Raw genomic sequence first — 57,151 nt, 5'->3', positions numbered from 1 at the left:
CGGCTTCCTGGCGTGACGGCGTCATCAATGGAGCACCCCATCATGTCCCGACAGAACTACACTTTCACCTCCGAGTCCGTCTCGGAGGGGCACCCGGACAAGGTCTGCGACCGGATTTCCGACGCGATCTTGGACGCATTCCTGGCCGAAGACCCGCTTGCGCGCGTCGCCTGCGAGACCTTCGCCACCACCAACCGCGTGGTCATCGGGGGCGAGGTGGGCCTGACCGACCAGGACAAGCTGGCCGAATACATGGCCAGCATCCCCGACATCGCCCGTGCCTGCATCAAGGACATCGGCTACGAGCAGGACAAGTTCCACCACGAGACCGTGGAAATCACCAACCTGCTGCACGAACAGTCCGCCCATATCGCGCAGGGCGTGACCGGCCAGCAGGGCGACGAGGGCGCCGGCGACCAGGGCATCATGTTCGGCTATGCCACGGACGAGACCGACGCCCTGATGCCGGCGCCGATCCAGTTCAGCCACGCGATCCTGCGCCGCCTCGCCGAGGTGCGCAAGAACGGCACCGAGCCCAAGCTGGGCCCGGATGCCAAGTCTCAGCTGTCGGTCCGCTACGAGGACGGCAAGCCGGTCGGCGTGACCTCGATCGTGCTGTCGACGCAGCACCTGGACGAAAGCATGTCCAGCGCCGAGGTTCGCGCGCTGGTCGAACCCTACATCCGCGAAACCCTACCCGAGGGCTGGGTTTCCGATGAGACCGAATGGTGGGTGAACCCGACCGGCAAGTTCGTCATCGGCGGGCCGGACGGAGACGCTGGCCTCACGGGCCGCAAGATCATCGTCGACACCTATGGCGGGGCCGCGCCCCATGGCGGCGGTGCCTTTTCGGGCAAGGATCCGACCAAGGTGGACCGGTCGGCGGCCTATGTCGCCCGCTACCTGGCCAAGAACGTGGTTGCCGCGGGCATGGCGGAACGCTGCACCGTGCAGCTGTCCTATGCCATCGGCGTGGCCAAGCCGCTGTCGATCTACGTCGACACGCACCAGACCGGCCAGATCGAGGCGCGCGCCATCGAGGCGGCGATCCCCAAGGTGATCGACCTGACCCCGCGCGGCATCCGCACCCACCTGGACCTGAACAAGCCGATCTATTCGCGCACCGCCGCCTATGGCCATTTCGGCCGCGCCCCCGAGGCGGATGGCGGGTTCTCCTGGGAGCGGACGGACCTGGCCGAGGCGCTGAAGAAGGCGGTCTGACGGCGGCGTCATGCCTCTGCCCGCCTCCCCCCGGGGGGATATTCGGGCCAGGACGACACAGCAGAGGCGCTCCCGTCGCGGGGGCGCCTTTCCTTTTTCCGGGGGCCGCTACCTTTACGGTGTGAAATGTGACCAAGGAGGTTCCGTTATGATCCGCACCGTTTTCGCTGCCGCCGTGATGCTGGCGGGCGCAGCACAGGCCGAGATCCAGGCCGGCTATCACCAATACACCGTGGGTGAGCGCAGCTACGAGGGCTATGTCGCCACCAACACCGCGATAACGCCCAAGGGCACGGTGCTGATCGTGCATGACTGGGACGGGATGACCGCCTACGAGGAGCGCCGGGCAGAGATGCTGGCGGCGCTGGGCTACACGGCTTTTGCCATCGACGTCTACGGCGCCGACGAGGACCCCAAGACCGTGGACGAGAACCGGGCCCTGTCGGGGGCGCTTTATGGCGACCGCGAGGAATTTCGCGCACGGCTGATTGGCTCGATCATGGAGGCGGCCAACATCGCCGGGGCGACGGATGACATCGTCATCATGGGCTACTGCTTTGGCGGGGCGGCGGTGCTGGAAGCGGCACGGGCCGGGGCGGACCTTGAGGGATTTGTCAGCTTCCACGGCGGGCTGGGCACGCCCGAGGGGCAGGATTACAGCGCCACCTCTGCGCCGGTCATGCTGTTCCACGGCAGCGCCGACCCGGTGTCGGGCATGGGGGATCTGGCCGCCCTGCTGGACCAGTTGCAGGGCGCGGGCGTCGAACACGCGGCGCAGGTCTTTGGCGGCGCGCGGCACAGCTTTACCGTTTACGGGTCGAGCGACTATGATCTGACCGCCGACCAGGGGTCCTGGGAGGGGCTGCTGGGCTTCCTCGACAACCGGCTGTGATGCGATTGCTGATCCTTGCCCTCGGCCTTTTGTGGCCGGGGGTGCTGTTGGCCAATGATTGGGACGCGCTGGACCGGCCAGGTGCCTTTGCCCTGATGCGCCATGCGCTGGTGCCCGGCACGGGGGATCCGGTCGGGTTCGTCCTGGATGACTGCGCCACGCAGCGCACCCTCGACGCGCCCGGACGGGCGCAGGCGCGGGCGATCGGGGCGGCGTTTCGCGAGCGCGGGCTGCGCTTTGACGCGGTGCTGAGCAGTCAGTGGTGCCGCTGCCTTGAGACTGCCGAGCTGCTGAAACTGGGGGAGGTGACGCCTGCGCCCGCGTTCAATTCCTTTTTTCGCGACTTTGACCGGCGCGGTGCGCGGACCGCTGCGGCGCTGGACCTGCTGGAGGCGCGGGGCGACCGGCCCATCGTCGTCACGCACCAGGTCAACATCAGCGCGCTGACCGGACGGGGCACGCGGTCGGGCGAGGTGTTGGTGGTGCGCCGCAATGGTGACGCGCTGGAGGTGCTGGGCAGCATCCTGATCGCCCCTTGAGCGGGCATGAGGCCGCAGGAGCCTTGCGCGATCCGCTCGTGGAGGCTAAGCGCCCGGGCCATGACCACGTCAAACAAGCACCCCGGCGCCCCCTGGCGCAATTTCTACGGCCGCGTGAAGGGCAAGACCCTGCGGCCGAAACAGGAAGAGTACCTGCAGGAGGACCTGGACCGGCTGTCGCCCGGTGCGGTCGACTGGGAAGAGAACCCCGACCGGGTGCCCCTGGATCTGGGCGCGCTGTTCGACGGCGCGCCGGTCTGGCTGGAAATCGGGTTCGGCGGTGGCGAACACATGGTGCACCAGGCGGTCGGAAACCCCGGCGTTGGCATCATCGGAGCTGAGCCTTTCATCAACGGGGTTGCGATGCTGCTGGGCAAGATCCGGGAGGCGGGGGCCGAGAACCTGCGCGTCTACCCCGGTGATGCGCGCAACCTCTTCGACGTGCTGCCCGACCAGTCGATCGCCAAGGCCTTTCTGCTGTACCCGGACCCCTGGCCGAAGAAGAAACACCACCGGCGGCGCTTTGTGACGCAGGAGTACCTGGAGCCGCTGCACCGGGTACTGAAACCGGGGGCCGAATTCCGCGTGGCCACCGACATTCCTGACTACGTGCGGCAGACGCTGGTCGAGGTGCCGAAGGCCGGGTTCACATGGACTGCCGAGGGACCGCAGGACTGGCGAGAGCCCTGGGATGACTGGCATTCGACCCGTTACGAGCAGAAGGCGCTGCGCGAGGGGCGCGTGCCGCATTATCTGACCTTCCGCAGGCGGTGAGCGGGGAGGGGGCGCTGATCTGCCGTTGTTGGTATTGGGACTGTTGCATTTTGCGGTCCTGTTGCGGGCAAATTTTGTCGGGTGAGGTGCCCGAGGACCCGCCCGACGCCTTTTGGGCAACATCGTTCACGGCCGAGATCATCCTGTGCGCGGTCCGCGCATTTCGCCGAAATCCGCGGCCCTCTCAGTATACTGCGCCGCGCTGGCCGAGCGTGCAGTCGTTGTTGATCGCTGTGCAGTTTCTCGCCGGGTTCCGAAAATCGGGCCCAAGCAGACCAATGCACCGATAGGAATAGGCGCTGGGTCAGCCTGGCCTTGTATCTTGACGAAGCTTATGTGCCGGTCGGCGGGCAGTGGCGCTATCTGTGGCGCGCCGCTGGAACACATGGCCGATTGATCGATTTTCGGCTGAAGGTCCGGTGCGTTTCCGTGGCTTCCAAAGTTTTTGTGCGCAGTGCCATCCAACGCGCGTTCGGCAGCATCACGCAGGTTGGTGGAAAACGACGCAATAACCGAACCGAGAGCGATCATGCCGCGCTGAAACGGTTGCTTGGCTATCGGCAGCGCCTCAGGACATAGCAAACGGCGAAATCAATTCTCTGCAGTATCGAAGTCATCCGAACCACCGAAAAGCAGCACATTTCGAATACGGGCCAGGCATCGCCTGAGAGATCGCGTTGGGGCATCAAGCTTTCGGACTTTCTGCGTGAACAACGGTCAGAATGGCATTACGTTCGGTCGCTCAAGTTTTTGCTACTGTCCCTGCCGATCCGCCCTACCGCCTTCGGGATTCGAAAAGAAGGCGATCGCAAGGACTGCGTATTCAGGATCTCCAGGAGAACCTGCGCGGGTTCGGACAAAGGCTGCGAGGCCGGCAGAACCAGTTTCAGCTCGCAGGGAATGCTTGGGCTGAAAGGGCGGATTTCTATCTCCATGTCCGAATAGGCGTCCGCGGTGAGGAAATCCATGATCGAGACGCCCATGCCACTGGCGACCAGGCTGCAGATCGGACCGGTATAGGTGGAATCGAGGATGACGTTTGGCGTGACGGACGCGTCGTTGAAAGCCTGTAGCAGGCGCTTTCGCATCAGGCTGCTTTCCGAGATCAGAAGCAGCGGTGTTCCGGCGAGATCGGAAGGTGTCACGACGTCGAGTTCGGCGAGTGGATGCCCTTTGGGCAGCACGGTCACCAGGCTGGTTTCAGGCATTTCACGGATTTCGACACCTTGGACATCCAGTGGAAGCAGCGCCAGACCGATGTCGAACCTGCCCTTTTCAATATGCTCGACCACCTGGGGGGAGGTCCCGCTGAACAAGTTGATCGAGACATCAGGGCAGCGCGCGTGAAACTCTTTGATGGCCTCGGGCAAGAGGAAATACGAGTGGCCGACCGTCGACGCCACCCTCAACCGTTTTCTGCGAAATTCACCCAGGTTGGTCGCAAATTCCACCATCTGTTCAAGCTCGCCATAGCAGCGCTCGACCTCGGCATACAGGGCAAAGGCATCCTTGGTGGGCTCGATCCGCCCGGCATGGCGAATGAAGAGTTTCAACGCGTATTGCTCTTCAAGATCCCGGATCAGGCGGCTCACCGCCGGCTGGGTGACGCCCAGAACCTCTCCGGCCTGTGTCATGTTGCCGGTCTCGATCACGGCGCGGAAGGCCTCGATCTGGCGAATATTGAAGCGGAGCATGGTTTCGTACCCCATCAGGTTTCGTTATGGGCAGATGATATTAAAGAATTTGCTTTATGCCCACCCACGAAGGAAACATTGCGAAACACCGATCCGCCAGTCCGGCGCCGAGGAGTGTTGACAGCCTGGTCTAAGCGGTCGCAGGGAGGCGGCACTTGGCCGACGAAGGGCTGAACCAACAAGGAGGAAACTGTCCATGAACCTGACGAAGCTGGCCCTTTGCGCCGCCCTCATGAGTTCGGTTGCGCTGCCTGGATTGGCGGGCAAGGCAACCGATACGTTGAACTGGGCGACCGACAAGGAAGTCGCAGTTCTTGACCCTTATTTCAGCGTGACGCGCGAGTTGGTGATCATGGGGCACATGGGCTGGGATGGCCTTGTCCTCTACAACAGCGAAACTGGCGAATTCGATCCGTTGCTGGCCACCAGCTGGGAATGGGACGGCAACACCGCGGTGGAATTCGAGCTGCGCGAGGGGGTGGTGTTTCACGACGGCAGCAGTTTCGACGCCGACGACGTGGTTTATACCATCAATTTCCTCGCAAACGCGGAAAACGCGGTGCCAGCACAATCTGTGGTCGGCTGGATGAAAGGCGCCGAAAAGCTGGGCCAGCACCGGGTTCGGCTGGAGCTGAAAGAACCCTTCCCGAACGCTTTCGCCTATCTCTCCAACGAGATCATGATGATGCCCGAAGGGCTCTATGACAACGCGCCGTTGGCCGCCGATGGTACCCGGGACCTTGCGGCTGTCACGCCCGTAGGCACGGGGCCCTACAAGTTGGCCGACGTCAAGCCGGGCGACTTCGTGTTGTGGGAAAAGAACGAAGACTATTTCGAGGGTGGCCCAAAGGGCACGCCTGAAATCGGCAAGATCAACTTCCGTACCATCAAGGAAAACAACACCCTGCTGGCCGAGCTGATGACTGGCGGGCTTGATTGGGCATGGGACGTGCCCAAGGAGCAGGCGCTGCGACTTGAAGAAACCGGCCAGGTGCAGGTGGTCAACGAGAAGACCTTGCGGATCTCCTACATGGCCTTTGATGTCGACGGCAGTTCTGGGCAGGACTATTTCACCGATAAGAAGGTGCGCGCCGCGGTCGCCCATGCCATCAACCGCGAGGCCATCGCCAAGGAGCTGGTAGGCCCGGCGGCTGAAGTGATCCATTCCGCCTGCCACCCCGATCAGTTCGCCTGTACGCAGGATGTGGCGAAATACGAGTATGATCCCGAGAAGGCCAAGGCGCTGCTGGCCGAGGCAGGCTATCCCGACGGGTTCGAGTTCGACCTCTACGGCTATCGCCAGCGCGAGTTCACCGAGGCGGTGATCGGGGACCTGGCCGCCGTGGGCATCAAGGCCAACCTGAACTGGCTGCAGTATCGCTCGCTTCTCGGTCTCGTGCAGGAAGGCAAGACGCCGGTGAACCACATGACATGGGGGTCGAGCTCGATCCCGGACGTGGCCGCGATCACCAGCCATTTCTTTACCGGCAGTTCTGATGATCCGGCCAAGGATCCGCGCACCGCCGAGGCTCTGAGACGCGGCGACACGTCGGTGGACCCCGAAGAGCGCAAGGCGGCCTATGCCGAAGCGCTGGGGATCATTGCCGAAGAGCTCTACTGGCTGCCGATGTTCACCTATGCCAAGTACTATGTGTTCTCCAACGATCTCGACTTCACGCCGACCTCGGACGAGATCCCTCGGCTCTACGAAGCCAAGTGGAAGTGATCTGCGACTGACAGTAAGCAGAGGTATCCCGGGGGCGCACCCCCGGGACATTCCACCCCCGAATGCAATCCAGACTGGCACGAGGCTGACCGAATGTTGGCATTCTTATTTAAACGCGTAGGCGTGGCACTGCTTGTGGCGCTGACCGTTTCGGCGATTACCTTCTCGATGAACTTCCTGACCGGCGATCCCGCTATCGCCCTTGGCGGAGAGAACGCGACCGCGGCGGACCTGAAGGCAATCCGCGAGTTGCATGGCTATGACAAGCCGATCCCGATGCAGTTTCTCACCTGGCTGGGAAATGCGGTGCAGGGCGACCTCGGTCATTCGCACTATCTCAACCAACCGGTGGCCGAAGAGATCTTCTCGCGCCTTCCGACGACCATGACACTGGGGTTCTGCGCCTTGCTCTTTGCGCTGGCGTTGTCGATCCCGCTGGGGGTCTTGGCCGCAATCCGGCCCAACAGCCTGCTTGACCGCGTGGCATTGACCATCGCCGTGGTAGGGCAGGCGATGCCAAGTTTCTGGTTCGCGCTGACAATGATGCTTTGGTTCGCTATCAACTGGCGCATCCTGCCGGTCTCGGGCACCGGAACCTGGGCGCATTTCGTGATGCCCGCCATTGCGCTGGGGTATTACATCACACCCGGCGTCATGCGGCTGACCCGCGCCGGCATGATTGAGGTGCTGCGCTCGGATTACATCCGCACCGCCCGCGCCAAAGGTGTCAGCAAATTCTCCCTTTTGTTCAAGCACGCCCTGCGCAACGCGATCATCCCGGTGGTATCGCTTGCGGCGGTGCAGTTCGGCTTCATGCTCGGCGGGTCGATCGTGATCGAGACGATCTTTGCCATCAACGGGCTGGGCTTCCTGGCCTGGGAGTCGATCCAGCGCGCCGACCTGCCGATGATGCAGGCGATCGTTCTGGTGCTCAGCTTCTTCTACATCGCACTCACCCTCTTTGCCGACGTGCTGAACGCCTGGCTGGACCCACGCATCAGGATCGGATGACATGAGCACTCTGGATCAAGACGCCCCCAAGACCCTCGACGCCGGTACCGTGCATTCGCCCATGCGAATGATGATGTTCCAAGCCTCGGCGCACCGCGGCCTGATGCTTGGCGGGCTGGTTATCGTGACCATCGTGCTGATCGCGCTCTTCGCCCCGCTGTTGTCGCCGCATGACCCTTATGAGCAGGTATTGTCGCGCAAGCTGATCCCGCCCGTCTGGTTCGACAGCCCCAAGGCGACCTGGGATCATATCCTGGGCACCGATCACCTGGGCCGCGACATGCTTTCGCGCCTGATGTACGGCGCGAGGATCTCTTTGCTGATCGGCTTCTCCGCCATGCTGATCTCGGGTGTGATCGGTACCGTCCTGGGCATCTGTGCGGGCTATTTCGGCGGCCGCGTCGATATGGTGATCAACTTCATCATTACCACGCGACTTTCGATGCCGGTGGTGCTGGTGGCGCTGGCGGTGGTCAGCATCGTCGGCTCCTCGCTGACCGTGGTTATCTGGGTGCTGGGCCTGCTGATCTGGGATCGCTTTGCTGTGGTCATGCGCTCGGCCACGCAACAGGTGCGGCAGCTGGACTTTGTGGCCTCGGCGCGGTCGCTGGGCAGTTCAACGCCACGCATTCTCTTCGTCGAAGTGCTGCCCAACATCTCGAACCACATCATCGTCATCGCGACGTTGGAAATGGCCCATGCCATCCTGCTGGAAGCGGCGCTGTCCTTCCTGGGGCTCGGCGTCCAGCCGCCGGCGCCGAGCTGGGGCCTGATGATCTCGGACGCCAAGGGGCTGATGTTCTTCGATGGCTGGCTGATCGCCGTACCCGGGACCGCGTTGTTTCTGCTGGTGCTGGCCATCAACCTTGTCGGCGACGGGCTGCGCGACGTCACCGCACCGGAGGACCGCAACTGATGCAGGCGCAGATCCAACACCAAACGGGGGAAATGACCGTGACCGAGACCGCCAAGCCGGTTCTGTCGATCCGCAACCTGACCGTGGCACTGCCGGTGAACATCGAGCGCGCCAACGCGGTCGAGAACCTCAGTTTCGAGGTGCGGCCCAAGGAGATCCTCTGCGTGGTCGGCGAATCCGGCTCCGGCAAGTCGATCACCTCGCTGGCGACAATGGGGCTTCTGGCTTCAAGCCTGAAGGTTACCGGAGGCCAGATCGAGTTTGACGGCCGCGATGTCCTGAAGCTGGGCCAGGCAGCGCATAATGCGCTGCGCGGCGACCGCATGGCGATGATCTTCCAGGAGCCGATGACCGCGCTTAACCCGGCCTATACCGTCGGCGACCAGATCGAAGAGGTGTTTCGGGTTCACCGTGACTATGGCGCCGCCGAACGCCGCAAACGCACGCTGCAATTGCTGGAGGAAGTGCGTCTGCCTGATCCCGAACGCTTGTTCGGCTCATATCCGCACCAGCTCTCGGGCGGGCAGCGGCAGCGGATCATGATCGCCATGGCGCTGGCGCTTGAGCCGAAGCTGTTGATCGCCGACGAACCGACAACCGCGCTCGATGTCACAACCCAGGCGCAGATCCTCAAACTTCTCAAGCAGTTGAACGCGCGTCACGACGCGGGGATTATGTTCATCACCCATGATTTTGGTGTGGTTGCCGAGATCGCGGACCGGGTGGTGGTGATGCGCCAGGGCGAGATCGTCGAGCAGGGCACCGCCGACGAAGTTCTGAACAATCCGCAGCACGCCTACACGCGCGCGCTGATTGACGCGGTGCCGCGCCCGGCAGAGCAAGGCCAGGACAGCGTGTCGGACAGCCCGGTGGTGATCGACGTGGAGGGGCTGCGCAAGACCTTTCACACCGCCGGTACGCTGTTCAAGAAGAGCCGCACGGTGCACGCGGTCAAGGATATCTCATTTCAGGTCCGCCGCGGCGAGACGCTTGGCATTGTCGGCGAAAGCGGATCGGGCAAGACCACGCTGGTGCGCTGCCTGATGCGGCTGATCGATCCCGACGCGGGCAAGATCAACATCTCCGGTGTCGATTTCGCCAGCCAGACCTCGTCCGAACTGCGCCGCCATCGCAAGGACATCCAGATCGTCTTTCAGGATCCCTACGGCTCGCTCAACCCGCGCCGCACCATCGGCAGCCAGTTGATCGAAGGCGCAGTGAACTTTGGCGTGCCGCGCAAGGAGGCTTGGGAACGGGTTTACGAGTTGCTGGATATCGTCCGGATGCCGCGCTACTCGGTGCACCGTTATCCAAGCCAGTTTTCCGGCGGCCAGCGTCAGAGGCTCTGCATCGCCCGCGCGCTCGTGGTCAAGCCCAAGGTCCTGATCGCCGACGAGGCGGTGTCGGCGCTTGACGTGTCGATCCAGCGCGAGGTCCTCAAGCTGATCAATGACATCCGCGACCGGATGGGCCTGACGGTGATCTTCATCACCCACGACCTGCGTGTCGCGGCGCAGGTCTGCGACGAAGTGTTGGTGATGAAGCATGGCGAGGTGGTCGAGAGCGGCGGTGTCAGCCGCATTTTCAACGCACCCGAGCACGAATACACCCGCGCGCTGATCGCGGCGCAGCCGGGGCAGGACTGGGAGATCCCCGAGATGGCGGAATATTCCGGCGATGCAGACCGGAATTTGGTGGCCCTATGACCGAAGCCGTTTACGATTTCATCATCATCGGGGCCGGTTCCACCGGTTGCGTGCTGGCCAACCGGTTGAGCGCGCGGCCCGGCCTTAAGGTGCTGCTGCTCGAGGCGGGGCCGAAGGACCGCAACCCGTGGATCCACATTCCCATTGGCTATTACCGGACGATGGACGATGCCAGGATCAACTGGAGCTATCGGACAGATACTGTGCCGCATACCGCCGGACGTGCCTTTGACTGGCCTCGCGGCAAGGTGCTGGGTGGCTGCAGTTCCATCAATGGGCTGGTCTATGCCCGGGGACAGGCCGAGGATTTCGACCATTGGCGTCAACTCGGCAACGTCGGCTGGGCCTTTGAGGACGTGCTGCCCTATTTCCGCCGCGCCGAGGGCGCCTCGATCGGTGATATCGACGAGGAGTTCCACGGCCGGGACGGCCCGCTGGGCGTCAGCCGGGCCAGCGCCAACCCGCTCTGTGACGCCTATATCGCGGCGGCCGCTGAGGCCGGTATTCCGACCAATCCCGATTACAATGGCCGCACCCAGGAGGGCGCCGGTTATTTCCAGGTGACCACGCGCAACGGCTGGCGCAGCAGCGCCGCCACCGCCTATCTCAAACCGGCCCGCAAACGCGCCAACCTGCATGTGCAGACCGACACGATGGTGCGCCGTCTAATCGTCGAGGGTACCCGCGTCACCGGCGTCGAGATCGAGCGCGGCGGCAAGGTCGAGGTGCTCAAAGCGGGGCGCGAGGTGCTGCTGGCGGCGGGCGCCATCAACTCGCCGCAGGTCCTGCAACTGTCGGGGATCGGCGACGGCGATCGGCTGCGCGAGACAGGCGTCAATGTCGTACACGACCTGCCGCAGGTGGGCGAAAACCTTCAAGACCATTACACCTGTCGTAGCACCTATCGTTGCGCCCAGCCGGTAACCGTCAATGACGAGGTCAAAAGCTGGCCGCGCAAGGTGGCCTCGGCGCTGCGCTGGCTCAAGGACCGCTCGGGTCCGCTGTCGCTCTCGGCCGGGCAGGTCGGGGTCTTTGCCAAGACCCGGCCTGATCTGGCGACGCCGGACGTGCAGTTCCACTTTCTGCGCTACAGCGCGCAGAAACGTGGTCGCCAGCTCGATCCGTTTTCCGGGTTCACCGTAACCATGTGCCAGTTGCGCCCTGAAAGCCGCGGGCATGTGCGGATCACGACGCCGGACCACCGGCAGAAACCCGCGATCCAGCCCAATTATCTCGATACCAGTACCGACCGGGACACGATGGTGGCTGGCATGAAGCTGGTACGCCGCGTGGCGGCCCAGCCCGCGCTGTCGGATTACATCAGCGCAGAGATGCTGCCGGGACGCGAGGTTCAGGACGATGCGGCGCTGCTCGATTATGTTCGCGCCAACGGGTCGTCGATCTTCCACCCCAGTTCCACTTGCCGCATGGGCATCGACGCAGGGGCCGTGGTCGATCCCAGGCTGCGGGTTCATGGGCTGACGGGGCTTCGCGTCGCCGACGCCTCGATCATGCCGACATTGGTCTCGGCCAATACCAATGCTGCCTGCATCATGATCGGCGAAAAGGCCGCAGACATGATCCTCGAGGATATCGCCTGACATGACACTGATACGAAAAAGACGCGAGCTTTGAGATGAAGATCAAGGATATCAAAACCTTCGTGGTCGGCAACGCATCGATCCACCGGGGCGGGCCCTACTGGGTCTTCGTCAAGGTGACCACCGACACCGGAATCGTCGGATATGGCGAAGTCTATGGCGTAGCCTTTCACCCCAAGGCGTTGACAGCGATGATCGACGACCTCTTCGCTCGGCATTTCGAAGGCGCCGACCCGTTCAAGATCGAACGCCACTTCCGTCATGTCTATTCCGCCGGCTTCTCCCAACGCCCCGATCCAACGGTCATGGGTATTTTCAGCGGCATCGAGATGGCGCTTTGGGACATCATCGGCAAGGCGCTGGACAAGCCGATCTACGAGCTTCTCGGCGGCCAGGTGCACGCGCGGTTGCGCAGCTACACCTATCTCAATGCCCCGCCCGAAGCGGCGTCGAACAAGAAGGTCTACGACGATCCCGATGCCGCGGCCGAACGTGCGCTGGAGTATTTGGCACAGGGGTTTACCGCGCTCAAGTTCGATCCAGCGCGGCCCTATACCGCCTTCGATCCGCGGCAACTGTCGATGGAGACGCTGGATTTCGCCGACCGTTACACCGCGCGGGTGCGCGAGGCGGTGGGTGCGCGCTGCGATATCCTGATTGGCACCCACGGCGAGATGTCGCCCTCGGGCGCGCTACGTCTGGCGCGGCGGCTGGAGCCGCATGATCCGCTGTGGTTCGAGGAACCGACGCCGCCAGACAATATCGCCGGCATGGCGCGGGTGGCGCAGGGCACGCGCATCCCGGTTGCCACCGGCGAGCGGCTGACCACCAAGTACGAATTCGCCGATCTTCTGCGTCAGGACGCGGCCTCGATCCTGCAAATGAACCTTGGTCGGGTGGGGGGCCTCCTGGAGGCCAAGAAGATCGCCTCGATGGGCGAGGCGTTCCACGCCCAGATCGCGCCGCATCTTTTCTGCGGTCCGATCGTGGGTGCCGCCAATATCCAGCTTTCGGCCTGTAGCCCGAATTTCCTGATCATGGAGGGGATCGAGCAATGGGGTGGCTTTCATGCCGAGATCCTCAAGACGCCGATCCAATGGGAAGAGGGCTACATCATCCCACCCGCGGCGCCCGGTCTGGGGGTCGAACTGGACGAAGAGGTGGCCGAGGCCAATCCCTACGCCGACGACCGGCTGCAACTGCGCATGGGCGACGAGCCGGCATGAGTGACACGAACGGAGCAGACAGAAACATGAAGAACCCATTCTCCCTCACCGGCAAGGTCGCCATCGTCACCGGCGGCAGCAAGGGAATCGGCCTTTCCATCGCACATCACCTGGCCGCGATGGGCGCGAAGGTGGCCATCGCCAGCCGCAAGATCGAAGCCTGCGAGGCGGCGGTGAAGGAGATCGAGGCGGAGGGCGGCGAAGCCATTGCCGTGGCCTGCAACATTTCGCGCCGCGACGAATGCGAGGCACTGGTGGCCAAGACGCATGAAACTTGGGGTCGCATCGACATCTTCGTTGCCAACGCCGCGGTCAATCCGGTCTACGGGCCATTGGCCGAACTCTCGGACGAGGCCTTTGACAAGGTGATGACGTCGAACGTGCACAGCGCCATCTGGTTCGCCAATGCCGCCATGCCGCAAATGGCCGAGGTAGGGGGCGGCGCCTTCATCATCGTCTCTTCTATCGGTGGGTTGCGCGGCTCCGCCACCCTGGGCGCCTACGGCATCTCGAAAACCGCGGACGTCGGCGTGACCCGCTCGCTGGCGGTCGAATGGGGGCCGAAGAACATCACTGTGAACTGCATCATGCCGGGGCTGGTGAAGACCGATTTCGCCCGCGCGCTCTGGGAGAACCCCACCCTGCGCGACGACCGCATTGCCCGCACGCCGGTCCGGCGTCTGGGCGAGCCCGAGGACATCGGCGGCGTCGCGACTTTCCTGGCCGGTCCAGCGGCGAGGTTCATCACCGGAGAGGTCATCGTCGTGGACGGCGGAACCACCATTGTCGGCCCATAGCGCCGATCTGATCTGAACATCTGACATCGCCGCAGGAGATGGCGCAACGGCTCAATTCGAGCCGGTGGTTTTCTGCGGCCTGAACACAGGCCCCGCGCCGAAAAAATGGAGATATATCAATGGATTTCGATCCCAGCCCCAAGGTCAAGGACCTCAGCGCCCGGCTAACGGCCTTCATGCAGGAACACATTTATCCCAATCAGGACCTGTATGCGCTGCAATTGCAGGAGATGGGTTATGGCGTCGAGCACTGGGAAAACTGGGGTGCGGTTCCAATCATCGAGGAGCTCAAACCCAAGGCCCGCGAAGCCGGGCTGTGGAACCTCTTTCTGCCGGAAAGCCGCCGCGGCGGCGGGCTGACCAACCTCGAATACGCGCCCCTCTGCGAGATCATGGGGCGCGCGCCGTGGTCGGCCGAGGTCTTCAACTGCTCGGCGCCCGACACCGGCAACATGGAGACGCTGGAGCGCTTCGGCACCGAGGCGCAGAAAAAGGAATGGATGGAGCCTCTGCTGGCGGGCGAGATCCGGTCATGTTTTTCGATGACCGAGCCGGAAGTCGCCTCGTCTGATGCACGCAACATCAGCCTGACGATCAAGCGCGATGGCGACGAATATGTCATCAACGGCCGCAAGTGGTGGACCTCAGGTTCCGGCGACAGTCGCTGCAAGCTGTTCATCGTCATGGGCAAGACCGACCCCGAGGCCGAGCCCTACCGCCAGCAGAGCATGATCCTGGTTCCGCGCGATACCCCCGGCCTGACGATCAAGCGGATGATCCCGGTGTTCGGCTTTTCCGACGCGCCGCACGGGCACGGTGAAATCATCTATGACAACGTTCGCGTTCCCGCCGCCAACATCCTTCTCGGCGAGGGCCGCGGCTTCGAGATCGCGCAGGGACGGCTTGGACCGGGACGCATCCATCATTGCATGCGGATGATCGGGCAGGCCGAAGTCGCGCTTGAGAAGATGTGCAGGCGGTCGCTCGAACGTCGGCCCTTCGGCAAGCTCCTGTCCGATCAGGGCGTCACACGCGAGCGCATCGCCCAGTCGCGCATCCTGATCGACCAGGCCCGGCTTCTGACGCTGAAAGCAGCGGACCGGATGGACAAGGTCGGCAACAAGGAAGCCCGGAAGGAGATCGGCATGATCAAGGTGGTCGCCCCCAACATGGCCGCCCAGGTCATTGATTGGGCGATTCAGGCGCATGGCGCCGCCGGCGTCTCAAACGATTTCGGCCTGTCGTATGCCTATGCCCGGGCGCGCGCCATCCGTCTGGCCGATGGCCCCGACGAAGTCCACCAGAACCAGATCGCGCGGCTTGAGTTGCGCAAGTATCAGACCGAGGAGCGCTGAGATGTCCCTTCCCGAAACCATCGGCTTTGTCGGCCTCGGCCAGATGGGTGAGCCCATGGCAGCCTTCATCGCCCAGGGCGCCACGCCGCTGATCTGCTATGACCGAGTGCCGGGTCGCGCGCCCGAGGGTGCCACCGAGGCGGGCAGCTTGTCAGAGGTGGTCGCCAGCGCCGATACCCTCTTTTTGTCGTTGCCCGATGGCAACATCGTCAACGCCGTGGCAGCCGAGATCGCCGCGCTACCGGATGTGGCGGGCAAGGTCGTCATCGACATGTCGACTATCGGCCCCGCGGCCGCCAAGCAAGCCTGCGCCGCGCTGACCGGCGCGGGCATGACCTTCATCGACGCCCCGGTAAGCGGAGGACGGCAGGGGGCGCTCAAGGCGGCGATTACCGTGATCTGGTCCGGCCCGAAGGCCGAGTTGGAGCGTCACCAGCCGGTGCTTGACCTGTTCAGCCGAAACACCTTCCACGTCGGCGACACGCCGGGGCAGGGGCAGGCGGTGAAGCTCCTGAACAACTTCCTTTCCGCCACCGCGATGGCCGCAAGTTCCGAGGCGGTGCTGTTTGGTCTTTCGCACGGGGTAGAGATGAAGACCATCCTCGACGTGGTGAAAGTCTCGACCGGCAACAATACCGCCATCGAGGACAAGTTTCCCAACCGCATCCTCACCGGCAGCTACGACGCGGGCTTCTTTGCCGAGCTTCTGAACAAGGACGTGCGGCTCTACAGCCAGTTCGTCGAGGAGGCGGGCACGTCGAACCTGATGGGCCAGCGGGTGGCCGAAATCTGGCAGCAGGTCGAAGAGGCGCTGCCGCCGCAGTCTGATTTCACCCGCGTCTTCGAGGTGCTTGAAAAAAGGAGTGCGTCATGAGTTTCGAGCGTCCCTACGAAGGGTTGAAGGTGGTGGATTTTAGCCAGGGCCTCGCGGGTCCCTACTGCGGCATGCTGATGGCGCAGCAGGGGGCCGACGTCATCAAGGTCGAGCCGCAGGGCGGCGACTGGGCGCGTCTGATTGGCGGCGTCTATGGCGACCATACCGCGTATTCCATCGTCGCAAATTGCGGCAAGCGGGCGTTGGCCATGAACCTCAAAGCCGAGCCCAGCCGCGAGATCGCCGCCAAGCTGATCGCGGAGGCCGATGTCTTCATCGAGGGTTATCGCCCCGGCGTCGCCGAACGGCTGGGCTATGGTTATGAACGGCTGCGCGAGATGAACCCGGGGCTGATCTATGTCTCGATCTCGGGCTTCGGCCAATGCGGCCCTATGCGCGACCGCCCGGCGATGGACCCGATGCTGCAGGCCTTCAGTGGCTTTGTGGCCGAAAACACCGGCCCCGACGGAACACCTCATCACACCCCGGTCAGCTATTTCGACATGTCCACCGGACTCTATGCTCAGCAGGCGCTGGCGGCGGCGCTCTATGCTCGCAAGGATGGCGCCGAGGGTCGCAAGATCGAGGTCAGCCTGCTGGAGGCCGCGGCAAGCATTCAGGCGGTGCGCCTGCTCAGCGGCTACCGTACCGGACCGCGTCGCGCCTCTACCGCCCCGTCCGGGACTTTCAAGACCTCCGATGGACACATTCAAATCAACATTGTCCGGGACCGCGAGTTCAAGATCTTCTGCGACCTGCTGAAGCTCGACGAGCTCTGGGCCGAAACGAAGTATCACACCATCGCCGGACGGCTGGCTGAAATCGATGTCCTCAATGACTACGTGGGCCGTTTCACCGCCGACTGGAAAGCGGAAGAGCTATCGGAGCTGCTCAGCAAGGCCGGATTGCAGAACGAGGTGGTCCAGACCTACCGCGAACTGGTGCACCATCCCCAGGCCGAAGCCGTGGGCGTCTTCTCTTGGTTGCAACAGGCGGGTGCCAATGACCCTTGGCCGGTGCCCAACATACCCGGAATGCCCGCCTTCCGGCCCGGTGACCCGCAGGCGCAATCGCCCACCGTTGGCCAGCACACTCGCCAGATCCTCAATGAGCTGGGCTACGGCAAGGAACAGATCGACACACTCTATGCGGAGGGTGTGGTCGCGTGACCAACTCGCAGGACAAGGACAGACAACATGGATGACAAATTTTTCGAGCTTGGGCTGGAACAGCGCAAGAAGGTGGTCGGCGCGGAATACGTCGAGCGCAACCTCGCGGCCGCCGACGATTTCAGTCGTCCCTTTCAGGAGGCGATGACGGCCTGGTGCTGGGGCTTCGGCTGGGGCGACGACACCATCGATCACAAGACCCGCTCGATGCTCAATCTCGTGATGCTGGCGGCGCTCGGCAAGATGCACGAATGGGAGATCCATTGCCACGGCGCCATCACCAACGGCGTCAGCAAGGACGAAATCCGCTCGATCATCCACATCATCGGCATCTACTGCGGCGTCCCACAATCGCTCGAATGTTTCCGACACGCCCGCAAGGTGCTGGAAGACCGCGGCCTGCTGGATGCGGCGGACAAGTGACAGGAAGGCGGGACACGTGACAACACTCGACAAGCACTACATCGATGGCGCCTGGGTGGCGGGGCACGGCGGGCAGGATTTCGCGATCCTGAATCCTGCGACCGAAGCGCAGATCGGCACCGTCACACTGGGCACGGCGGCGGAAGTGGATCGGGCCGTCGCCGCGGCCACCCGCGCCTTCGAGAGCTATTCCCGGACGTCCCGGGAAGAACGGCTGATCCATTTGCGCGCGCTGAAGGCGGCGCTGGAGAACCGGCTGGACGATATGGGCCAGGCCATCAGCCAGGAGATGGGCGCGCCGATCACCTTGGCCGTCAACGCGCAGGCCGGCTGCGGCCCGCGCCATGCGGCTGCCTTTATCGACGCGTTGGAGGCCTTGGACGAGAGCTATGCGCTGCCCAACGGAGATATCATCCGCAAGGAACCGATCGGCGTCTGCGGACTGATCACGCCCTGGAACTGGCCGATCAACCAGATCGCACAGAAGGTGATGCCGGCCTTGGCCGTGGGGGCGACCTGCGTGTTGAAACCTTCCGAGCACACGCCGCTCTCGGCTGCGATTTTTGCCGAATGTGTGCACGCGGCGGGGATCCCGCCGGGCGTCTTCAACCTCGTCTTCGGCGATGGTACCGGTGTCGGCGCGGCGCTGTCGCGTCATCCGGATATCGCGATGATGTCCTTTACCGGCTCGACCCGCGCCGGGGCAATGGTCTCGCGTGACAGCGCCGCGACGGTCAAGCGAGTGGCGTTGGAACTGGGCGGCAAGTCGGCCAATATCGTCTTTGCGGATGCGGACCTGGAAACCTGCGTGCCGGCTTCGGTCAAACGCTGTTTTCTCAACACGGGGCAGGGGTGCAATGCGCCGACCCGGATGCTGGTAGAGCGCGACTGCTACGACCGCGTGCTGGAGTTGGTGCGCGCCACGGCCGAGGCACAGAGGGTGGGCGACCCGTCGAAGGCGGGCGACCATATCGGCCCGCTTTTCGATCGGATGCAATACGACCGGGTGCAAGAAATGATACAGGCGGGCCTGGACGCAGGCGCGCGGCTGTTGGCCGGCGGCCTCGGGCGGCCCGATGGCATCGACCGGGGCTGGTTCGTCAAGCCCACGGTCTTTGCCGATGTCACCAATGACATGCGCATCGCGCGCGAAGAGATCTTCGGCCCGGTGCTCTCGATCATCCCCTTCGACGACGAGGAAGAGGCGCTCCGCATTGCCAACGACAGCGACTACGGCCTGGCCTCCTATGTTCAGACCGGCAGCGCCGCGCGTGCCCGGCGGGTGGCCGCAGGACTGCGTGCCGGCGTGGTCGCGATCAATGGGCAGGGGGCCAGCTACGGCTCGCCCTTCGGAGGTTACAAGCAATCCGGCAATGGCCGCGAGGGCGGGGCCTTCGGGCTGGAGGAATACCTTGAGGTCAAGGTGATGCCTTCGATCGAGGCCATGGAAAAGGCCGGTCGCTTCACCGCGGCCTGAACGGAGAAAACCATGTTGGACGCCTATATCTATGACGGTCTGCGCAGCGCCTTTGGCCGCCACGGCGGTGTGCTGGCCGGCATCCGCCCTGACGACCTGATGGCCCAGGTGATCGCTGCACTGATGAACCGCAGCGACCTCTCGTCCGAGGCCGTAGAGGACGTGGTCATCGGCAATGTCTGCCAGTCGGGCGAGGACAGTCGCAATGTCGCACGTTTTTCCGCGTTGCTGGCGGGGCTGCCGGAAAGCACCGGTGCGCAAACGGTCAACCGGCTCTGTGGCTCAAGCATGTCGGCGGCGCTCGACGTGGCGCGCGCGGTGACGCTGGGCGAGGGAGAGTTGTGCGTCGCGGGCGGGGTCGAAAGCATGACCCGCGCGCCCTTCGTTCTGCCGAAGTCCCCGGCGGCCTGGAGTCGGCAGTCCGAGATCCACGATGCCACCGCCGGAAAGCCTTTCCCAAACCCGGCCTTCCGCGAACGCTTTGGCAGCGAGACCATGCCGCAGACCGCCGACAACCTGGCGCGGGAGTTCGACCTGACCCGCGCGGCATGTGACCATTTCGCGGCGGGCAGCCAGCAGAAGTACCAAACCGCACGCGCGCGGGGCTTCTACGACGACGAGATTACGCCGGTCACCATTTCGGGTCGCAAGGGTGTCGAGACCACCGTGACCGAAGACGAACACCCGCGGCCCGACACCGGTTTCGAAAAGATGGCGCGCCTGCGCCCGCTCGACCCCGAGGGCGTTGTGACCGCCGCCAATGCCTCGGGCATCAACGACGGTGCCGCGGCGCTCCTGATCGGTCGGCGGGGCCTGGGGCCGCGGCCGCGTGCGCGTATCCTTGCCGGGGCGGTGGCGGGCGTGCCGCCGCGGGTCATGGGCATCGGGCCGGCCATTGCCATCCCGAAGGCGCTGGACCGCGCCGGGTTGAGTCTGGCGCAGATGGATGTGATCGAGATCAACGAGGCCTTTGCACCGCAGGTGCTGGCCTGCTGCGCGGCGCTGAAAATCACGCCAGAGGATTCGCGGCTCAACCCCAACGGCGGTGCCATTGCACTGGGTCATCCGCTGGGCGCCTCTGGCGCGCGGCTTGTCCTGACCGGGCTGCGACAGCTGGAGGCCACCGGCGGGCGCTATGCCTGCCTGTCGATGTGCATCGGCTTTGGGCAGGGCATCGCGCTGATTATCGAGCGCACGGAATGAAGGAGGGCAGAGCCATGAAGGACGCCGCAAACCCCATCGTCCAGATCGAAACCGAAGGTGAGATCGGGTTGATCCGCCTTGCCAAGCCGCCGGTCAACGCGCTCGGGGTGGCGCTGCGCGATGCCGTTCACAATGCGCACCAAACCTTGCTGGAGGATGCCGGCATCCGGGCCATCGTACTCTATGGTGAGGGGCGGTTCTTTTCGGCCGGGGCCGACATCAAGGATTTCGGCAAGGCAGACGTGGAGCCGACCTTGCCGCAGGTGCTCAAGGCGCTGAACGACAGCGCCAAGCCGGTCGTGGCGGCGCTGCACGGAGTGGCTTTCGGCGGCGCGCTGGAACTGGCCCTGGCCTGTCACATCCGCGTTGGGGTGCAGCGGCTGCGGATTGGTCTGCCGGAGGTCAAGCTGGGGCTGCTGCCGGGCGCAGGGGGCGCGCAGCGCCTGCCCCGTCTGACCGGGTTGGCCAAGGCCATCGACATCATCTGCACCGGACGCGAGGTCGGCGCCGAGGAAGCGTTGGAGGCAGGCATACTCGACCGGCTTGCAGAGGCCCCGGCGCGCGAGGCCGGTATTGCCGCGGCGCGCGACGTGCTGGCGGGCCGCTTGGCCCCCCGTCAGACCGACGTGTTGTGCGTGGAGGAAGACCAAGGCGCGATTGATGCGGCGCGTCAAAAACTTACCGCCAAGCGCCCCGCCTTGTCTGCACCGCTCAAGGCGCTGGAGGCAGTTTCCGCTGCCACCCTGCCAATCGACGCGGGACTGACCCTTGAGCGCGCGCTCTTCATGGAACTGATGGCGGGTGAGGAACGTGCCGGGTTGGTACATGCCTTCTTTGCCGAACGCGCCACCGGGCGGATTCCCGAGAAGGACGTTGCCCCACGCACGATCGGCGAAGTGGCCGTGATTGGCGGTGGCACGATGGGCGTGGGCATTGCGACGGCGCTGCTCATTGGTGGACATGATGTAAAGGTGATCGAAGCGCAGTCCGATCGGATTGCCACCGCCCGCGCAGGCGTGGAAGCCAACCTCGCCGGTGCCTTGAAACGCGGCAAGCTGAATGCGGCCGGACATGCTGCCGCGCTGGCCCGGCTGACCGCGACCGACAGCCTGGAGGCCGCAGCCGGGGCCGATCTGGTCATCGAGGCGATCTTCGAGGACATGGATGCCAAGACGGCGCTTTTCAAAAAGCTCGACGCGGTTTGCAAGCCGGATGCGATCCTTGCAACGAACACCTCCTACCTTGACGTGAACCGGATTGCCGCAGCCACTGGGCGGCCCGGCAGCGTTCTCGGTCTGCATTTCTTTTCCCCTGCCCATATCATGCGGCTGGTCGAGGTGGTCGCAGCCGACAAGACCGCATCCGAGACCGTGGCAACCGCCTTTGCGCTGGTCCGCGGGCTGGGCAAGGTGCCGGTGCGGGCCGGGGTCTGCGACGGCTTCATAGGCAACCGCATCCTGACGCATTATCGCCGCGCGGCCGAGTACCTGCTGCTTGACGGCGCCGGTTTCGACGAGATTGACGCCGCGCTTGAGGGCTTCGGCTTTGCAATGGGCCCTTTCGCCGTCTCCGACCTGGCCGGGTTGGACATCGCCAAGGCCACCCGTGACCGCAAGGCGGCGACCCGGCCACCCGACGAGCGCTATTCACCTATCGCCGACCTGATCTGCGAAGAAGGCTGGTTCGGGCGCAAGACCAGCCGTGGCTACTACCTCTATGAAGGCGGCAAGGTCACCGGGCCGAACCCCGGCGCGGTGAAGATCGTCGAGGCCGTGCGCAGGGCCCTTGGCATCTCCCCGGATCGCTTCACGGCAGCCCAGATCGTCGACCGCTGCCTGACCGCGATGATCGCCGAGGCGGTGCGCGTACTGGAGGAAGGCATCGCCCTGCGCCCGGTGGACATCGATGCGGTTGAACTCTTCGGCTACGGCTTCCCGCGCCATCGCGGCGGGCCGATGCACCAGGCCGACAGGATCGGTCCAGCGGAACTGATCCACCGCATAGAGACCTATGCCGAGGAAGATCCGCAATTCTGGCAGGTGCCGGACCTGCTGCGCCAGATGGAACGAGAGGGGCGCAGCTTCGCGGACCTGAATGGATGATCCGGCGATGCAGGACGAAAGGACAGAGACATGAGTGAAAATAGCGGCCCCGCCCTGATTGAGGTCAGCGACGCCCTCAGCTTCGACGAACGGGCATTGGAGGCCCATCTGGTCCAACACCTGCCCGGCTTTTCGGGGCCTTTGGAGGTGCGCCAGTTCAACGCCGGGCAGAGCAACCCGACCTATCAGCTCTCTGCCGGCGGAAAGCGCTACGTGCTGCGTAAGAAACCACCCGGTACGCTCCTGCCTTCTGCGCATGCGGTCGACCGGGAATACCGGGTGATGCACGCGCTTCGCGACACCCCGGTGCCGGTTCCGAGAATGCTGCACCTGTGCCAGGACCCTTCCGTGATCGGCACCGATTTCTATGTGATGGAAATGGTCGCGGGTCGGGTTTTTCATGATCCCAGCCTGCCGGGCCTTACACCGCCCGAGCGCCGGGCCTTCTACGCCAGTTTCATCAAGGCGCTGGCCGACCTGCACACGGTCCGGCCCGAGGCGGTGGGACTGAAGGATTTCGGACGCCCGCAGGGCTATCTCTCCCGCCAGGTGGCGCGCTGGTCAAAGCAGTACGCCGCCACCGAGACCGAGACCATCACCGCGATGGACAAGCTGATGGACTGGCTGCCTGCCAACCTGCCGGCGGATGATGAGGCCGCCATCGTTCACGGCGATTTCCGGCCCGGCAATGCCATCGCCGCGGCGGACAGTCCCGAGGTCATCGCGCTGCTTGACTGGGAGCTTTGCACCCTGGGCCACCCGCTGGCCGACCTTGGCTATGTCTGCGCGCTTTACCACGCCGACAACCTGCCCACAGGCCGGTTCAAGGGTCTCGATTTCACGGCCCTGGGCATCCCGACAGAGCAGGAGTTCGTCGAACTTTATCGTCGGTACTCCGGGCGTGACCGGATCGACAATCATCTGTTCTTCGTCGTTTTTTCCTTCTTCCGCAGCGCCGCCATCATCCAGGGCGTCTACAAGCGTGGGCTGGACGGAAACTCTTCGTCACGAAAGGCGCTCGAACTGGGACATCTTGCCCGGGTCCGGGCCGAGAATGCCTGGCGGATCGTCGAGGCGCATTTCTAGGGGCTTTCGATCTCTGGCGGCCACACGCCGCCAGGGCGTTCCGGGACGACCCGGTGGGTGTCGAAAGGCAAAGCGGTCAACTCCCCGTTGTCGATACCTCGGCTTCCAGCCAGTTTCTCAGCGCGCGCAGAGGTGGCACATCGGAGTTTTCCTCCGGCCAGGCCATCCAGTAGGCGCCGCGCATTGGTACAGCTTGCTTGTACAAGGGCTGCAACCGGCCTTCGGCGATCTCGGCCTGGGCGATGTAATCGGGTAGCAGCGCGATTCCGATGCCGGAAATCGCGGCCTGGATCATCATGGAAAACTGGTCGACCATCATGCCGCCGCCGATTGATGCCGTGACGTCGTGCGCGTGGAACCAATCGCCCCAGGCATCGGGCCGGGACTCCAGGTAGAGCAGGGAATGCTCGGTCAGATCGGCGGGGCCTGACAACTGCGCCGCAGCAATGTATTCGGGTGCCGCGCATGCGGTGGCGCGCTCTTCGAACAGCCTAAGGTGCCTGACAGCGGGCCAGTCGGCTTCACCGTAATAGATGGCGGCGTCGAAAACCTCGGCCGAGAAATCGAACCGTTTGATCCGCGTCGAGAGATTCACCGACACCCCCGGATGCTGCTGCAGGAAATGCCCCAGCCTGGGTCCCAGCCAGCGGGTTGCAAAGGTGGGCAGCACCGCAAGCGACAGCGTGCCGCCGTCCGGGTTCGCCACAACCCGGGTGCTCGCGCTCTGAATCAGGTCGAGCGCCGCGCCAACATCCTTCTGATAGGCCAATGCCGCCGATTTCGGCACCAACCGCTTGCGCTGGCGGGTGAAAAGCTCGGTCCCCAACTGCTCCTCCAGCGACAGGATCAGCCGGCTTACCGTGCTTTGCGTCAGATCAAGCTCGCAGGCCGCCGCGGTGACCGAGCGGTGCCGCACTACGGCGTCCAGGGCCAGCAACTGTCGAATCGAAGGCAGGAAGCGTCTGGGTCTCATATTCCATTTCCGCATGAAGTAATGTGAAAATACCAATGTATTCCGCGGATAACAGCAGATAATCCTGCAAAAACGGAATAAAAAACGCTCCCGCGTGAGAAAGGAAAAGACAATGTCAAACAAGACCTCCAAAGGGGTTCCCTTCCAATGGTCCGATCCTTTCCTGATGGACGACCAGTTCACCGAGGAAGAGCGTTTGATCCGTGAAGCGGCCGAAACTTTCGCGCAGGACAGGCTTCTGCCGCGCGTCGAACAGGCCTATCTTGAGGAACATACGGACCCCGAGATCTTTGCCGAGATGGGAGCCCAAGGGCTGCTCGGCGTGACCGTTCCGGAAGAATACGGTGGGGTCGGGGCCTCTTATGTCTCCTATGGTCTGGTGGCCCGCGCTGTCGAACGGGTCGACAGCGGCTATCGCTCGATGATGTCGGTTCAGAGCTCGCTGGTGATGTTCCCGATCCATGCCTACGGCTCGGAAGTACAGAAGAAGAAATATCTGCCAAAACTGGCGAGCGGCGAATGGATCGGCTGCTTCGGTCTGACCGAGGCCGACGCGGGGTCGGACCCGGGTGGCATGAAAACCCGCGCGGTGAAGACCGAGGGCGGGTATCGGCTGACCGGCTCCAAGATGTGGATTTCCAACAGTCCGATCGCGGATGTCTTCGTTGTCTGGGTCAAGTCGGAGGCCCATGAAGGCAAGGTGCGCGGCTTCATTCTCGAAAAGGGGATGAAGGGGCTATCGGCGCCCAAGATCGGCGGCAAGCTGTCGCTCCGGGCCTCGATCACGGGCGAGATCGTGATGGACAACGTGGAGGTCGGCGAAGAGGCCCTGTTGCCCGAGACACAAGGGATGGGTGGGCCGTTCGGCTGTCTCAACCGGGCGCGTTACGGCATCGCTTGGGGGGCGATGGGCGCTGCCGAGGATTGCTTTCGCCGGACCCGGCAATACGGTCTGGACCGCAAACAGTTCAACCGGCCACTTGCCGCGACGCAGCTATACCAGAAGAAACTGGCCGACATGCAGACCGAGATCGCCCTGGGGCTGCAAGCCGCGCTGCGCATCGGGCGGCTGTTCGACGAAGGCCGGTTTGCCCCCGAGATGATCTCGCTCATCAAACGCAACAACTGTGGCAAGGCGCTGGATATCGCGCGGCAGGCCAGGGACATGCACGGCGGCAACGGCATCCACATCGAATATCACGTGATGCGCCACGCCCAGAACCTTGAGACCGTGAATACCTATGAAGGCACCCATGACGTGCATGCCCTGATCCTCGGACGCGCGATCACCGAACTGGCGGCCTTCGCATGATCGGGGCGACGCCGCTGTCCGGTTTGAAGGTCATCGAACTGGCGCGCATTCTGGCGGGGCCGTGGATCGGCCAGACGCTGGCCGATCTGGGTGCCGAGGTGATCAAGATCGAAGCCCCCGAAGGCGATGACACCCGCCGCTGGGGGCCACCTTTCATCGAGCGAACCGGGCCGGACGGCACCAGCGAAATGGTGTCGGCCTATTTCCAGTCCGCCAACCGGGGCAAACGCTCGGTGACCTGCGATTTCAATTGCCCGGCGGATCTTGCGCGGCTCAAGGGCCTGATCGCGGAGGCCGATGTCGTGATCGAGAACTTCAAAGTGGGCGGGCTCGCCCGCTTCGGCCTGGACTATGACAGCCTTGCCGCGACCAATCCCGGGCTGGTCTATGCCTCGGTCAGCGGTTTCGGGCAGGACGGTCCGCGTGCCAGCCAGCCGGGCTATGACTTCCTGATCCAAGGCATGTGCGGCATCATGGACCTGACCGGCGACCCCGCTGGAGAGCCGCAAAAAGTCGGCGTGGCCTGGATTGACATCTTTACCGGGCTCTACGGCGTGATCGGCATTCAGGCGGCTCTTACCGAACGGCTGCGGTCCGGACAGGGTCAACATGTGGACCTGTCGCTGCTGGATTGCGGGGTCGGGGTGCTGGCGAACCAGGCCAGCAACTTCCTGTTGGGCGGAACCGACCCGACACGGCTTGGCAATGCGCATCCCAATATCGTGCCGTATCAGGTCTTTCCGACATCGGATGGTCACGTGATCATCGCCTGTGGCAACGACCGGCAGTTTCGCGCGCTATGCGGGCTTCTGGACCTCTCGGATCTTGCCGACGATCCGCAGTTTGCCACCAATCCCGAGCGTGTCCGCAACCGGGACGCCCTGTGCGCGAAGATTGCGCAACGCAGCGCCACCTTCACCAAGTCTGCGCTGATCGAGGCGCTGACCGCGGGCGGCGTGCCGGCCGGACCGATCAATACCGTGGCAGAAGCGCTGAACGACCCGCAGATCCTGGCCCGCAAGCTGCGCATAGAACCGGAAGGTATCGAAGGTCTGCGCACGCCAATTCTGTTCTCGCGCAGCCCGCTCGCCGCGACCAAGGCCGCGCCGCTTTTGGGTTCGGGCAACAACGAATTCGCGTTCACGCTAAAGGAAAACCGCTAAAGTTCGCTGGAACCTCAAGGTCTTGGGTCGGCAGGAGCACGTTTTCCAGCGCGGCCTCCGAGCTTTGGGTCGCCCGGGGCTGGGATTTTTGCCTGTCTCACGATGACGGGGTGGTCGTGCGATCGGGAACGTGCCCCAGTGCTTGAACCAACGGTGTATCAATGGCTCAGCTTCCTTTGGCGCCCGCTGCCCTGCCGGGCAGTGGATGAGGGGCGCGAACCACGGTGCTGTCGATCATCAGGATGCGCATGGTTAGAACATCAAAGGCCATTGTGCGGCCAGGAACAGCCTGAAGCGGGCGTAGCGCGGTCTGTCATTGCTGAACTGCGGCCAATCGACTGGCGGGACGTTGGGCCGTGGGGCGCTGGCCAAGGCAAAGCCCTATCCAGTTAAATCACGGGAGTCCTGATTGACGGTAATCCCGGAAGTGAGATGTCATTGGCTTGAGTATTTCAATCAACCAATAGCGCGAAAACAAACGCAGTCAGATCCCCTCTCGGCCCAATCCTCCGCGCCAATCAGGCGTCGGTTCAAGGGGCTGCGCGCGGCATCGACGTGGCCAAGATCTCCCCCCTTGCGGTTGCAGTGACCTTCGTCGTCGCCAAGGTGTCTTTGTCTGACACGTCCGGTCTTCCGTTCTGGGGTCGGAAAATCTGGTCGTCCGCCGAAAGGCGGAAATGGCAGGTTGGATCCCCACAGGCGGTGCAGCCGATGCCGGGGAGGTTACCCCCTAAACAGCCCGCGCAGTTTCCCTTGGAAACCGCGCGGGCTGCCGTTCGCCGGGACGCTGCCCCGGGCCCCGCGCCTGTGCGGCGGGCACGCCTGCGCGGCGGGCGGCAGGGTCATCGTTCGCCACTCCCCCTGCACCCCCTGGCATCTCCGAGGGCTCAGGGCGTCGTTCCGCACAGTTTCCCGTTCGGCCCGGCGAACCGTCCCCCGGACGGTACGCTTTCCGCGCCTCACCCCTTCCAGCTCGCAAAGGGCCATTTGCCATGCCCTCTGCACTCCCATGGCAGGGCGTCCTGCGCCTTGCTGGTCGGTCGTCCGAGCAGGGCCCAACCGGTGAGAGGCCATGTCGCCCCTTCTCCTTTGTTCCATCGCGCGCTGGTGACGCCGCGCGATGGAACAAAGGAGAAGGCTCTTCCCAATGCGCGCGGTGTTTCCACCAACGTTAGAATGGAGTGATCTCATGATCATCGAAGACCGCGACCAGGCGACCTGGTCGGACAGCATCCGCGTTGGCGATATCGTCGCCTTCCGCTTCCCGCACGAGACCGACGGGGACGAGTTGCCAAAAGTGCGCCCCACCCTCGTGCTGGAGGTGGATGTGATCTGTGGCAAGCGCCATGTCACCCTCGCCTACGGCACGACCAGCCCGCGCCGCTGCCGGGGAGAGGCCTACACGATCGACGTCTACGGGGCAGAGGAAATTGCCGAAGCCTCACTGCGACGCCCGACCCGTTTCTACGGGGCCCGTCGCCTCCGCGTCTCCTGCGACAATTCCTGGTTCGGCCTGGGAAGGGACAGGGGCACCCCGAAGATCGGGCGATTGAGCGGCGAGAGCCTTGAGCGTCTGCTAGCGGTGCGGGCGCGCATCCATGCCGAGCGTGACATCCGTGCAGACCGGACCCGGCAGCGGCGGACCCTGCGACGTGGGCTGCGCCCGGTAACAGTCGAACGTCGCCGCGCAGGGAAACGCCCCATTCGGGAGTTGCGCCATGTCTGACCTCGACTTCGATCCGCTCCTGAAGCGCGTTCATCGCGTCCTGCAAATGCTGCCGAAAGCCTCGGAAGCGCTTGAGGCACTGCGGAATCTGGAGGCGCTCGAACACAGTCACCTCGGATGCGATCTCGATCGTCGGTTCGCCCAACGGCGGATCTTCGGCGCGCGGGATCTGTTCGATGTCGCAACCTTACTGGGACCGGTGCGACGCGCGCTGGACGCCGAATGGCACCAGGTGGTGATCGACGAAGAGGGCATGGTCCGTCCTGTCGTGGAGCGCCAGCGCCGGACAGCCGCTCTTTGCCCTGGAGGCTGACCTGCAGGATCTCCTCGCGCTGCGTCGTGCCGAAGAGGTCGCGATGAAGCTTCGCATGGAGACCTGCACCTGATCTGACCCGTTCCGGGGGCCCTTGCGCCCCCGGAACAGTCGTCAAACAAACCGCCTTTGAAAAAGTCTTTCGACACCACTTCCTCAACGGCCCGAGTAACGGGCCCCATCACGAGGAAGACAATGTCCAATCCCACGCCCGCCCGAGCTCTCAAGGCAGCCAACCTCGATCCCAACAGTGCCGAAACCGTGCACATCGCCCTGAAAGGGGGCGCCATACTGATGGCCCGTGCCGAAGCGCGCAAACTCGCGGCAACGCCGCCTGCCAACACCCCCAAACCGGAGAAATCCCGATGACGAAACGCGTTGCCGTCTACGCGCGCTACAGTTCCGACCTGCAGAAAGCGACCTCGATCGAGGACTAGGTCGCGGCGGCGGAGCGCTTCTGCCACCGTGAGGGCTGAACCATCGTCCACGTCTTCATGGACGAGGAAAGATCGGGGAAGGACACGCGGCGGCCCGGCTACCAGTCCATGAAGTCCGCAGCAGAGCGCCGCGCCTTTGACGTCGTTCCGGTTGAAGCGGTCGACCGCCTGACGCGCAAGGTCAAAGATGCGATCAACACGCGCGATCTGCTGTCGTTCCAGGATATCCGCCTGGTGTCGATTCAGGAGGGCGAACAGGACGTCGTGAAGGTTCTGTTCGCGGGCTTTGGCGCGCAGATGTTCAGCCAGAAAATCGCCGATCACACGAAACGGGGCATGCAGGGGGCAATCACCCGGTTCCGGCTCCACACAAGCGCCTATGGCTATCGCAAGCGCGAGGTGGAACACGGCCTCAACCGCGAAATCGATCCGGAGGAGGCCGCAATCGTGCGCCGGATCTTCGAGGAATACACCTCCGGGAAATCGACGAAGGCGATCGCCGCCGGGCTGAATGCGGACCGGATGCCCGCCCCGAAGGGCGGGACCTGGGAGAGCACGACGATCCGCGGCAGCCGGTCGCGGCAGGACGGCATTCTGCGCAACCGCCTCTATACCGGCATGGCCAGCGTCTGCCGCAACACGCATACCGATCATCCGGAAACCGGCGCAATACGGAACAAACCCTCGCCGCAGGACATGAACGAACAGGAGATCCCGGAGTTGCGGATCATCGCGCAGTCGCTTTGGGATGCCGCGCAGGCAGAGTTGAGCCGACGTTCGGCACCGACCCCGAAGGTGGCGCGGAGGATGCCGCACCGTCGCCATCTGCTCTCCGGCTTGATGACCTGCGGATGCTGTGGCGCCAATGTTGTCAAATACAACAAGGCCGGCTTCCGCTGTGGAGAGGCCAACAAGGGAGCCTGTGGCAATCGAAAGGGCATCTCGCGCCGTCGTCTTGAACAGCGCGTTTTCGACGCCCTCCGCGCTGTGTTCCAATCAAAAGAGATGCGGCGCCGGTTCGAGTCCGAATACGAAGCCGAACGCGCAGGTCTGCGGGACGGCACGGTTGAAGCAGACCTGTCTCGGCTGGAAGCACAACGTGCCGCAGCAAACCGAGGTCTGGACGGCATCATGACCGCCATCGCCGAGGGCGCGCCCTACGCAACATTCAAAGCAAAAGCGGAGGCGCTGCAGGCGGAAGTCGATGTCCTCACGGCACGGATCGCTGAGAAACAGGCCAGGATCGCCACCCAGGCATCGGTGGTGGAAGACCCCAGCCAAGCCTATGATCTTGCCGTTCAGCAGATGGAGGACTTACTGTCCGAGGTAGGGTACGTCGACGAGGCAAACACATATCTCTCGATGCTGATCAAACGGATCACACTCACAGAAAACACGACCGCACAGCATGGCGTCGAGATCCGCATGAACCTCGCAAACGCCGCGCTGCTGCCCGAAAGCGGGGCCGGAGGGACTGCGGACGGCAAAGCCATGACCGTGATATGCTGAACCCGCAGCAAAACGGCACGCGCGGGGAAGCAAAAGAGCAAATGACGGCCGAGCAAGGGGCTTTGCCCCCTCTGCGCGTGCCGCGCATTCACCCCCGGAGTATTTTCCGAGAGAAGAAACAGGGGCGCGGCGTTGCACGAGTGTGATGGACCTTGCGGGTGCCGCTTGCTATCAGGCGGCGACGATTTTGCAGGAGACCGCCCCATGTCCGCCCACGGCGCCCCGATCCCGATGACTTCGCGTGCCTCCGGCCCCCTGACGGGCGAGGCGCATGTGCCCGGCGATAAGTCGATTTCCCATCGTTCGCTGATCCTGGGCGCGATGGCGGTGGGCGAGACGAAAGTGACCGGCTTGCTGGAAGGGCAGGACGTTCTGGACACCGCCAAGGCGATGCAGGCCTTTGGGGCGCAGGTCGAGAAGATCGACGACACATGGCATGTGCATGGCGTGGGCGTCGGCGGCTTTGGCGAGCCGGGGAACGTGATCGACTGCGGCAACTCGGGCACGGGGGTGCGGCTGATCATTGGGGCGATGGCGACCTCGCCCATCGTGGCGACCTTCACCGGCGACGCCAGCCTGAACAAGCGCCCGATGGCGCGGGTGACCGATCCGCTGGCGTTGTTCGGGACGCGGGCCTACGGGCGGTCCGGCGGGCGGTTGCCGATGACCATCGTCGGCGCCGACGATCCCTTGCCGGTGCGCTACGAGGTGCCGGTGCCCTCGGCGCAGGTGAAATCGGCGGTGCTGCTGGCCGGGCTCAACGCACCGGGTGAGACTGTGGTGATCGAGCGCGAGGCGACCCGCGACCATTCGGAACGGATGCTGGCGGGTTTCGGCGCCACGATCTCGACCGAGGTGACGGACGAAGGCCGGGTCATCACCCTGCAGGGCCGACCCGAACTGAAACCGCAGACCATCGTCGTGCCGCGCGACCCCTCGTCGGCGGCTTTCCCGGTCTGCGCGGCGATCATCACCGAAGGCTCGGACGTGCTGGTGCCCAATATCGGGCTGAACCCGACCCGGGCGGGGCTGTTCTTTACCTTGCAGGAGATGGGCGCGGACCTGACCTTCGAGAACATGCGCGAAGAGGGGGGCGAACCGGTGGCCGACCTGCGGGCGCGTTTCTCGCCCGATCTGAAGGGGATCGAGGTGCCCGCCGAACGCGCCGCCAGCATGATCGATGAGTACCCGGTGCTGTCGGTGGTGGCGAGCTTTGCCGAGGGGCGCACGCATATGCCGGGGGTCAAGGAACTGCGTGTCAAGGAAAGCGACCGGATCGACGCGATGGCGACCGGGCTGCGGGCCGCCGGTGTCCACGTCGAGGAAGGCGAGGACTGGTGGACGGTCGAGGGTCGCGGGCATGGCAATGTCGCGGGCGGCGTGACGGTCGAAAGCCACCTGGACCATCGCATCGCCATGTCCTTCCTCGTCATGGGCTTTGCCTCGACCGGGCCGATGAGCGTCGACGACGGCGGGCCGATCGCCACCAGTTTCCCGATCTTCGAAACGCTGATGGGCAGCCTTGGAGCCGAGATCACCCGCGACTGAGGCGGGGCAGCTGGGGCTTTTCCCCGGGGCGGGCTCTTGCTAGGCCTCGGGAGGGATCGAGAGGGAGTGTGTGATGCAGGCTGCGGCGGGAGTGACGGGGGGCTGCCTCTGCAAGGCAGTGACCTACCGCGTGAGCGGGGCGCTGCGTCCGGTGATCGCCTGCCATTGCAGCCAGTGCCGCAAGACCTCGGGGCATCATGTGGCGGCGACCTCTGCGCCACGAGAATGCGTGGTCATCGAAGGCCAGGTGACCTGGTACGGATCCTCCGACATGGCGCGGCGCGGGTTCTGCGGGACCTGCGGCAGCAACCTGTTCTGGGACGGGCCGGGCACGCATCTGTCGATCTTTGCCGGGACCCTGGACGGGACGACCGGGCTGCGCCTGGCCGGGCATATCTTTTGCGCCGACAAGGGCGATTACTATGACATCGGCGGCGGGCTGCCCTGTGCCGATGGCGCTGACCCCGACATGACGACACAGGTGATCGCGTGAGCTTTACCATCGCCATCGACGGCCCCGCCGCCAGCGGCAAGGGCACCATCGCGCGCCGGCTTGCGGCGCATTTCGGCTTTGCGCATCTGGATACCGGGTTGCTGTACCGGGCGGTCGGACGGCAGATGCTGCTGGGCGTGCCGCCGCTGGAGGCGGCGCAGGGGCTGGACGTGACCGGGCTGGATGCCGAGAATCTGCGCGGGCCAGAGGTGGCGCAGGCGGCCTCGAAGGTGGCGGCGCTGCCCGAGGTGCGCGCGGCGCTGGTCGACGTGCAGCGCGCCTTTGCCCGGCGGTCGGGGGGCGCCGTGCTGGACGGGCGCGACATCGGTACGGTGATCTGTCCCGAGGCAGAGGCCAAGCTGTTCGTGATCGCGGGCGCCGAGGTGCGGGCCGAGCGGCGCTGGCGCGAGCTGGTGGCCTCGGGGCACGAGATCACGCAGGACGAGGTGCTGGCGGATGTGCTTGCGCGCGATCAGCGCGACATGAACCGGGCCGACGCGCCGCTGAAACCGGCCGAGGATGCCGTCACGCTGGACACGTCGAAAATGGACATCGCGGATGCGGTGGCCGAGGCCATTGCCATCGTGGAACGCGCCGGCGCGGCGGGATAGGGGGCGACGCCCCCGCGGGCGTGCCCTGTGATCAGCGCCGTTTCAGCGTATCGCCGTAGTCCAGCTTGGGCGCCAGTTCGATGATCGGCTCAAACTCGGCCTCGGGGTTGTCGACACGGCCCGAGATGATCTGCGCCGCCTTGCGACCGATTTCCGCCCGGCAGGCATCCATCGTCGCCAACCTGCGCGGCAGGCCGTCCAGCAATTCGACCCCGTTGAACCCGGCAAGCCCGATCTGGCCGGGGATATCGATGCCTGCATCCAGCAGGTGCAACAGCCCGCCCGCCGCGATCATGTCGTTGGAATAATAGAGGAAATCGAGTTCCGGCTCCCGTTCCAGCATGGCCTTGGTCATCTCGCGGCCCTTGGCCAGTGCGGATCCGCCGGAATAGAATTCCTGGTCGATGACCTCGACACCTTCCTTGGCGAGCGCCTCGGTGAAGCCCTCGAAGCGCTTTCGCGCCCGGTGGTCCAGCGGCATCTTGGTGCCCATGAAGCCGATGTTGTGATAGCCCTGTTTCAGGATCGCGCGGGCCATTTCGCGGCCCGCCCTGCGGTGGCTGATGCCCACCGCGCAATCGATCGGTTTGCCGTCGGTGTCCATAATCTCGACCACCGGGATGCCGCTGGCCTTGAGCATGGCGCGCGCGGCCTCGGTGTGTTCAAGGCCCGCCACGATCACACCCGACGGCCGCCACGACAGCATCTCGTAAAGGACGCGCTCTTCCTTTTCGGGCAGGTAGTCGGTGACGCCGACGACGGGCTGCAACTCTGTCTCTTCCAACACGCTGGAGATGCCCGACAGGACCTCGGGGAAGACCATGTTGCGCAAGCTGGGGATGATGACCGCCACCAGGTTCACTCGCTGGCTGGCCAGGGCGCCGGCGATCTTGTTGGGCACATAGCCCAGCGTCTTGGCCGCCTCGAGCACCTTCTCACGGGTCGCCTGGCTGACGTCCCCGCGGTTGCGCAACACGCGGCTGACGGTCATTTCCGAGACGCCGGATGCCTCGGAGACATCGCGAAGGGTAAGCGGGCGGGAGTCGTCGGCGGCCAAGGGCAAGTCCTTTTCGTGAGATGGGGGTACGTTATCGCAATCAGGGCGCTGCGCAAGAGCGGTATGCTCTGCAACCATCCGGGATGACAAGCGCCGCGCGGCAGGGTAAGGAGGCGCAGACGGCCCCGTGGCTCAACTGGATAGAGCAGCCCCCTCCTAAGGGGCAGGTTGCAGGTTCGAATCCTGCCGGGGTCGCCATTCTGCGTTCAGTTGTGCCGGTTGGCGGATCAGGCCGCCCCGCGCAGGGCCCTGGCCGCGGCGATGCCGGCCAACGCGCCGAAGAAATGGGATTCCCAGCTGACGCCGGGTTGGCCTGGCAGAACGCTCCAGATCATCGTGCCGTAGACCACGGCCACGCCGACAGCCACCAGCAGAGGGACAAGGCGTCTCTCGACAAGTCCGCGCGCCACCAGAAAGCCGAACCAGCCAAAGATCAGCCCCGAGGCGCCGACATGAATCGCAGAACTGCCGAAGACCCAGACGCCGAGGCCGCCGAGGATCACGATCAGCAGCGAGGCCATGAGCGCCACCGACCGCGCCGTGATGACCAGCAGCGCGCCCAGCACCGCCAGCGGCGCGGTGTTGGCCGCGGCATGGGCGACGGAACCGTGCAGGAGCGGCATGAAGACGATTCCGTCCAGCCCGCCAAGCGACCGTGGTCTGAGGCCCAGCCAACCGTTCACCGCGTTGCCCGTCAGGAGGTTGACCGCCTCCACAACCCAGATCGCCGCCAGAAGGGCGGCCACCCACCCGAAACTCTTGAAATTCAATCTGCCAATCCATCCATGACCGCCGCCCCGGCCAGTACCCTGGCCGGGACTGTCTTATCATGCCGCAACGCCACGCGGAGCGGAACAGCGGCTGTCAGGGCAGTTGCGCGGTGTCGCCCTGGATCTTCAGCTTCCAGTTCTCGATCAGCGTGCCCTCGGTCTTGAGCCGGCTGGCAAGGTAGTACAGACGTTGCGTCGCCGGTCCGTCCGGGGCGGTCTCGAAACGCTGCTTTAGGTAGTAGGGCGGAATGGCCTGCGAATAGAGCGTGGCGTGCAGGGTCACGCTTTGGGGATCGACACCATCGGGCAGGGTGATCTTGTAGGTCAGCTCATCCTTGCCCGCCATCACCCCGGCGTCGTGTTCAGCGCGGCCCTCGGGCATCGTGGCCTTCATGAAGGCGGCGGTCACCTCCGACGCACCGAATCTTTTCTCAAAGGCCTCGGTCCCCGGTTTCGCGGCGCCACAGGGCAGCAGCCGGTTGTCCTTGGGGTGGTAGACGCGGTGGACAAAGCTTGTGGTGAACTGCTTGTTCGCGTTCTGGGTCAGCTCTTCGTAGATCTGCACCTGGGTCTGGTCGTCGATCAGGTCGTGATGCGGCTGATACAGGGCCTCCGTCGCGCCTTCGGGGATGAAGTCGAGGAATTCCGTCTTCAGCGGCTCTCCGTCCGGGCCCATGATGACGCCCGCGCCGTTGGTACAGCCCGAACACCAGATCTGCCTGCCCGTCGCATCGGTCACGCGGACCTCCAGAAAGGCGCGGCGGAACCCGACGCCCGAGGGCAGGCGGTGGCCGGTCTTGTTGTCGACGGTCACGAGGGCCGTCAGGGTGCCGTCTGCGCCGGTCAGGCTCTCGATCTTCACATCGGCCGTCTCGTCGCGGGCCTGCAGGGCCATCGTGTCCATCGAAAGCTGGGCGCCGTTCGTGGCGTAGGTCATCGGGTCCTTGGGGCCCAGACCCATTTCCTCGTCGAACTGCGACAGCATGGCGACCATGAAGGCATTCAGCCCCACGAAATTGTGCCGCTTGTAATTGTCGCGGAAGGGCACCTCTATCTCGTCCTGGGGCAGGGCATGGGGCACGTCGGGCAGGTTCGTGTCCTGGATCGAGGCGATCTGCGTGGTCAGGCTGTCGATCTTGATCTTGCCGTCCAGCGTTTCGAAATTCGCCTTCATGTGGCAATCCTGACAGGACCGGGCAGTGCCCGCGTCGGCGTATTGGCTGTTCTTCCATTCGAGGAAAGTGGCCTGTTCGACCGAGTGCTGGAACTTGACCAGCGGTTCGCGGTAGGTGGCGCCGTATTGATCGGACAGAAAGCTGACGGCGTTCTGTGCGGCCTTGTTCAGAACCGCTTGTTCGGCGGCGGTGAACCCGGGCAGGGGGGCATCGGTGGGGGCGTCCACGTTGGGCAGGTTGATGGTGTGGCAGGCGCCGCACATCTCGCTGTCCTTGATGTAGTCGTCATGCACCGGGGTGATGCCCATCGCGTTTTCCATCGGCTTCTGGCGGACATCGGCAAAGGGGCCGATCAGCCTGTCCGCCGGGGTCATGCGAAAGACGCCGGTGGTGCCGTTCATCAGGTAGGTGTCCAGTGGGTTGTAGTCCGGCTGCCCTTCGGCCCGTTCGGGGGGCGCGATGTGGTGGCAGACCGAACAGGAAATGCCTTCGCGCGCGAGGTTGCCGTAGACGTGGTAGTCATAGGTGCCGTCGGCGATCTGCTTGTCCTTTTGCTCGGTCGTCAGCGGCGTGTGGAGCAGCGCGTAGTCGGGTTTGAAGACATTGCCATCCAGCCCCAGGTCCGGGTTGTCATGGGCGTCGATCTCCAGCTGCCGTTGCCCCATCGCGCCGTGGCAGGACAGGCAGGTGGTGCCAAGGTTATCCGACAGCTCGCCGGCGCCGGCTTCTTTCAGCAGGGCGAATTCGGATTCCAGCTGCGCGTAGAAGATCGGATCGCGCCCGGCGAGGCCCATCGGCGACCAACGCCATTCGCCGTATTCCGAGATGTTGTAACCCTTGCCGTACTCGGACCCGGTCTTGATGAACATGGTCACGCCCGAAGGCGCGCCGCCAAGGCCGCCGTGGCAGCCGACGCAATTGTCGGATGTCAGGAAGTGCTGTGTGTCGTTCGGGCGGGCGGGGACGTGGTCCAGCCATTCGCTGGGCAGGGTTTGCAGCTGTGCCCGCGGGATGTCGATCCCGTCCCGGGGTGGGAACATGGCGGTGAAGGCCGGGTTGACCTCGACCGGCGAGGCCTTGGCCGCCGCCACATGCGCGGCGCGCATCGCGCCGGGATCATGGGCGTCGCTGAGATACGAGGTGATCATTTCGGACAGGTCGGCGCCAAAGGCAGGTTTCTGCGGCCTGGGCAGGTCGCGCCAGCTTTCGTCGACGCGAAAGATCAGCGGGTCGTCGGGATAGCCCTCGACGTTTTCAAGCGCGGAAAAGATCAGCTCCTCTGCGGCGGAGGCGTGGCAGCGCATGCACATCCCGTCGCCGCCTGCGCCAAGGGGCGGGCTGTAGGGCGGCTCAAAGCTGTCGATGACCGGTTTGCGCGCGGCCATGTCGTCCTTGTCGGCAAAATAGACCGAGGCGAAGAACCAGCCGCCGTGCGAGAGGGAACTGTCCTTGACCATGACGGTCCAGTTCAGCCCGCCGGTGTCATAGGCGTAGTCGGTCAGTTCCGCGTCGACCCTGGCGGGATCGTCCGGGGATTGCGCGACCAGCGCGGCGCGCTGTTCGTTGTAGCGGGCAGCGGGCGGGGTCACCATTTCCTTGATGACGATCGCCCCGTCGGGAATGGCGCCTGTGCGTCCGCCTTCCAGCCAGGTGATGATTTCCGGCGAGTAGTACATGCGCACGGCGGGATGGATGCCAAAGCTCATGTTGAAGACGAACGGCCCGGTGTCGCGCCAGCGTTTGTCGCGTTTCCAGTTCAGCCCGACGTATTCGCGGCGGGCGATCCACGGAAAGAGGATCTTTTCATAGTCGATCAGAGGCAGGCTGCCGGGCAGGGGCAGGTCCGCGGGCCTGGCGGTCGCCCCCGGGTCATATGCCGGATCGGACGCCTGCTGGGCGGCGGTCAGGGGGGCCAGAACCTGGCACAGGCACAAAACCAAAGCGAAAATTCCAGGACGCCTCATGGTCAACTCCGATTGAAAATCAATCCCGAGAGTCGCCTAAAAGGCGATTCGGTGAAACCGGCAGAATGAAAAAAATGTGATTGGCGGGTTTCGGCCCGCCCGGGCTCAGAACTTTGGCCGACCGAATTGCCAATCCGGCCAGTGCTTGCGCATCTCGGTGGCGTCGTCGCGATCGGTGATCCCGGCATCGAGGTAGTTCCGGTGAAGGCGTGCCAAAGCGGTACGATCCAGCGTCACGCCAAGGCCGGGGCCATCGGGGACAGGCAACCGCCCATTGTGGAAGGCCAGCTTGCCGCCCTCGATCACCTCGTCGGTCTGCCAGGGCGAATGGGTGTCGCAATCATAGGTCAGGTTGGGCGTTGCGGCGGCAAGGTGGGTCATCGCGGCGAGGCTGATCCCGAGGTGCGAGTTCGAATGCATCGACAGGCCCAGCCCCCAGATCTGACAGATCCTTGCCAGCTCGCGGCTGGCCTGCAGCCCGCCCCAGTAGTGGTGGTCGCTGAGGATCACGCGAAAGGCATCCTGCGCCATGTTGGCGGGCAGGTGGCTGGGGTGGACGACATACATGTTGGTCGCCAGCGGAATATCCGTGGCGGCCTGCACGCGGGCGTTGCCTTCGATCCCGACGGTCGGATCCTCCAGGTACTCGATCAGCCCCTCGAGTTGCGGCAAGAGGCGCAGAGTGGTCTCGACCGTCCAGCCGCCGTTCGGATCGATCCGGAGCGGCGCGTCGGGGAAGGCCGCGCGCAGGGCACGCAAGCCTTCAATTTCCTCCTCGGGCGGCAGGATGCCCGCCTTGAGCTTGATGGCGTCAAAGCCGTGCAACTCCTTGAAGCGCCGCGCCTCTCCCACGAGCTGTTCGGGGGTCAGGACCTCGCCCCAATCGTCGGGATCGGCACGGGAATGCCCGGCGAACTTGTAGAAGAGATAGGCGGAAAAGGGCACATCCTCGCGCACCTGTCCGCCCAGGAGGTCGCAGACCCGGCGCCCGGTGGATTTACCCAGCGCGTCCCACATGGCGACCTCGACCGCGCCGACGACGCGCGGCAAAAGCCGGTCATCGCCGGAATAGCCCTCTTGTCCGCCCGACACGGCCCGCCGGGCGCGCGCCCAGAGGCCGTTCAGGTCGGTCACGTCCAGCCCGGGCAGCAAGGGAGCCAGGGCCGCCAGCCCGTCCAGCACGCCACGGGTGCCATAGCTTTCGCCCAGGCCGATCACGCCGCCCCCGGTCTCTAGCTCGATGATCGAGCGCAGGGCGACGGGCTGGTGACAGCCCGCGTTGTTCAGCAGCGGGGGGTCGGCAAAGGCGATGGGGGTGACGCGCAAATCGGCAATGCGGGTGTCAGACATTCACCAGATTCCCCTCGATGTAATCCATGTTCAGATCCTGCCCCAAGCCCGGATCATCGCGCCCGTGGACATAGCCTTCGGCGTCCATCTCGTCGTCGATGCGGTTCTGATATTCCTTAGGCGCGTCATAGTCGATGAAGGGGTGCAAAAGGCCGCGTTCGTAGAAGCTGGTATTGTGGATCGCCAGCGCGACCGAAAGGTTCCCGGCGCCGGTGCCGTGTATCTCGGTCGACATGTGGAAACACTCGGCCATGTTGGCGATCTTCATCGCCGGGCTGATCCCGCCCACGTCCCAGACCCCGGCGCGGACGATGTCGCAGGCGTCGTGCTTGACCCATTCGGCGCGGGTCCAGTGCTTGCCGGTCATGGTCTCGGGTCCAAGGATGTTCAGGGGCGTGTTCCGGGTCAGCCACTTGTAGGAGGACATGGAGGCCTCTTCCATCGGCTCTTCCATCCAGCGGAAATCAAGCTCGGCCAGCTTGTTGGCCAGCCAGAGTACCTCTGTCCGGGTGTAGAAATGATGCGGGTCCAGCATCAGGGGCACGTCCGGACCGACCGCCTCTCGTACGGCGGCGCAGGCCTGGTAGTCCTTTTTCGGGTCCGGCGCGCCTGGCATGGGCGGCATCCAGCCGTGCAGCTTGACCGCCTTGTAACCGCGTGTGTTCACCATCCAGTCGGCGAAGCGGGCGTAGTCCTCGGGCGTTGCCAGCCCGTTTTCGAGGTCGTCGCCGCACATGGTCGAGCCATAGGCGAGGATGCTGGGCCGCGCTCCGCCCAGCAGTTTCCAGACCGGCTGGCCGGCGGCCTTGCCCTTGAGATCCCACAGCGCGAGGTCCACCGCCGCCAGCACGCGGTCGGTCAACAGCCCGCTGCCAAGCCGCTGCCACTTGTAGACCTTGTACCAGAGCTGTTCGGTGCACAGCGGGTCCTGCCCGATCAGGTTGGGTCGCACGAAACGGTCCAGAAGCGGTTCGGCCATGTCTTGCGGCCGGGTGACGACATGGCCCTGGTGGCCGTCATCAGTGGTGATGGTCAGCAGGCCCGAGGTGGTGTCGCTTTCGGGTCCGGGGTGGCCGTGGCCGTCACTGTCGCGGACCATGCGTGTCTTGTGGCGGAAGGTCTTGGCGGTGATCGTCTCGATTTTCATGGCTGCTCCGGATCGGCAAGAAAGCGTGCGGCCCGCGTCAGGCAGGCGTCGGCGGCGGGTACAAGGCGCCCGCGGTTGATGAAGCCATGTGTCACGCCGGGTTCGACGTGCAGGCTGTGGGGGGTGTCGAGGCGCCTCAGCCTGTCGGCCAGCGCCAGTGTGTCGTCGCGCAGAACGTCGAGCCCGGCGGCGATCAGGCATGTGGGCGGCAGGCGACGGAACTGGTCGTCCGTTGCCTTGAGCGGGCACAGGCGTGGGTCGTGTGCATGGTGTCCCTGCGGGTCGTAGAGCGTGAACAGTTCCTGCATCCGGGTGCGTGTCAGGCCGTACCCCTCGGCATAGTGGCGATAGCTGGACGTTTCGAAATCGTCGCCGAAGACACCGTAATACAGGACAAGGCCCTGAACTGGTCTGTCAAAGGCCAAGGCAAGCGCTAGGTTGCCCCCGGCGGAGGCGCCTGACAGGACAAAGGGCCGACCCGCCAAGCGCGCGCGGAACTGGTCAATCGCCGCGCGGCAATCCTGTAGCCCGGCCGGGAAGGGGTGTTCGGGCGCCAGCCGGTAGGAGATCGAGACCACCGTGCAGCCGCTGTCTCGCGCCATGATCTGGCAGGCACGCTCGTTGAGCGCGATGGAACCGCCGGTCCAGCCGCCGCCGTGGATATAAAGCGCCACCGGACGCTTGGCCGCGCCGTGGTAAATGCGGGCCGCCTGTGGCTGGCCGGCCGCACCGGTATAGTCCGTGTCTTCGGTCGGCACCCAGTCTGCCCCCTCGGCCCAGAAGGTCGCGGCCTCGGCGTCGGACAGGCTTTCGTGCGTGCGGATGGCCTCGGCCATGCCGGGGGCCAGCTGGTCCTGCCTTGTCATGCTTCGGCCAGGTATCTGTGGCGCTGGCGGGTGCCGCGGAGTTTCGGGTCGGGGATCGGGACGGAGGACAGCAGTGCCTTGGTATAGGGGTGCTGCGGGTTGGTGATGATCTCCTCGGTCTCGCCGATCTCGACGATCTTGCCGCGGTACATTACGGCCACCCGGTCGCAGAAATAGCGGATCACGGCCATGTCGTGACTGATGAAGATGAAGGACAGCCCCATCTCGGCCTGGAGTTTCAGCAGAAGGTCCAGAACCTGCGTGCGGATCGAGACGTCCAGCGCGCTTGTCGGCTCGTCCGCGATCACCAGCCGGGGTTCCAGCGCGATGGCACGGGCGACGACAATACGCTGTCGCTGACCGCCGGAAAAGGCATGCGGGTAGCGTTCCATCATGCCCGGGTCCAGCCCGACCTCTGTCAGCAGTTTCGCCACTCGGTCCTCCAGTTCCTGCCCCTTGGCGATGCCGTTCACGACCAGTGGCTCCGCGATGATCTGCTTGACGGTCATGCGCGGGTTCAGCGAGGCGAAAGGGTCCTGAAAGATCATGCGGACCTGCTTGCGCGTGTCGCGCAGTGCCTCCTTGTTCGCGGTCATCAGGTCCTGACCGTTGTAGTCGATCACGCCGGCGTTGGGGTCGTAGACGCGGGCGATGCAGCGGCCCACGGTGGTTTTGCCCGACCCGCTTTCGCCCACGATCCCCAGCGCCTCGCCCTGTTTGAGGTCGAAACTGACGCTGTCCACGGCGCGGGTCACGTCGGTCACACGCTGAAAGAAGCCCTCCTTCTTTTCGAACCGCAGTTGCAGGTTCTCGACCCGGAGGATGTTGCCCGCGTCCTGCGCCGGCCGCACCTTGGCCGCTGCCGGCTCTTCTAGACGGCGCACCGCGCCCAACAGCTTGCGGGTATAAGGGTGCTGCGGCGCGTCAAAGATCTGGTGGATGTTGCCCTGTTCGACGACGTGGCCCTTTTCCATCACCACGACCTCGTCGGCGATTTCGGCGACCACGCCCATGTCATGGGTGATGAACATGATCGCCATGCCCAGTTCGGTCTGGAGGTTCCTCATCAGGTCGAGGATCTCGGCCTGGGTGGTCACGTCCAGCGCGGTGGTCGGTTCATCCGCGATCAGCACGTCGGGGCGGCAGGACAGCGCCATGGCGATCATCGCCCGCTGTCGCATCCCGCCCGAGAATTCAAAGGCGTAGCGGTCCACAGCCTTGTCCGGGTTGGGGATCTCGACCTGTTTCAGAACCTCGATGGCAAGGTTGCGCGCCTCTTTCTTCGACACGTCGCGGTGCAGGCGGATGGCCTCGATGATCTGGCTGCCGATGGTATGGACCGGCGAGAGCGACGACATCGGTTCCTGAAAGATCATCGCGATGCGTCCGCCGCGGATCTGGCGGATCGCGGGGCCGCGCGGGTCCAGCGCGGTCAGGTCGATCTCTGTCCCGTCGGGATTGAACAGGATGCGCCCGCCGTTGATCTTGCCTGGTGGCGGGACCATGTTCAGGATCGTTCGCGCGGTGACGGACTTGCCCGAACCGGACTCTCCGACGACGCAGGTGGTCTTGCCCCGGTGAAGGTCAAAGCTGATCCCGTGCAGCACGTCAAAGACGCCCTGCCGCATGGAAAATCCCAGGTTCAGGTTCTGGATCTGCAGGATGGGGTGCATGTCAGTGGCCATATGGATCCGCGGCATCACGCATGCCGTCCCCGAGAAAGTTGAAGGCAAGGACCGCGACGACGACAAAGCCGCCCGGAATGAAGAGCCAGGGCGCCTGGCTGATCGAGATGATGTTCTGCGCCTCTTTCAGCAGCACGCCCCATGAAATTGCCGGTGGTTGCAGGCCCAGGCCCAGGAAGGACAGCCCGGTTTCCGCCAGGATCATCAGGGGGATCGCGAGCGTCAGCGAGGCGATGATATGCGACGACAGCGAAGGCAGCATGTGCCGGAAAATGATCCGCCCCTCCGACGCGCCATCCAGCCGGGCCGCGATGACGAAATCGTCGTTCTTCATCGCCAGGAAGCGCCCCCGCACAACCCGGCCCAGTTCCGTCCAGCCGACAAGGCTGACGATGAGGGTGATGACGAAATACTGCTGGTAGATCGGCCAGTCCGGTGGCAGCGAGGCCGCCAGCGCCAGCCAGATCGGGATCGTCGGCAGGCTGAGCACGAACTCGATCATGCGCTGTATCACCGCGTCGACGCGGCCGCCGTAATAGCCCGATAGCCCCCCAAGCGTGATGCCCAGCACAAGGCTGATCGCCACACCCACCAGGCCGATCGACATGGAAATCCGGGTTCCGTACAGGATGCGGCTGAACATGTCGCGGCCCAGCCTGTCAGCCCCGAAGACAAAGAACTTTTCACGCGGATCCTGCGTGGCAAAGAGGTGGCGGTCACTGTCCCAGAGACCCCAGAACTTGTACTCGGGGCCGCGTCCGAACAGCGTCAGGTAGATCTTTTCATCGGACTTGACGTAGGTGATGGCCAGCGAGGCGGGATCGCGCTGGCGGTCCATCTTCCAGACGTAGGGGCGCAGGCGGATGCCGTCGTCCGTGCGGTCGATCAGGTGGATCATCTGCGGCGGATGATAGACCGCGCGCCGGTTCTGTTTCGTCGGATCGTCGGGGGCGACGAACTCGGCAAAGATCGACACAAGGTACAAGAGCCCGATGATCCAGAGCGCGAAGACCGCCAGCCGGTGCCGTTTGAAGGCCCACCAGGTCAGTTGCCATTGCGAGGCGATGGCAACCTTGTCGGGTGCCTTGTCCGGGTCGATGGCCGGGGCGTCGTGCACATGGCTTTCCGCCGGAAGCGCCGCGCTGTGCGGATCGTCTTCGGGCGTGGTGTTCGTGGTCGAGTCACTCATAGCGCACCCGTGGGTCGAGAAGGACAAGGAGAATGTCCGAGATCAGCATGCCGATCACGGTCAGCGAAGACAGAAGCAGGACAAAGGCGCCCGCCAGGTACATGTCCTGGGATAGCAGCGCCTGTAGCATCAGCGGCCCGGCGGTTGGCAGTGACAGGACGATGGCTGTCACCACGGCGCCCGACACCAGGTTGGGCAGCACCCAGCCGATGGTCGAGATGAAGGGGTTCAGCGCGACGCGGACCGGGTATTTCATGATGAGGGCAAACTCCGACAAGCCCTTGGCGCGCGCCGTGTCGACATAGGGTTTGTTCAGCTCGTCCAGCAGGTTGGCGCGCATGATGCGGATCAGGCTGGCGGTGGCCGAGGTGCCAAGCACGATGACCGGCAGCCAGAGGTGTTCGACCAGGTTCCAGACCTTGGCCGCGGACCACGGCGCGTTCTGGTATTCGGGGCTGAACAATCCACCCACGTCGGTGCCGAAGTGAACCACGCCGATATACATCAGGATCAGCGCCAGCAGAAAGTTCGGGGTCGCCAGGCCGATGAAGCCGATGGTCGTGGCGATGTAGTCGCCGATGGAATACTTGTGCACGGCGGAATAGACGCCGATGGGAAAGGCCACGGCCCAGGTGAACAGAAGCGTCGCAAAGCTGAGGCAGAGCGTCAGGCCCATGCGTTCCCACACCAGGTCGGACACCGGCTGTCGCCATTCGAAGGACATGCCGAAATCGCCCTGCAGCAGGTTCGCCACCCACTTGAAATATTGGACGTAAAGCGGCTGATCGAGCCCGAAGCGCGCGCGCAGGTTGTCGATGGAGGCCTGGTCCAGAAGCTCGTTCGACTCGCCCAGCTTGGCGATATAGGTGGTCAGGTAGTCTCCCGGCGGCGCCTGGATCAGCAGGAAGGCCACGACGGAGACCGCGAACATGAACGGGATCATCCAGATGACCCGTTTGAGGATATAGCGCCAGATCATGGGGAACCTCTTGCGTCAGGCCCGCGACGGTCGCGCGGCCCGCGTCGGGTGGGTGGGGTGCGCAGTGGCTGCGCACCCCGGCGGCGGATCACTCCGCGTAGAAATACGTCTGCGGCAGGGTCGGGCCCGGATCGGGGTACATCCATGACCCTGGCAGGGCGTCGGGCACATTGCGCAGCTTGGCGTTCACGACGCCGTAGACGCTGGGCCGGGTGGTGATGCCGATGATCTCGAACTCTTCCGCCGCGATGCGGTGGATCTCGCGGAAGATGTCCAGCGCCTTGTCCTGGTCGGCCTCGGCCTTGAAGTCATCATACAGCTCGAACCGCTTTTTCATGGACTCGCTGGGCTCTTGCCCGTCTGCGCCGCCCGACAGGTGCCAGCGCGCCCATGGGATTGCAAACCACGAGGCCTGCGGGTGGATCGCCAGCACGTCGCGCGGGCTCAGCGTCGGGTCCAGCCCGCCGGGCGCGCCCCAGACCATGAAGTCATGTTCGTTGGCTTCGCCGCGGTTGTAGTAGATCGACCGTTCCACGCTGCTGGAGTTCAGGCCGATGCCGATCTGTGACCACTGGTCCTTGATGATCTCAAGGCTGTCCCCCCAGTGCGGCACCTCGACGCCGGGATAGTTGACGTTGAAAATGATCGGATCTCCGGACGGGAACAGGCGGATGCCGTCGTCGTTGCGCTCGGCATAGCCTGCGGCATCCAGCAGTTTGTTGGCCCGGTCCGGGTCATAGTCGGTGTGCTGGCGGCCCAGTTTCTCGTTGTAGAGGATGTGCTGCGGCAGGGGGCCGATCTGCCAGGGTTCACCGACGCCCTGGTAGACGATGTCGATGATCTCTTCGCGGTCGATGCCCAGCGATAGCGCGATCCGCACGTCCTTGTTGGTCAGGAAGGCCCGCATCTCGGGGTCCTTGTGCGTGTGGTTGAAGTGGATTGCCATGTCATTGGAATCCGCTGCGGTGCGCTGGTACAGCTTGTACCCGCCCTTGTCCTGATTCTGGTACAGCACCGGTTGGTTGGCCAGCGTCGCGATCCGGCGGGCCTGCATGTCGACGTTGCCGGCGATCGCTTCCAGCAGGATGGCCTGAGCGTCCTGCGACACGCCCCATTGCAGCCGGTCGACGTAGGGCAGCTGATTGCCCTCGGTGTCGACCTGCCAGAAGTAGGGGTTGCGCTCCATGATGACTTGGGTGGACCCGGCGGTATAGCCGTCGCCGGTGACGACCCAGGGGTCCAGCGTCGGGCGTTCTGCATTGGCCCAGCGGTTCGGCGCCTCGACCTCACCACATTTCAGGCGGTAGAGGCTGGGCCAGTCCTCGACGGCCTCGGTCGCATCGACCATCTGCTGGACGTCGGCGTTGTATTTCGGGTGGAACTGCTGGCAGTAATGCTTGGCCCAGAGCACGGGTTCCTGCGCCAGCGGTGTGGCTAGCTCTGTCAGGAAGGTGCCGTAGGGCGCGGCGAATTTCAGGGTGACGGTGTAATCGTCGACCTTTTCCGCTGTCATGACCTCTCCGGCGACGACAAAACGGGCCGGGGCGTTGGGATAGAATTCCTTGTTCTGCAGCAGGTCTTCGACGAAGAACATGATGTCGTCGGCGGTAAAGGGTTCACCGTCCGACCATTTCATGCCCTCGCGGAGGTGAAAGGTGAATTCGGAACTGTCCTCGTTGACCTCCCAGCTTTCGGCGATGTTGGGCACAACGCCGGAGAAGTCGGGCTTCCACCGGGTCAGGCCTTGGGGCATCACGAAGCGCAGGATCGAGTTGTGGTCGTTCGAGCCGGACAGGAACCGGCGGATTTTGCCACCGTATGTGCCGATCTCGTTCAGCGGCGTGATCACCTCGGGCTGGTCGGGCAGGCGGGCGTCCACCTCGGGCAGGTCGCCTGCGGCGACCTTGTCGGCCAGCATCGGCGCGTCGGTATATGCAGCGGCGGCCAGCGGCATGAGCAAGGCGCCGATGGCCGCAGTGGCCAGCGATGCAATTCGCCAGTGTTGGGTCATGTCTCTCCTCCCTGAGCGCGTGAATCGCGCTTTTTCAGTGCCTCGACTCTGCATTGAGTTTACAACTTGTCAAACTAATTTTATATGTTGTAATGCGTCTGGGGGCGCTGTTGCTGGAGGGGAAGATGGCTGAGGCACAGGGGGCAAAGTCGACGCGCGGCGGGACGCGGCTTGAGGAAAGCGTTTATTCCGAACTGCTTGACGCAATCCGTAGCGGAACCTTTTCGCTGGGTCAGCGCCTGCCCAGCGAAAACGAGCTGGCGGGCGATTATGGTGTGTCGCGCCCGGTCGTGCGCACGGCGCTTGCCCGTTTGCGCGAGGATGGCCTGATCGTGTCAAAGCAGGGGGCCGGATCTTTCGTCAGCGTTGGTCCGCCCAAGGAAGGCGCAGGATATGAGCCGCTGGGCAGTATCGACGACATTGCCGCCTATTTCCGGTTTCGTCGCTTTGTCGAGACCGAGACGGCGGCGCTTGCGGCGGCGCGGGCCGGAGCGGCAGATGTCGCCGAACTGCGTGGCTATATCGCCGAGATGCAGGGATTGGCGGAGGCGGGTACGGCAACGGTCGAACCGGACCTTGCGTTTCACTTCAAGATTGCCAAGTTGTCTGACAACCGATTCCTGCTTGAGACCATAAAGATGCTACGCCCGCACATGCTGTTCATCGGCAAGTTCGTCCGCTCGCTGGGGCGGAGCGGATATGCAAAGGGCAAGCGCGACATGAGCAGTGAACACCAGGTCATCGTGGATGCGCTGGAGGCAGGGGATGCGGCAGCGGCCCGCGCCGCCATGGGCGCGCATATCGACGGCTCGGAAAACCGGGTCTTCAAGGGGGAGTAGATGGGGATTGAGATCACATGCGTAGCGCCGGTTGGCGCCGGGGTCGGCGAAGGCGCGGTCTGGGATGACCGGGCGCAGTGCCTCTGGTGGGTCGATATCCCGGGGGGCGTCATCTATCGCTATGACCCGGCCACGGGCAAGAACCATGCCATCGACTGGGGTGAGCCGGTGGGGTGCCTCGCGGTGCGGGAACAGGGCGGGTTGGTGCTGGCGACGAAGTCCGGATTCTGGTTCTTCGACCCGGAGACCGGCGCGCGCGAGGCGATTCACGATCCAGAAGCACATCTGCCAAACAACCGGTTCAACGATGGCGCGACCGATGCGCAGGGACGGTTCTGGGCGGGAACAATGAAAGACGGTGGCGACCCCGAGGCGCTGGGCACCTTCTACCGGCTCGATCCGGACGGGACGGTGACGGCCTGGCGCGACGGGATCTTTACGACCAACGGGCTGGCCTTTTCGCCCGATGGGCGACGGATGTATTTCTCGGACAGCAATCCGGGCGTGCGCACCATCTGGGCCTGCGACTACGACACCGCGACCGGCACACCAGGCGACCCGGAGGTGTTCTTCGACACGCGCTCTGTTCCGGGCCGACCGGATGGTGGCACCGTGGACGCCGAAGGCTGTTACTGGCAGGCCGGTGTCTCCGGCTGGCAACTTTATCGCCTTTCGCCAGAGGGCGACTTGCTGACGACCATCGACATGCCGGTGGAAAAGCCGACCAAGCCGATGTTCGGCGGCGCGGACCTGGCCACGCTTTTCGTCACTTCGATCGGTGCCGGGCTGGCCGACGACCCCGCGCAGCCCTTGGCCGGCGGCCTCTTTGCAATCACCGGTGTGGGCGTCACCGGGCTGCCGCAACCTCGTTTCCAGGGATGACCCGATGAAGATCACCGGATTGCGCAGTTTCATGTCCCGCGATGGCAACCGCCCGCGCGTGATCGTGGCCATCGACACGGACGAGGGGATCACCGGCTGGGGCGAGTGTTACAACCACGGCCCCGACCGCGCCCTGCCGCCGCTGCTGGAGTATCTCTATACCCAGATCAAGGGCGAAGACCCGCGCCGGATCGAGCGCCTGATCCTGAAGCTGTATCAGCACAGCCGCTTTCCCCCGGGCGCACTGGGCCTGGCGGCGATCTCGGCCATCGACCACGCGTTGTGGGACATATCGGCCAAGGCCGCCGGTTTGCCGGTCTACATGATGCTGGGCGGGCATGTGCGTGACCGTGTGCGCGTCTACCTTGGCGTCTATTCTGCGCCCGAGGCTGAGGAAATTCGCGACCATTGCGCGGCCATGCAGGAGGCGCACGGATTTACCGCCTTCAAGTTGTCGCCTTACCGTGCGGACATCCATGCAGAGCCTTGGGGCAAGGTGATCCGGGCCACGACGGACTGGGTGGCGGATCTAGGCACGCTTTGTCCCGATTTCGAGTTCGCCTTTGACGCACATGCGCGCATCTTCGAGCCCTGGCAGGCGGCAGAGCTGGGCAACGCGCTGGCACCTTTCCACCCGCTGTTCTACGAGGAGCCCATGCGGCCCGAGAATATCGAGGCCTGGGGCGCACTGAAATCGCAGCTGCGGGTGCCGTTGGCCACGGGTGAAAGCCTCTATTCCCGGTTCGAGTTTCTGCGCCTTTTGCAGGCTGGCGGAGCGGATATCATCCAGCCCGACATCTGCGCCGTGGGCGGCCTGTTGGAGATGCGCAAGATCGCCGCCATCGCCGAGGCATTCTATGTCCCTGTCGCGCCGCACAACCCGATGGGGCCGCTGGCGACGGCGGTGAACCTGCATTTCGCCGCCGCCTGTCCGAACTTCAAGATCCTCGAATACCGGCTGCCCGGTACATCGGCTTTCCTGGGGCGCGATCTTGCCCCGGTCGACGAGGCGGCGGGCTATGTTCAGGACCCCTACATGCCGGTGAACGGCTACCTGGAACTGCGTCCGCACCGGCCGGGCTGGGGTGTCGAGATCGACGAAGACTACCTGAAAACGGATCGCTATGTGCATTGGGAGCGCAAGCTGCCCATCCGCCCGGACGGGTCGACGGCCTATACCTAGGATGAACGGCGATCCCGAAACCCTGCGTGCCACGCTGCGCGATCTTCTGGCCTTGCCCGAGGCGCGCCCCGACCCCGTGGCCGAGGTGCAAGAGGCCGTGGGGAAGGATGCCGGATCAAGGGTCGAGCTGCGGCTGGACGAGAAACCCGCAACGCTCTGGCTGCCGGAGGGGGATGGACCCTTTCCCGCCGTTCTCTATTGCCACGCCCATGGTGGGCAATACGCTCTTGGCCGACGCGAAGTGGCCGAGGGCGCACCCTGGTTGGCGGCCCCCTACGGCCCCGATCTTCTTGGCGCCGGCTACGCTGTGCTGGCGATGGACATGCCCGGCTTTGGCGACCGCCAGTCCGAAGGCGGCGAAAGCGGGCTGGCCAAGGCGGGATTCTGGCGGGGCCAACCGCTGTTCGGCCAGATGGTCGGCGACCAACTGGCGGCCTTCGACTGGCTGGCCGGCCATGACCGGATCGACGGCAATCGCATCGCCACGCTAGGCATGTCGATGGGGGGCGCGCTGGCCATGTGGGTGGGCGCGCTAGAGTTCCGGGTGGCGGCGGTGGCGCAATTGTGCATGCTGGCCGGCATCGAGGGGTTGATCGAAACCGGCGTCCACGATCGTCACGGGCTTTACCTGATCGTACCGGGGCTGCTGCGCCACGCGGACATGGGGCAGGTCGCCAGCCTGATTGCGCCGCGTCCGCAATTCGTGGCTCACGGGGGCGTTGATCTCTTTACCGCGAATCCCGCCGGGGTGCAGGCGACGCTGGACCTGCGCCTTGCCTATGAAGCCACCGGGCAGACCGATCGGCTGGTGACCTGGATCGACCAGGCGACCGGCCACAAGGAAACCCCGGCCATTCACCAAGCGGTCCTGGATTTCCTGGACCGCACACTGACCAAGAGGACATCATGCTGAAGAAACTGCTGATCACCGGTGCCACCGGCAACCTGGGCGTCGTCTGCCGTGAGCGGCTGAAGCCCATCGCCGAAACCATCCGCCTGTCCGATCGGCCGGGTGCGGACATGGGGCAGGCCGCCCCGCACGAGGAACTGGTGCCCTGCGACCTGGGCGACAAGGCCGCGGTCGAGGCGCTGGTCGAGGGCTGCGACGGCATCGTCCACATGGGCGGCCAGTCGGTCGAAGCCAACTGGGACACCGTGCGCAACGCCAATATCGACGGGGTCTTTCACCTCTACGAAGGTGCGCGCAAATCCTCGGTCAAGCCGCGCATCATCTTTGCCAGTTCGAACCACGCCATCGGCTTCTACAAGCAGACGGAGCGGCTGGACGCCAACAGCACGCCCCGGCCCGATGGCCTTTATGGCGTGTCCAAGGTCTTTGGCGAGGCGATGGCCAGCATGTACCACGACAAGTACGGGATCGAGACCGCAAGCGTGCGGATCGGGTCGTGCTTTCCGGAGCCCAAGAACCACCGAATGTTGTCCACTTGGATGAGCTTTGATGATTTCATGCAGCTGATCGAACGCATCTTCATGGTGCCGCGTCTGGGCTGTCCCATCGTCTACGGCGCCTCGGCCAATGGCGCTTCGTGGTGGGACAACCGCGAGGTGACCTATCTGGGCTGGCAGCCCAAGGACAATGCGGAACAGTTCCGCGCCAAGCTCGACGCCGAGATGGACCCGCCGCCGGCCGATGACGCCAACGCGCTGTACCAAGGTGGCGCGTTCTGCGCCGACGGCATCCACGAAGACTGAGTCCACGAGGAACACCCCAGATGATCGACCCAATCGCCTTGCGCGACATTATCCGTTCCGGCCTGCTGTCCTTTCCGGTGACGCCATTTGATGCCGAGGACAGGTTCAATCCCGGTGCCTTTTCCGCCCATCTCGAATGGCTCAGCCCGCACAAGATTGCGGGGCTGATCGTGGCCGGGGGCACTGGCGAACTGTTTTCTCTGACCCCCGCCGAAGTGGTCGAGGTGGTCAAGACTGCGCGCGCCGCCCAACCCGGGCAGCCGGTGATCGCCGGTTGCGGCTATGGCACGCGCATGGCCTGCGAGATGGCGCAGGGCATCGAGGCGGCGGGCGGTGACGGTATCCTGCTGTTGCCGCACTACCTGATCGGCGCCCCGCAGGACGGGATCGAGGCGCATATCCGCAGTGTCTGCAACGCCACCAACATGGGCGTGATCGTCTACAACCGCGGCCAGTCTGTTGTCTCTGCCGATACGCTTGCGCGGCTGGCCGAGGAATGCCCGAACCTGATCGGCTTCAAGGATGGCACCGGCGACATCGACACGGTGCGGCGCATCACCATCGGGTTGGGGGATCGCCTGGCCTATGTCGGCGGGATGCCCACGCACGAGCTTTTTGCCCAAGCCTTCCGCGGTGCGGGTGTGGATACCTATTCCTCCGCCGTTTTCAACTTTGTCCCTGAAACCGCGCTGGAATTCCACGCGGCTTTCCAGGCCGGCGACGATGCCAAGTGCGAGCAAATGCTGAGCGACTTCTACTATCCCTTTGCCAAGGTCCGCGACCGCAAGACCGGCTACGCAGTGTCCGCCATCAAGGCGGGTGTGGCCCTGCGTGGGTTCGACACCGGTCCGGTGCGGTCGCCGCTGACCGACCTGACCGGAGAAGAGCGCGAGATGCTGAAAGCCGTGATCGGTGAGCGGCGGTAATTTCGGGCGCTTTTGCGTGAATTGAGATGGCGGCGGCAGAGAAATCTGTCGCCGTTTTCTATTTGTGGGGTTTCTGAATGGTGATGTGAGGCCGCATAATATTCGGGTCCCCAATTTCAGTATCCCGCTCCTCCGGAAATCGAAAGGATCCACGGGCCAGCCTGTTCGAAACATCAGGCCAGAGTCCGCTTCACCAGTTCACCGGGTTGGGACGGTGATTGATGTCGGGTTCTTCGCTCGCCTGAATTTTTGTCTTGAAAATCATGGAGATGCAGGCGGGAGTCGAACCCGCATGTTCCGGATTTGCAATCCGGCGCCATAACCATTTCAGCCACTGCATCCAATGGCGGTAGGCATTGGTCTCGAACCAAATTCTTGGGAAAGAACGCAACGATTAGCAGTCGTGCCCCGCACCTTGCGGGTTTACCTACCGAATGGAGGTCAGCAACAACTGCGATATGTCATTTGCGTGGTCATGCGGGATTGAATAGGCGGATATGGCACATGGGTCAAGGCATTTGTTCCGATATGCCGGTCCGGAAATCCGGACCGTGGGCGCCAAAGAAATGTGACGGTTTTGGCCCCTCATGTCGCGAACAGGCTCGCGGCCGTCGCGCGTTGGAGTCATGCGGCACGGATCCTTCCCACCGGGACATCTGCATGCTGTCACCCTATTCGCTCGACCGGCTGTTTTCCGACACCGAGTGCGACCAGATCATTCGCCTGACACAGGCGCAGGAGTTCAGCGATGCCGGGCTGGTGCGTGGGCGCCAGAACGATAGTATCCGCGTCGCGCGTATCACCTGGCTGGACGAAGAGGGCGAGGGCGCCTGGGTCTTTCGCCGTGTGATGGAGGCCGTGCGCGACGTGAACCGCGCGCATTTCGGCTTTGCCCTGACCGAATTCGCAGAGCGGGCTCAGGTGGCACTATACGCTTCGGAGGCGGGCGGGCACTTTGATTGGCATTCGGATATCGGTGCCGGGGCTTTCGCCCGGAAACGCAAGCTGACCCTTGTCGCGCAGCTGAGTGAAAGTGACGCCTACGAGGGCGGGCGGCTGGAGTTGAACGGCAACGGCCATGTGGAAACGGCAACTGTGGCACGCGGCAGCGCCATCCTGTTCCCCAGCTTTACCTTGCACCGGGTGACACCCGTCACGTCGGGCCAGCGGTATTCCCTGACGACCTGGGTCCACGGGCCGGAATTCACCTGACCCTTTGCCATTCGCCCGCCTGCCGTTACGCTGACCTAACGTAAGGCTTGGGGAGGTCAGGGGTATGGGGAAACCGGTCACATCCATCACCATCGTGGGGGGTGGAACAGCGGGCTGGCTGGCCGCCTGTTTCCTGCGGTCGAAATGCGCCGCCAAGATCAAGATCACCCTGATCGAGTCGCCCAACGTGCCCACCGTGGGCGTGGGGGAGGCGACGGTCCCGCACATGCCCGTCACGCTGCGCGAGATGGGCATCGACGACCAGGAGTTCATGCGCCGCTGCAACGCCTCGTTCAAGATGGGCGTGATGTTCAACAACTGGAATGTCGACCGAAAGGGCAGATTCATCCGCTACATGAACCCCTTTGCCAGCCCGCCCCGGATCGAGGGCGTCGAGGCCGGTCACTATTTTCAGGCCTACGGCGCCGGGAACCGGGACTACATCCGCTCCTTCTCGCCGCTCATGGATCTCTTTGATACCTGGAAATGCCCGTTTTCCCTGAACAAGCAGGGTGATGATCCGATGCCCCGGGCAGGCTATGCCTATCACCTTGACGCGGTGAAATTCGCGGGGCTCTTGGCCGAACGGGGCCGTGATCACGGTGTCCAGCACATCCTGGACGATGTCGACGATGTGGAACTGGACGAACGCGGGTTTGTCGCCGCCCTGGTCTTGCGGGAAACCGGCAGGCACCCGGTGCAACTGGTTCTCGATTGCACCGGCTTTCGCGGGCTGGTCATCCAGAAGGCGCTGGGCGAACCCTTTGTCAGCTACGCCGAGTATCTTGGAAACGACCGCGCGATGGCGCTGCAGGTGCCGCATCCCGATCCCGAAAGGATCCGCGCCGCCACGCAATCCACCGCGCTGGGGGCTGGGTGGAGCTGGGCCGTGCCGCTCTTTAACCGGATCGGTACGGGCTATGTCTTTTCCTCGGCCCATCGCAAGGACGACGAGGCGGCAGAGGAATTCCTGGCCCATCTGGGCGACATGGCGCCGCCGGGAGCGGAGCCGCGCGTGATCCCGATGCGGGTGGGGAGGTCGCGCCGGGCCTGGGTCAAGAACTGCATCGCTCTGGGCCTGTCGGGAGGGTTCATCGAACCGCTGGAATCCACCGCGATCCACATGATCGACATGGGCCTGCGCTGGCTGTTGCAGTACTTTCCCAGCCAGGACTACGAGGACGCCACGCGGGACGCCTACAACCGGGTGTCTGACGGTATGTTCAACGAGGTGCGGGATTTCATCTGCCTGCACTACCGCCTGAACAACCGCACCGACGATCCCTATTGGATGGACTCGCGCGCCCAACTCAAGATCTCCGACCGGCTGGAACACCTGCTGGACCTGTGGAAGCACCAGCTGCCCACGCCGCTGGACGTGCCATCGGCGCATCTGTTCACCTACAACGTCTTTACCGCCGTGCTGCTGGGCAAACAGGTCTACGACAATGGCTATGGCGACGGTCAGCTGAACCGGTCTTTTGCACTGCCCGAAAAACCGTGGAAGGCATTTCTGCGCCAGTCCGCAGCGCGCAATCGGGCGGTTCTGGAACACAAGGCTGACCACCGCCGGATTCTCCTGGCACTGCGGGGCGAGTTGCGCGCGGGTCTTCGGACCAGCACGCGCCTTGGCGAGGTCGATGAGGCCGGGGCGGCGGAATCGGCGCTGTTCTGAGCCGGAGCAGGAGAAGGGTCAGACGACCTCGATCACGCCCTTGTCGATGGCCAGCATATAGCCCCGGCGGGCAATATTCTTGACCAGCAACTCGCTGACCATCTGGTTGCCCAGCCCGTCGCGCAGCCGCTTGATCCGTGTTGCGCCTGCGGCCTCGTCGCAATCCGCCTCGGCCTTGCCAGAGATCACCGCCTCGATCTGGCTGCCGGTCAGCATCTCGTCGTCCAGCCGCGCCTCGGCCAGGACGGCCAGGGTTTCCATCATGGCATCGGTCAGCTTGAACCCCATCGTGTTCAGGTAGACGGTGTTTTCCTCGCGCGAGATGATGAGACTGGATACCTCGATGCCCGAGCGTTCGATCTGGGCCATGCGCCGATTGAGCGAGACCAGCATGACCAGAAAGACTAGCGCGGCGACCAGCAGTGCGGCGGAAAAGACCAGCAGCACGAAGATCGCCACGCGGTAGCTGGCCAGCGTGTCGGAAAAGGCGGTGCCGGACTGGGCCAGGATCTCCAGCAGTTTGACCTCGGCCTGGCTGGCGAGGTTGTCGTTTTCCAGGAAGATCCGTTCGACACGCGCGTTGAAGGCATTGCCGTCCGGCAGGGTCAGCAGCAGGACCGCCCCGGCCAGACCGAGGATGGTCACGATGGC

General features: G+C 64.1%; 50 protein-coding genes, 2 tRNA genes and 1 riboswitch (2 of these 53 only partly in view). Of the genes, 38 read left to right on the top strand and 14 right to left on the bottom strand.

Going from position 1 to position 57,151, the window contains the following annotated elements:
• Positions 1–35, top strand: a riboswitch (SAM-SAH riboswitch) (it extends 12 nt beyond the left edge of the window).
• Positions 36–42: 7 nt separating this feature from the next.
• From metK to ACQY5B_RS20355, 5 genes are all read left to right on the top strand, one after another.
• On the top strand, positions 43–1,221 hold the full coding sequence (gene metK, locus ACQY5B_RS20375) for a methionine adenosyltransferase (RefSeq protein ID WP_305970758.1): 1,179 nt from the start codon (positions 43–45) through the stop codon (positions 1,219–1,221).
• Between the two features lie 148 nt (positions 1,222–1,369).
• On the top strand, positions 1,370–2,113 hold the full coding sequence (locus ACQY5B_RS20370) for a dienelactone hydrolase family protein (protein ID WP_420327729.1): 744 nt from the start codon (positions 1,370–1,372) through the stop codon (positions 2,111–2,113).
• The gene (locus tag ACQY5B_RS20365; RefSeq protein ID WP_420327730.1) at positions 2,113–2,652 is read left to right on the top strand and encodes a histidine phosphatase family protein; all 540 of its coding nucleotides are present in this window, start codon (positions 2,113–2,115) and stop codon (positions 2,650–2,652) included. Before ACQY5B_RS20370 ends, ACQY5B_RS20365 begins: the two co-directional genes overlap by 1 nt.
• 60 nt (positions 2,653–2,712) lie before the next feature.
• On the top strand, positions 2,713–3,426 hold the full coding sequence (trmB, locus tag ACQY5B_RS20360; protein WP_420327731.1) for a tRNA (guanine(46)-N(7))-methyltransferase TrmB: 714 nt from the start codon (positions 2,713–2,715) through the stop codon (positions 3,424–3,426).
• Between the two features lie 315 nt (positions 3,427–3,741).
• Complete coding sequence (locus tag ACQY5B_RS20355; RefSeq protein ID WP_420327732.1) at positions 3,742–4,005, top strand: DDE-type integrase/transposase/recombinase; 264 nt, start codon at positions 3,742–3,744, stop codon at positions 4,003–4,005.
• A 149-nt stretch (positions 4,006–4,154) separates the two neighbouring features.
• Here the strand turns inward: ACQY5B_RS20355 and ACQY5B_RS20350 are convergent, their stop codons facing one another.
• Positions 4,155–5,135, bottom strand: coding sequence for a LysR substrate-binding domain-containing protein (locus ACQY5B_RS20350; protein ID WP_420327733.1), 981 nt, complete (start codon positions 5,133–5,135; stop codon positions 4,155–4,157).
• A 181-nt stretch (positions 5,136–5,316) separates the two neighbouring features.
• Here ACQY5B_RS20350 and ACQY5B_RS20345 point away from each other — a divergent pair, with 181 nt between their 5' ends.
• From ACQY5B_RS20345 to ACQY5B_RS20275, 15 genes are all read left to right on the top strand, one after another.
• On the top strand, positions 5,317–6,846 hold the full coding sequence (locus tag ACQY5B_RS20345) for an ABC transporter substrate-binding protein (RefSeq protein WP_420327734.1): 1,530 nt from the start codon (positions 5,317–5,319) through the stop codon (positions 6,844–6,846).
• Between the two features lie 93 nt (positions 6,847–6,939).
• A complete protein-coding gene (locus ACQY5B_RS20340; protein ID WP_305970751.1) occupies positions 6,940–7,857 on the top strand; it encodes an ABC transporter permease in 918 nt (305 codons plus the stop codon).
• Position 7,858: 1 nt separating this feature from the next.
• Positions 7,859–8,773: an ABC transporter permease gene (locus ACQY5B_RS20335; RefSeq protein ID WP_420327735.1), complete on the top strand. Its 915-nt coding sequence runs from the start codon at positions 7,859–7,861 to the stop codon at positions 8,771–8,773.
• The gene (locus tag ACQY5B_RS20330; RefSeq protein ID WP_420327736.1) at positions 8,773–10,479 is read left to right on the top strand and encodes an ABC transporter ATP-binding protein; all 1,707 of its coding nucleotides are present in this window, start codon (positions 8,773–8,775) and stop codon (positions 10,477–10,479) included. Before ACQY5B_RS20335 ends, ACQY5B_RS20330 begins: the two co-directional genes overlap by 1 nt.
• Complete coding sequence (locus ACQY5B_RS20325) at positions 10,476–12,080, top strand: GMC family oxidoreductase (RefSeq protein ID WP_305970748.1); 1,605 nt, start codon at positions 10,476–10,478, stop codon at positions 12,078–12,080. Before ACQY5B_RS20330 ends, ACQY5B_RS20325 begins: the two co-directional genes overlap by 4 nt.
• A gap of 35 nt (positions 12,081–12,115) precedes the next feature.
• A complete protein-coding gene (locus ACQY5B_RS20320) occupies positions 12,116–13,306 on the top strand; it encodes a mandelate racemase/muconate lactonizing enzyme family protein (protein WP_420327737.1) in 1,191 nt (396 codons plus the stop codon).
• A gap of 26 nt (positions 13,307–13,332) precedes the next feature.
• Positions 13,333–14,103 carry an SDR family NAD(P)-dependent oxidoreductase gene (locus ACQY5B_RS20315; protein ID WP_420327738.1) on the top strand — a complete coding sequence of 257 codons (771 nt, stop codon included), beginning with the start codon at positions 13,333–13,335 and terminating at the stop codon, positions 14,101–14,103.
• 119 nt (positions 14,104–14,222) lie between these two features.
• A complete protein-coding gene (locus tag ACQY5B_RS20310) occupies positions 14,223–15,458 on the top strand; it encodes an acyl-CoA dehydrogenase family protein (RefSeq protein WP_420327739.1) in 1,236 nt (411 codons plus the stop codon).
• A gap of 1 nt (position 15,459) precedes the next feature.
• Entirely contained in the window at positions 15,460–16,332 is an 873-nt protein-coding gene (locus ACQY5B_RS20305) for an NAD(P)-dependent oxidoreductase (RefSeq protein WP_305970744.1), read from the top strand.
• Positions 16,329–17,501, top strand: coding sequence for a CaiB/BaiF CoA transferase family protein (locus ACQY5B_RS20300; protein ID WP_305970743.1), 1,173 nt, complete (start codon positions 16,329–16,331; stop codon positions 17,499–17,501). Before ACQY5B_RS20305 ends, ACQY5B_RS20300 begins: the two co-directional genes overlap by 4 nt.
• A 27-nt stretch (positions 17,502–17,528) precedes the next feature.
• Complete coding sequence (locus ACQY5B_RS20295; protein ID WP_305970742.1) at positions 17,529–17,924, top strand: carboxymuconolactone decarboxylase family protein; 396 nt, start codon at positions 17,529–17,531, stop codon at positions 17,922–17,924.
• 16 nt (positions 17,925–17,940) lie between these two features.
• Complete coding sequence (locus tag ACQY5B_RS20290) at positions 17,941–19,401, top strand: aldehyde dehydrogenase family protein (protein ID WP_420327740.1); 1,461 nt, start codon at positions 17,941–17,943, stop codon at positions 19,399–19,401.
• Positions 19,402–19,413: 12 nt separating this feature from the next.
• Positions 19,414–20,604, top strand: coding sequence for an acetyl-CoA C-acyltransferase (locus tag ACQY5B_RS20285; RefSeq protein ID WP_420327741.1), 1,191 nt, complete (start codon positions 19,414–19,416; stop codon positions 20,602–20,604).
• 14 nt (positions 20,605–20,618) lie between these two features.
• Positions 20,619–22,706: a 3-hydroxyacyl-CoA dehydrogenase NAD-binding domain-containing protein gene (locus ACQY5B_RS20280; protein WP_420327742.1), complete on the top strand. Its 2,088-nt coding sequence runs from the start codon at positions 20,619–20,621 to the stop codon at positions 22,704–22,706.
• A 30-nt stretch (positions 22,707–22,736) separates the two neighbouring features.
• Complete coding sequence (locus ACQY5B_RS20275) at positions 22,737–23,792, top strand: phosphotransferase family protein (RefSeq protein WP_420327743.1); 1,056 nt, start codon at positions 22,737–22,739, stop codon at positions 23,790–23,792.
• Positions 23,793–23,868: 76 nt separating this feature from the next.
• Here the strand turns inward: ACQY5B_RS20275 and ACQY5B_RS20270 are convergent, their stop codons facing one another.
• Positions 23,869–24,765, bottom strand: coding sequence for a LysR family transcriptional regulator (locus ACQY5B_RS20270; RefSeq protein ID WP_420328598.1), 897 nt, complete (start codon positions 24,763–24,765; stop codon positions 23,869–23,871).
• A gap of 112 nt (positions 24,766–24,877) precedes the next feature.
• On the opposite strand from ACQY5B_RS20270, the gene ACQY5B_RS20265 reads away from it, so the two are divergent.
• The 9 genes from ACQY5B_RS20265 to ACQY5B_RS20225 all read left to right on the top strand — a co-directional run bounded on the left by ACQY5B_RS20265 (position 24,878) and on the right by ACQY5B_RS20225 (position 33,877).
• A complete protein-coding gene (locus ACQY5B_RS20265; RefSeq protein WP_420327744.1) occupies positions 24,878–26,077 on the top strand; it encodes an acyl-CoA dehydrogenase in 1,200 nt (399 codons plus the stop codon).
• Complete coding sequence (locus tag ACQY5B_RS20260) at positions 26,074–27,240, top strand: CaiB/BaiF CoA transferase family protein (protein WP_420327745.1); 1,167 nt, start codon at positions 26,074–26,076, stop codon at positions 27,238–27,240. Before ACQY5B_RS20265 ends, ACQY5B_RS20260 begins: the two co-directional genes overlap by 4 nt.
• Before the next feature lie 1,189 nt (positions 27,241–28,429).
• A complete protein-coding gene (locus ACQY5B_RS20255) occupies positions 28,430–28,966 on the top strand; it encodes a hypothetical protein (RefSeq protein ID WP_420325823.1) in 537 nt (178 codons plus the stop codon).
• On the top strand, positions 28,959–29,279 hold the full coding sequence (locus ACQY5B_RS20250; protein ID WP_420325822.1) for a hypothetical protein: 321 nt from the start codon (positions 28,959–28,961) through the stop codon (positions 29,277–29,279). The genes ACQY5B_RS20255 and ACQY5B_RS20250 overlap by 8 nt, the downstream gene beginning before the upstream one ends.
• 195 nt (positions 29,280–29,474) lie before the next feature.
• Positions 29,475–29,648: a hypothetical protein gene (locus ACQY5B_RS20245; RefSeq protein ID WP_420325821.1), complete on the top strand. Its 174-nt coding sequence runs from the start codon at positions 29,475–29,477 to the stop codon at positions 29,646–29,648.
• Positions 29,649–29,773: 125 nt separating this feature from the next.
• Positions 29,774–31,225 (top strand): recombinase family protein, encoded by a 1,452-nt coding sequence (locus tag ACQY5B_RS20240; protein ID WP_420325820.1) that lies wholly within the window; start codon positions 29,774–29,776, stop codon positions 31,223–31,225.
• 204 nt (positions 31,226–31,429) lie between these two features.
• Entirely contained in the window at positions 31,430–32,773 is a 1,344-nt protein-coding gene (gene aroA, locus ACQY5B_RS20235) for a 3-phosphoshikimate 1-carboxyvinyltransferase (RefSeq protein ID WP_420327746.1), read from the top strand.
• Between the two features lie 73 nt (positions 32,774–32,846).
• Positions 32,847–33,266 carry a GFA family protein gene (locus tag ACQY5B_RS20230; RefSeq protein WP_420327747.1) on the top strand — a complete coding sequence of 140 codons (420 nt, stop codon included), beginning with the start codon at positions 32,847–32,849 and terminating at the stop codon, positions 33,264–33,266.
• The gene (locus ACQY5B_RS20225) at positions 33,263–33,877 is read left to right on the top strand and encodes a (d)CMP kinase (RefSeq protein WP_420327748.1); all 615 of its coding nucleotides are present in this window, start codon (positions 33,263–33,265) and stop codon (positions 33,875–33,877) included. The genes ACQY5B_RS20230 and ACQY5B_RS20225 overlap by 4 nt, the downstream gene beginning before the upstream one ends.
• A 31-nt stretch (positions 33,878–33,908) precedes the next feature.
• On the opposite strand, the gene ACQY5B_RS20220 is transcribed toward ACQY5B_RS20225, so the two are convergent.
• Positions 33,909–34,868: a LacI family DNA-binding transcriptional regulator gene (locus ACQY5B_RS20220; protein WP_420328600.1), complete on the bottom strand. Its 960-nt coding sequence runs from the start codon at positions 34,866–34,868 to the stop codon at positions 33,909–33,911.
• A 187-nt stretch (positions 34,869–35,055) separates the two neighbouring features.
• Here ACQY5B_RS20220 and ACQY5B_RS20215 point away from each other — a divergent pair.
• Positions 35,056–35,132 (top strand) — tRNA-Arg (locus ACQY5B_RS20215).
• 29 nt (positions 35,133–35,161) lie between these two features.
• Here the strand turns inward: ACQY5B_RS20215 and ACQY5B_RS20210 are convergent.
• The 9 genes from ACQY5B_RS20210 to ACQY5B_RS20170 all read right to left on the bottom strand — a co-directional run bounded on the left by ACQY5B_RS20210 (position 35,162) and on the right by ACQY5B_RS20170 (position 48,070).
• A complete protein-coding gene (locus ACQY5B_RS20210) occupies positions 35,162–35,680 on the bottom strand; it encodes a rhomboid family intramembrane serine protease (protein ID WP_428400307.1) in 519 nt (172 codons plus the stop codon).
• A 118-nt stretch (positions 35,681–35,798) separates the two neighbouring features.
• A complete protein-coding gene (locus tag ACQY5B_RS20205; protein WP_420327750.1) occupies positions 35,799–38,843 on the bottom strand; it encodes a hypothetical protein in 3,045 nt (1,014 codons plus the stop codon).
• Positions 38,844–38,948: 105 nt separating this feature from the next.
• A complete protein-coding gene (locus ACQY5B_RS20200) occupies positions 38,949–40,193 on the bottom strand; it encodes an enolase C-terminal domain-like protein (protein ID WP_420327751.1) in 1,245 nt (414 codons plus the stop codon).
• Positions 40,186–41,340: an enolase C-terminal domain-like protein gene (locus ACQY5B_RS20195; protein WP_420327752.1), complete on the bottom strand. Its 1,155-nt coding sequence runs from the start codon at positions 41,338–41,340 to the stop codon at positions 40,186–40,188. The genes ACQY5B_RS20200 and ACQY5B_RS20195 overlap by 8 nt, the downstream gene beginning before the upstream one ends.
• Complete coding sequence (locus tag ACQY5B_RS20190) at positions 41,337–42,206, bottom strand: alpha/beta hydrolase (protein ID WP_420327753.1); 870 nt, start codon at positions 42,204–42,206, stop codon at positions 41,337–41,339. Before ACQY5B_RS20190 ends, ACQY5B_RS20195 begins: the two co-directional genes overlap by 4 nt.
• On the bottom strand, positions 42,203–43,906 hold the full coding sequence (locus ACQY5B_RS20185; protein WP_428400306.1) for an ABC transporter ATP-binding protein: 1,704 nt from the start codon (positions 43,904–43,906) through the stop codon (positions 42,203–42,205). The genes ACQY5B_RS20190 and ACQY5B_RS20185 overlap by 4 nt, the downstream gene beginning before the upstream one ends.
• The gene (locus ACQY5B_RS20180; RefSeq protein WP_305969318.1) at positions 43,881–45,080 is read right to left on the bottom strand and encodes an ABC transporter permease; all 1,200 of its coding nucleotides are present in this window, start codon (positions 45,078–45,080) and stop codon (positions 43,881–43,883) included. Before ACQY5B_RS20180 ends, ACQY5B_RS20185 begins: the two co-directional genes overlap by 26 nt.
• Complete coding sequence (locus tag ACQY5B_RS20175) at positions 45,073–46,059, bottom strand: ABC transporter permease (RefSeq protein WP_305969319.1); 987 nt, start codon at positions 46,057–46,059, stop codon at positions 45,073–45,075. The genes ACQY5B_RS20180 and ACQY5B_RS20175 overlap by 8 nt, the downstream gene beginning before the upstream one ends.
• 88 nt (positions 46,060–46,147) lie before the next feature.
• On the bottom strand, positions 46,148–48,070 hold the full coding sequence (locus tag ACQY5B_RS20170; protein WP_420327755.1) for an ABC transporter substrate-binding protein: 1,923 nt from the start codon (positions 48,068–48,070) through the stop codon (positions 46,148–46,150).
• Positions 48,071–48,195: 125 nt separating this feature from the next.
• Here ACQY5B_RS20170 and ACQY5B_RS20165 point away from each other — a divergent pair, with 125 nt between their 5' ends.
• From ACQY5B_RS20165 to ACQY5B_RS20140, 6 genes are read left to right on the top strand one after another with little or no spacing between them, the layout of a single operon-like run.
• The gene (locus ACQY5B_RS20165) at positions 48,196–48,909 is read left to right on the top strand and encodes a FadR/GntR family transcriptional regulator (protein WP_420327756.1); all 714 of its coding nucleotides are present in this window, start codon (positions 48,196–48,198) and stop codon (positions 48,907–48,909) included.
• A complete protein-coding gene (locus ACQY5B_RS20160) occupies positions 48,910–49,791 on the top strand; it encodes an SMP-30/gluconolactonase/LRE family protein (RefSeq protein ID WP_420327757.1) in 882 nt (293 codons plus the stop codon).
• A 4-nt stretch (positions 49,792–49,795) separates the two neighbouring features.
• Positions 49,796–50,974 (top strand): mandelate racemase/muconate lactonizing enzyme family protein, encoded by a 1,179-nt coding sequence (locus ACQY5B_RS20155; protein WP_420327758.1) that lies wholly within the window; start codon positions 49,796–49,798, stop codon positions 50,972–50,974.
• A gap of 1 nt (position 50,975) precedes the next feature.
• Positions 50,976–51,887: an alpha/beta hydrolase family protein gene (locus ACQY5B_RS20150; RefSeq protein WP_420327759.1), complete on the top strand. Its 912-nt coding sequence runs from the start codon at positions 50,976–50,978 to the stop codon at positions 51,885–51,887.
• Positions 51,881–52,687 carry an NAD-dependent epimerase/dehydratase family protein gene (locus ACQY5B_RS20145; RefSeq protein ID WP_420327760.1) on the top strand — a complete coding sequence of 269 codons (807 nt, stop codon included), beginning with the start codon at positions 51,881–51,883 and terminating at the stop codon, positions 52,685–52,687. Before ACQY5B_RS20150 ends, ACQY5B_RS20145 begins: the two co-directional genes overlap by 7 nt.
• Before the next feature lie 23 nt (positions 52,688–52,710).
• Positions 52,711–53,613, top strand: coding sequence for a 5-dehydro-4-deoxyglucarate dehydratase (locus ACQY5B_RS20140; RefSeq protein ID WP_420328602.1), 903 nt, complete (start codon positions 52,711–52,713; stop codon positions 53,611–53,613).
• A 264-nt stretch (positions 53,614–53,877) separates the two neighbouring features.
• Here ACQY5B_RS20140 and ACQY5B_RS20135 read toward each other — a convergent pair.
• Positions 53,878–53,954 (bottom strand) — tRNA-Cys (locus ACQY5B_RS20135).
• 319 nt (positions 53,955–54,273) lie between these two features.
• On the opposite strand from ACQY5B_RS20135, the gene ACQY5B_RS20130 reads away from it, so the two are divergent.
• Positions 54,274–54,825, top strand: a complete 552-nt coding sequence (locus ACQY5B_RS20130) for a prolyl hydroxylase family protein (RefSeq protein ID WP_420327761.1) — start codon at positions 54,274–54,276, stop codon at positions 54,823–54,825.
• Positions 54,826–54,889: 64 nt separating this feature from the next.
• Positions 54,890–56,500 (top strand): tryptophan halogenase family protein, encoded by a 1,611-nt coding sequence (locus ACQY5B_RS20125; protein ID WP_420327762.1) that lies wholly within the window; start codon positions 54,890–54,892, stop codon positions 56,498–56,500.
• Positions 56,501–56,518: 18 nt separating this feature from the next.
• Here ACQY5B_RS20125 and ACQY5B_RS20120 read toward each other — a convergent pair whose 3' ends face one another.
• A protein-coding gene (locus tag ACQY5B_RS20120; RefSeq protein ID WP_420327763.1) for a winged helix-turn-helix domain-containing protein crosses the window boundary here: on the bottom strand, positions 56,519–57,151 show its 3' portion. 72 nt of this gene lie beyond the right edge of the window; only the last 633 of its 705 coding nucleotides appear in the window; its start codon lies off the right edge, out of view; it ends in the stop codon at positions 56,519–56,521.

The sequence above is a fragment of the Antarctobacter sp. genome (genome assembly GCF_965277915.1).
Taxonomy (GTDB): domain Bacteria; phylum Pseudomonadota; class Alphaproteobacteria; order Rhodobacterales; family Rhodobacteraceae; genus Antarctobacter.
This window is presented reverse-complemented; position numbering and strand designations above follow the sequence as displayed.

Coding starts and splice junctions, on each gene's coding strand:
- metK (WP_305970758.1), top strand. CDS start 43: ATGTCCCGACAGAACTACACTTTCACCTCCGAGTCCGTCTCGGAGGGG.
- ACQY5B_RS20370 (WP_420327729.1), top strand. CDS start 1,370: ATGATCCGCACCGTTTTCGCTGCCGCCGTGATGCTGGCGGGCGCAGCA.
- ACQY5B_RS20365 (WP_420327730.1), top strand. CDS start 2,113: ATGCGATTGCTGATCCTTGCCCTCGGCCTTTTGTGGCCGGGGGTGCTG.
- trmB (WP_420327731.1), top strand. CDS start 2,713: ATGACCACGTCAAACAAGCACCCCGGCGCCCCCTGGCGCAATTTCTAC.
- ACQY5B_RS20350 (WP_420327733.1), bottom strand. CDS start 5,135: ATGGGGTACGAAACCATGCTCCGCTTCAATATTCGCCAGATCGAGGCC.
- ACQY5B_RS20345 (WP_420327734.1), top strand. CDS start 5,317: ATGAACCTGACGAAGCTGGCCCTTTGCGCCGCCCTCATGAGTTCGGTT.
- ACQY5B_RS20340 (WP_305970751.1), top strand. CDS start 6,940: ATGTTGGCATTCTTATTTAAACGCGTAGGCGTGGCACTGCTTGTGGCG.
- ACQY5B_RS20335 (WP_420327735.1), top strand. CDS start 7,859: ATGAGCACTCTGGATCAAGACGCCCCCAAGACCCTCGACGCCGGTACC.
- ACQY5B_RS20330 (WP_420327736.1), top strand. CDS start 8,773: ATGCAGGCGCAGATCCAACACCAAACGGGGGAAATGACCGTGACCGAG.
- ACQY5B_RS20325 (WP_305970748.1), top strand. CDS start 10,476: ATGACCGAAGCCGTTTACGATTTCATCATCATCGGGGCCGGTTCCACC.
- ACQY5B_RS20320 (WP_420327737.1), top strand. CDS start 12,116: ATGAAGATCAAGGATATCAAAACCTTCGTGGTCGGCAACGCATCGATC.
- ACQY5B_RS20315 (WP_420327738.1), top strand. CDS start 13,333: ATGAAGAACCCATTCTCCCTCACCGGCAAGGTCGCCATCGTCACCGGC.
- ACQY5B_RS20310 (WP_420327739.1), top strand. CDS start 14,223: ATGGATTTCGATCCCAGCCCCAAGGTCAAGGACCTCAGCGCCCGGCTA.
- ACQY5B_RS20305 (WP_305970744.1), top strand. CDS start 15,460: ATGTCCCTTCCCGAAACCATCGGCTTTGTCGGCCTCGGCCAGATGGGT.
- ACQY5B_RS20300 (WP_305970743.1), top strand. CDS start 16,329: ATGAGTTTCGAGCGTCCCTACGAAGGGTTGAAGGTGGTGGATTTTAGC.
- ACQY5B_RS20295 (WP_305970742.1), top strand. CDS start 17,529: ATGGATGACAAATTTTTCGAGCTTGGGCTGGAACAGCGCAAGAAGGTG.
- ACQY5B_RS20285 (WP_420327741.1), top strand. CDS start 19,414: ATGTTGGACGCCTATATCTATGACGGTCTGCGCAGCGCCTTTGGCCGC.
- ACQY5B_RS20280 (WP_420327742.1), top strand. CDS start 20,619: ATGAAGGACGCCGCAAACCCCATCGTCCAGATCGAAACCGAAGGTGAG.
- ACQY5B_RS20275 (WP_420327743.1), top strand. CDS start 22,737: ATGAGTGAAAATAGCGGCCCCGCCCTGATTGAGGTCAGCGACGCCCTC.
- ACQY5B_RS20270 (WP_420328598.1), bottom strand. CDS start 24,765: ATGAGACCCAGACGCTTCCTGCCTTCGATTCGACAGTTGCTGGCCCTG.
- ACQY5B_RS20265 (WP_420327744.1), top strand. CDS start 24,878: ATGTCAAACAAGACCTCCAAAGGGGTTCCCTTCCAATGGTCCGATCCT.
- ACQY5B_RS20260 (WP_420327745.1), top strand. CDS start 26,074: ATGATCGGGGCGACGCCGCTGTCCGGTTTGAAGGTCATCGAACTGGCG.
- ACQY5B_RS20255 (WP_420325823.1), top strand. CDS start 28,430: ATGATCATCGAAGACCGCGACCAGGCGACCTGGTCGGACAGCATCCGC.
- ACQY5B_RS20250 (WP_420325822.1), top strand. CDS start 28,959: ATGTCTGACCTCGACTTCGATCCGCTCCTGAAGCGCGTTCATCGCGTC.
- ACQY5B_RS20245 (WP_420325821.1), top strand. CDS start 29,475: ATGTCCAATCCCACGCCCGCCCGAGCTCTCAAGGCAGCCAACCTCGAT.
- ACQY5B_RS20240 (WP_420325820.1), top strand. CDS start 29,774: ATGGACGAGGAAAGATCGGGGAAGGACACGCGGCGGCCCGGCTACCAG.
- aroA (WP_420327746.1), top strand. CDS start 31,430: ATGTCCGCCCACGGCGCCCCGATCCCGATGACTTCGCGTGCCTCCGGC.
- ACQY5B_RS20230 (WP_420327747.1), top strand. CDS start 32,847: ATGCAGGCTGCGGCGGGAGTGACGGGGGGCTGCCTCTGCAAGGCAGTG.
- ACQY5B_RS20220 (WP_420328600.1), bottom strand. CDS start 34,868: ATGACCGTCAGCCGCGTGTTGCGCAACCGCGGGGACGTCAGCCAGGCG.
- ACQY5B_RS20205 (WP_420327750.1), bottom strand. CDS start 38,843: ATGAGGCGTCCTGGAATTTTCGCTTTGGTTTTGTGCCTGTGCCAGGTT.
- ACQY5B_RS20200 (WP_420327751.1), bottom strand. CDS start 40,193: ATGTCTGACACCCGCATTGCCGATTTGCGCGTCACCCCCATCGCCTTT.
- ACQY5B_RS20195 (WP_420327752.1), bottom strand. CDS start 41,340: ATGAAAATCGAGACGATCACCGCCAAGACCTTCCGCCACAAGACACGC.
- ACQY5B_RS20190 (WP_420327753.1), bottom strand. CDS start 42,206: ATGACAAGGCAGGACCAGCTGGCCCCCGGCATGGCCGAGGCCATCCGC.
- ACQY5B_RS20185 (WP_428400306.1), bottom strand. CDS start 43,906: ATGCCGCGGATCCATATGGCCACTGACATGCACCCCATCCTGCAGATC.
- ACQY5B_RS20180 (WP_305969318.1), bottom strand. CDS start 45,080: ATGAGTGACTCGACCACGAACACCACGCCCGAAGACGATCCGCACAGC.
- ACQY5B_RS20175 (WP_305969319.1), bottom strand. CDS start 46,059: ATGATCTGGCGCTATATCCTCAAACGGGTCATCTGGATGATCCCGTTC.
- ACQY5B_RS20170 (WP_420327755.1), bottom strand. CDS start 48,070: ATGACCCAACACTGGCGAATTGCATCGCTGGCCACTGCGGCCATCGGC.
- ACQY5B_RS20165 (WP_420327756.1), top strand. CDS start 48,196: ATGGCTGAGGCACAGGGGGCAAAGTCGACGCGCGGCGGGACGCGGCTT.
- ACQY5B_RS20160 (WP_420327757.1), top strand. CDS start 48,910: ATGGGGATTGAGATCACATGCGTAGCGCCGGTTGGCGCCGGGGTCGGC.
- ACQY5B_RS20155 (WP_420327758.1), top strand. CDS start 49,796: ATGAAGATCACCGGATTGCGCAGTTTCATGTCCCGCGATGGCAACCGC.
- ACQY5B_RS20150 (WP_420327759.1), top strand. CDS start 50,976: ATGAACGGCGATCCCGAAACCCTGCGTGCCACGCTGCGCGATCTTCTG.
- ACQY5B_RS20145 (WP_420327760.1), top strand. CDS start 51,881: ATGCTGAAGAAACTGCTGATCACCGGTGCCACCGGCAACCTGGGCGTC.
- ACQY5B_RS20130 (WP_420327761.1), top strand. CDS start 54,274: ATGCTGTCACCCTATTCGCTCGACCGGCTGTTTTCCGACACCGAGTGC.
- ACQY5B_RS20125 (WP_420327762.1), top strand. CDS start 54,890: ATGGGGAAACCGGTCACATCCATCACCATCGTGGGGGGTGGAACAGCG.